The 57,671-nt window shown below is 39.7% G+C and carries 48 protein-coding genes and 1 riboswitch (2 of these 49 cut by a window edge); of the genes, 27 read left to right on the forward strand and 21 right to left on the reverse strand.

The genetic code is table 11. The features are described from left to right. Positions 1-367: the 5' portion of a 4,5-DOPA dioxygenase extradiol gene (gene ygiD / locus QZL88_RS05300; protein WP_296938989.1), read on the reverse strand. 464 nt of this gene lie to the left of the window's left edge; only the first 367 of its 831 coding nucleotides appear in the window; the start codon lies at positions 365-367; its stop codon lies off the left edge, out of view. A gap of 680 nt (positions 368-1,047) precedes the next feature. Next, entirely contained in the window at positions 1,048-1,704 is a 657-nt protein-coding gene (locus QZL88_RS05305) for a YceI family protein (RefSeq protein ID WP_296938990.1), read from the reverse strand. A gap of 221 nt (positions 1,705-1,925) precedes the next feature. Here QZL88_RS05305 and QZL88_RS05310 point away from each other — a divergent pair, with 221 nt between their 5' ends. From QZL88_RS05310 to QZL88_RS05320, 3 genes are all read left to right on the forward strand, one after another. Further along, complete coding sequence (locus QZL88_RS05310; protein WP_296938991.1) at positions 1,926-2,837, forward strand: LysR family transcriptional regulator; 912 nt, start codon at positions 1,926-1,928, stop codon at positions 2,835-2,837. A 14-nt stretch (positions 2,838-2,851) separates the two neighbouring features. After that, positions 2,852-3,643, forward strand: a complete 792-nt coding sequence (locus QZL88_RS05315) for a tetratricopeptide repeat protein (protein WP_296938992.1) — start codon at positions 2,852-2,854, stop codon at positions 3,641-3,643. 145 nt (positions 3,644-3,788) lie between these two features. Continuing rightward, a complete protein-coding gene (locus QZL88_RS05320) occupies positions 3,789-5,063 on the forward strand; it encodes a peptidase U32 family protein (protein ID WP_296938993.1) in 1,275 nt (424 codons plus the stop codon). 42 nt (positions 5,064-5,105) lie between these two features. Here QZL88_RS05320 and QZL88_RS05325 read toward each other — a convergent pair whose 3' ends face one another. From QZL88_RS05325 to QZL88_RS05335, 3 genes are all read right to left on the reverse strand, one after another. Beyond that, positions 5,106-6,944, reverse strand: coding sequence for a M56 family metallopeptidase (locus QZL88_RS05325; protein ID WP_296938994.1), 1,839 nt, complete (start codon positions 6,942-6,944; stop codon positions 5,106-5,108). A gap of 32 nt (positions 6,945-6,976) precedes the next feature. Continuing rightward, complete coding sequence (locus tag QZL88_RS05330; RefSeq protein WP_296938995.1) at positions 6,977-7,333, reverse strand: BlaI/MecI/CopY family transcriptional regulator; 357 nt, start codon at positions 7,331-7,333, stop codon at positions 6,977-6,979. A gap of 230 nt (positions 7,334-7,563) precedes the next feature. Next, positions 7,564-8,232, reverse strand: a complete 669-nt coding sequence (locus QZL88_RS05335) for an OmpA family protein (protein WP_296938996.1) — start codon at positions 8,230-8,232, stop codon at positions 7,564-7,566. A gap of 287 nt (positions 8,233-8,519) precedes the next feature. Here QZL88_RS05335 and QZL88_RS05340 point away from each other — a divergent pair, with 287 nt between their 5' ends. Continuing rightward, a complete protein-coding gene (locus tag QZL88_RS05340) occupies positions 8,520-9,977 on the forward strand; it encodes an ATP-binding cassette domain-containing protein (RefSeq protein WP_296938997.1) in 1,458 nt (485 codons plus the stop codon). Positions 9,978-10,055: 78 nt separating this feature from the next. Next, the gene (locus QZL88_RS05345; RefSeq protein WP_296938998.1) at positions 10,056-10,574 is read left to right on the forward strand and encodes a hypothetical protein; all 519 of its coding nucleotides are present in this window, start codon (positions 10,056-10,058) and stop codon (positions 10,572-10,574) included. Positions 10,575-10,638: 64 nt separating this feature from the next. Here QZL88_RS05345 and QZL88_RS05350 read toward each other — a convergent pair whose 3' ends face one another. Then, positions 10,639-11,109, reverse strand: a complete 471-nt coding sequence (locus QZL88_RS05350) for an outer membrane beta-barrel protein (RefSeq protein WP_296938999.1) — start codon at positions 11,107-11,109, stop codon at positions 10,639-10,641. A 202-nt stretch (positions 11,110-11,311) separates the two neighbouring features. On the opposite strand from QZL88_RS05350, the gene QZL88_RS05355 reads away from it, so the two are divergent. From QZL88_RS05355 to QZL88_RS05410, 12 genes are all read left to right on the forward strand, one after another. Further along, positions 11,312-11,863, forward strand: coding sequence for a hypothetical protein (locus QZL88_RS05355; protein ID WP_296939000.1), 552 nt, complete (start codon positions 11,312-11,314; stop codon positions 11,861-11,863). After that, positions 11,863-12,777, forward strand: a complete 915-nt coding sequence (gene miaA, locus QZL88_RS05360) for a tRNA (adenosine(37)-N6)-dimethylallyltransferase MiaA (RefSeq protein WP_296939001.1) — start codon at positions 11,863-11,865, stop codon at positions 12,775-12,777. Before QZL88_RS05355 ends, miaA begins: the two co-directional genes overlap by 1 nt. Before the next feature lie 20 nt (positions 12,778-12,797). Further along, a complete protein-coding gene (locus tag QZL88_RS05365; RefSeq protein ID WP_296939002.1) occupies positions 12,798-14,003 on the forward strand; it encodes a DUF763 domain-containing protein in 1,206 nt (401 codons plus the stop codon). A gap of 101 nt (positions 14,004-14,104) precedes the next feature. Further along, complete coding sequence (locus QZL88_RS05370; RefSeq protein ID WP_296939003.1) at positions 14,105-15,796, forward strand: hypothetical protein; 1,692 nt, start codon at positions 14,105-14,107, stop codon at positions 15,794-15,796. Between the two features lie 191 nt (positions 15,797-15,987). Beyond that, positions 15,988-16,941, forward strand: a complete 954-nt coding sequence (locus QZL88_RS05375) for a type IX secretion system membrane protein PorP/SprF (RefSeq protein ID WP_296939005.1) — start codon at positions 15,988-15,990, stop codon at positions 16,939-16,941. 151 nt (positions 16,942-17,092) lie between these two features. Continuing rightward, positions 17,093-18,517 carry an SUMF1/EgtB/PvdO family nonheme iron enzyme gene (locus QZL88_RS05380; RefSeq protein WP_296939006.1) on the forward strand — a complete coding sequence of 475 codons (1,425 nt, stop codon included), beginning with the start codon at positions 17,093-17,095 and terminating at the stop codon, positions 18,515-18,517. 64 nt (positions 18,518-18,581) lie between these two features. Then, entirely contained in the window at positions 18,582-19,628 is a 1,047-nt protein-coding gene (gene gldN, locus QZL88_RS05385; protein WP_296939007.1) for a gliding motility protein GldN, read from the forward strand. A gap of 1,069 nt (positions 19,629-20,697) precedes the next feature. Beyond that, positions 20,698-21,399, forward strand: a complete 702-nt coding sequence (locus QZL88_RS05390) for a succinate dehydrogenase cytochrome b subunit (protein ID WP_006798463.1) — start codon at positions 20,698-20,700, stop codon at positions 21,397-21,399. Positions 21,400-21,443: 44 nt separating this feature from the next. Beyond that, positions 21,444-23,417 carry a fumarate reductase/succinate dehydrogenase flavoprotein subunit gene (locus QZL88_RS05395; protein ID WP_296939009.1) on the forward strand — a complete coding sequence of 658 codons (1,974 nt, stop codon included), beginning with the start codon at positions 21,444-21,446 and terminating at the stop codon, positions 23,415-23,417. Between the two features lie 46 nt (positions 23,418-23,463). Beyond that, complete coding sequence (locus QZL88_RS05400) at positions 23,464-23,817, forward strand: four helix bundle protein (RefSeq protein WP_291108331.1); 354 nt, start codon at positions 23,464-23,466, stop codon at positions 23,815-23,817. 52 nt (positions 23,818-23,869) lie between these two features. After that, positions 23,870-24,625, forward strand: a complete 756-nt coding sequence (locus tag QZL88_RS05405) for a succinate dehydrogenase/fumarate reductase iron-sulfur subunit (protein ID WP_006798461.1) — start codon at positions 23,870-23,872, stop codon at positions 24,623-24,625. 173 nt (positions 24,626-24,798) lie between these two features. Next, on the forward strand, positions 24,799-25,734 hold the full coding sequence (locus tag QZL88_RS05410; RefSeq protein ID WP_296939010.1) for a putative 2-dehydropantoate 2-reductase: 936 nt from the start codon (positions 24,799-24,801) through the stop codon (positions 25,732-25,734). A gap of 47 nt (positions 25,735-25,781) precedes the next feature. Here the strand turns inward: QZL88_RS05410 and QZL88_RS05415 are convergent, their stop codons facing one another. Continuing rightward, entirely contained in the window at positions 25,782-26,432 is a 651-nt protein-coding gene (locus QZL88_RS05415; protein WP_296939012.1) for a LexA family transcriptional regulator, read from the reverse strand. Between the two features lie 251 nt (positions 26,433-26,683). Here QZL88_RS05415 and QZL88_RS05420 point away from each other — a divergent pair, with 251 nt between their 5' ends. Both QZL88_RS05420 and QZL88_RS05425 read left to right on the forward strand, forming a co-directional pair. After that, positions 26,684-28,462, forward strand: a complete 1,779-nt coding sequence (locus QZL88_RS05420) for a hypothetical protein (RefSeq protein WP_296939013.1) — start codon at positions 26,684-26,686, stop codon at positions 28,460-28,462. A gap of 84 nt (positions 28,463-28,546) precedes the next feature. Beyond that, positions 28,547-29,281 carry a BT1926 family outer membrane beta-barrel protein gene (locus QZL88_RS05425; RefSeq protein WP_296939014.1) on the forward strand — a complete coding sequence of 245 codons (735 nt, stop codon included), beginning with the start codon at positions 28,547-28,549 and terminating at the stop codon, positions 29,279-29,281. Between the two features lie 645 nt (positions 29,282-29,926). Here the strand turns inward: QZL88_RS05425 and QZL88_RS05430 are convergent. The 12 genes from QZL88_RS05430 to QZL88_RS05485 all read right to left on the reverse strand — a co-directional run bounded on the left by QZL88_RS05430 (position 29,927) and on the right by QZL88_RS05485 (position 43,290). Further along, entirely contained in the window at positions 29,927-30,988 is a 1,062-nt protein-coding gene (locus tag QZL88_RS05430; protein ID WP_296939015.1) for a glycosyltransferase family 1 protein, read from the reverse strand. A 94-nt stretch (positions 30,989-31,082) separates the two neighbouring features. Further along, complete coding sequence (locus QZL88_RS05435) at positions 31,083-32,177, reverse strand: hypothetical protein (RefSeq protein WP_296939016.1); 1,095 nt, start codon at positions 32,175-32,177, stop codon at positions 31,083-31,085. Between the two features lie 6 nt (positions 32,178-32,183). Next, a complete protein-coding gene (locus QZL88_RS05440; RefSeq protein WP_296939017.1) occupies positions 32,184-33,617 on the reverse strand; it encodes an MBOAT family O-acyltransferase in 1,434 nt (477 codons plus the stop codon). Positions 33,618-33,633: 16 nt separating this feature from the next. After that, complete coding sequence (locus QZL88_RS05445; RefSeq protein ID WP_296939018.1) at positions 33,634-34,467, reverse strand: hypothetical protein; 834 nt, start codon at positions 34,465-34,467, stop codon at positions 33,634-33,636. Between the two features lie 5 nt (positions 34,468-34,472). Beyond that, on the reverse strand, positions 34,473-35,501 hold the full coding sequence (locus QZL88_RS05450; protein ID WP_296939019.1) for a dehydrogenase: 1,029 nt from the start codon (positions 35,499-35,501) through the stop codon (positions 34,473-34,475). Positions 35,502-35,515: 14 nt separating this feature from the next. Then, positions 35,516-36,061 carry an HAD-IIIA family hydrolase gene (locus QZL88_RS05455; RefSeq protein WP_296939020.1) on the reverse strand — a complete coding sequence of 182 codons (546 nt, stop codon included), beginning with the start codon at positions 36,059-36,061 and terminating at the stop codon, positions 35,516-35,518. 18 nt (positions 36,062-36,079) lie between these two features. Next, entirely contained in the window at positions 36,080-36,775 is a 696-nt protein-coding gene (locus tag QZL88_RS05460; protein WP_296939021.1) for a nucleotidyltransferase family protein, read from the reverse strand. Positions 36,776-36,866: 91 nt separating this feature from the next. Beyond that, complete coding sequence (locus QZL88_RS05465; RefSeq protein WP_296939022.1) at positions 36,867-38,156, reverse strand: hypothetical protein; 1,290 nt, start codon at positions 38,154-38,156, stop codon at positions 36,867-36,869. A 3-nt stretch (positions 38,157-38,159) separates the two neighbouring features. Continuing rightward, complete coding sequence (locus QZL88_RS05470) at positions 38,160-39,224, reverse strand: glycosyltransferase family 2 protein (protein ID WP_296939024.1); 1,065 nt, start codon at positions 39,222-39,224, stop codon at positions 38,160-38,162. Then, positions 39,221-40,285 carry a glycosyltransferase gene (locus tag QZL88_RS05475; RefSeq protein ID WP_296939026.1) on the reverse strand — a complete coding sequence of 355 codons (1,065 nt, stop codon included), beginning with the start codon at positions 40,283-40,285 and terminating at the stop codon, positions 39,221-39,223. Before QZL88_RS05475 ends, QZL88_RS05470 begins: the two co-directional genes overlap by 4 nt. A 110-nt stretch (positions 40,286-40,395) precedes the next feature. Beyond that, positions 40,396-40,989 carry a nicotinamide riboside transporter PnuC gene (gene pnuC / locus QZL88_RS05480; protein ID WP_296939027.1) on the reverse strand — a complete coding sequence of 198 codons (594 nt, stop codon included), beginning with the start codon at positions 40,987-40,989 and terminating at the stop codon, positions 40,396-40,398. A gap of 72 nt (positions 40,990-41,061) precedes the next feature. Continuing rightward, positions 41,062-43,290, reverse strand: a complete 2,229-nt coding sequence (locus QZL88_RS05485) for a TonB-dependent receptor (protein WP_296939028.1) — start codon at positions 43,288-43,290, stop codon at positions 41,062-41,064. Positions 43,291-43,404: 114 nt separating this feature from the next. Beyond that, positions 43,405-43,501: riboswitch (TPP riboswitch) on the reverse strand. Between the two features lie 154 nt (positions 43,502-43,655). Between QZL88_RS05485 and QZL88_RS05490 the strand changes: the two genes are divergently transcribed. The 3 genes from QZL88_RS05490 to QZL88_RS05500 are packed head-to-tail and all read left to right on the forward strand — an operon-like array spanning position 43,656 to position 48,201. After that, complete coding sequence (locus QZL88_RS05490; protein ID WP_296939029.1) at positions 43,656-44,201, forward strand: hypothetical protein; 546 nt, start codon at positions 43,656-43,658, stop codon at positions 44,199-44,201. Positions 44,202-44,207: 6 nt separating this feature from the next. Beyond that, a complete protein-coding gene (locus QZL88_RS05495; protein WP_296939030.1) occupies positions 44,208-47,567 on the forward strand; it encodes an AAA domain-containing protein in 3,360 nt (1,119 codons plus the stop codon). Between the two features lie 31 nt (positions 47,568-47,598). Continuing rightward, on the forward strand, positions 47,599-48,201 hold the full coding sequence (locus QZL88_RS05500) for a hypothetical protein (RefSeq protein WP_296939031.1): 603 nt from the start codon (positions 47,599-47,601) through the stop codon (positions 48,199-48,201). 74 nt (positions 48,202-48,275) lie between these two features. On the opposite strand, the gene QZL88_RS05505 is transcribed toward QZL88_RS05500, so the two are convergent. Further along, a complete protein-coding gene (locus tag QZL88_RS05505) occupies positions 48,276-50,804 on the reverse strand; it encodes an ATP-dependent Clp protease ATP-binding subunit (RefSeq protein WP_296939032.1) in 2,529 nt (842 codons plus the stop codon). 776 nt (positions 50,805-51,580) lie between these two features. On the opposite strand from QZL88_RS05505, the gene QZL88_RS05510 reads away from it, so the two are divergent. After that, positions 51,581-52,183, forward strand: coding sequence for a YigZ family protein (locus QZL88_RS05510; RefSeq protein ID WP_296945016.1), 603 nt, complete (start codon positions 51,581-51,583; stop codon positions 52,181-52,183). A 146-nt stretch (positions 52,184-52,329) separates the two neighbouring features. On the opposite strand, the gene QZL88_RS05515 is transcribed toward QZL88_RS05510, so the two are convergent. Beyond that, positions 52,330-53,664, reverse strand: a complete 1,335-nt coding sequence (locus QZL88_RS05515) for an NADP-specific glutamate dehydrogenase (protein ID WP_296939033.1) — start codon at positions 53,662-53,664, stop codon at positions 52,330-52,332. A gap of 198 nt (positions 53,665-53,862) precedes the next feature. Between QZL88_RS05515 and rfbB the strand changes: the two genes are divergently transcribed. The 4 genes from rfbB to murA all read left to right on the forward strand — a co-directional run. Then, on the forward strand, positions 53,863-54,999 hold the full coding sequence (gene rfbB, locus QZL88_RS05520; protein WP_296939034.1) for a dTDP-glucose 4,6-dehydratase: 1,137 nt from the start codon (positions 53,863-53,865) through the stop codon (positions 54,997-54,999). A 19-nt stretch (positions 55,000-55,018) separates the two neighbouring features. Next, positions 55,019-55,912 carry a phage holin family protein gene (locus QZL88_RS05525; protein WP_296939035.1) on the forward strand — a complete coding sequence of 298 codons (894 nt, stop codon included), beginning with the start codon at positions 55,019-55,021 and terminating at the stop codon, positions 55,910-55,912. A gap of 30 nt (positions 55,913-55,942) precedes the next feature. Continuing rightward, entirely contained in the window at positions 55,943-56,950 is a 1,008-nt protein-coding gene (gene murB / locus QZL88_RS05530) for a UDP-N-acetylmuramate dehydrogenase (protein ID WP_296939036.1), read from the forward strand. An 87-nt stretch (positions 56,951-57,037) separates the two neighbouring features. After that, positions 57,038-57,671: the 5' portion of a UDP-N-acetylglucosamine 1-carboxyvinyltransferase gene (gene murA / locus QZL88_RS05535; RefSeq protein WP_296939037.1), read on the forward strand. It continues 671 nt past the right edge of the window; only the first 634 of its 1,305 coding nucleotides appear in the window; its start codon is at positions 57,038-57,040; the stop codon falls past the right edge of the window.

Here is a 57,671-nt window from a genome sequence, read left to right on the forward strand (position 1 = left end):
CGAGTCCCCATTCGTAATCTTCTCCGATGGCAACATCGTTTATACGTTCTCTTACTAACTCCGCCAGCTCTTTCGATCCCCGGGCAGGGTACTGTTGGGCAAACAATTCACGGGGAAAGCCATAGAAATCGTGTATAGTCTTAGGTTCACTCATGGCAGTAACGAAAGTTCCACGTGTTTCCCAATGAGCTGAAATACAAAGGATAGCCTGCGGTTGCGGAAGGTCTTGCCCCAAGCTCGTCCATGCCTGTACAAACTCATTATCCTCAACGGCATTCATGGGTGTGCCATGCCCTACAAATACAACCGGCATAAGCGGTGTATCGTGAAACTGCATGGCTTGTTTATGTAAGTCTTTTAGTGTCATAAATCTATGTTATTTAAGCTAATCAGTGGATGAATTTTAACGCTCTATTTTTTCTAACGCGCCTGCTGTCTTGTTTTTCATTTTGCCTTGATGCAAAACGAAACAAAAAATCAAGGCTGCATCCCCCGGCGACCCAAAGCCGCAGCTTCGGTGGGGCAAAATAATACGGAATCATCTTTAGCCAGATTATCAACAGGGTATAGCAGCTACCGTATTTTGCCCTACACCTCCGCTTTACGGATTGGGTGCCCCGCCTGCGGGACGAGGCCGGAATCGCGATGCGACGACAGGACAAAGGCTCTCCGGGCTTTAGCCGCACGTGCGTCAGCAGCGCCGTTAGCTTTAAGTACGGGGCACCCATAGGACGAAAAAGGCGTTAAAAACAAAAACGTGTTTGAACTTATCCGCTGATGCGTATTATATACATCCCGGAGCGAGTTTTTTTGTTTAGCCTTTGAGTCCGTTATGGGTCGGACATTGAAGCGGGGCGCTAAAGCATTTTTGGTTCCTTTTGGGGCTTAGGCCAAAAGGAATGCAAGCAATTTTAATTGCGCGCAGTAGAAAAATAGAACATTTTTATACGACAATAATCTCTTCAACTACTTACTGGCAGAATTTATAAAATAACGGCCTTGACACTATAGTCAAAGCCGTATATAATAAAAATACCGTTTAATGTATTATTGAGCCGCTTTTGCTACAACTGTTATCTGCAATTCGATATTATCGTTTACAATATTTTCTTTCAGATTGGCAAACAAAGTTTTTGAACCATATTTTACATTCCATTGAGTACGGTCGATAGTAAACGGAACGGTAACGGCCTTATACAATTCACCTTCTTTTGTAACTTTTGCACCGAAAGAGATATTCTTTTCCACATCTTTCAGCTTCAGATTTCCGCTAACCGTATAGTTTACACTGTCGTTTGGCGTTGCCAGAGCCTCTACTTTAGTAATAGTGAAAGTACTTTCAGGATATTTTGCAACATCGAAGAAATCTTCACTCTTCAGGTGATTTACCAACATTTCGTTCATCTTAGCTTCAGTAAGATCTTCATCTACAATTGCATTCATATCTATTACGAACGAACCCGAAGCCACTGCCTCTCCATTAACAGCAAGGCTACCACTCTTTATACCGATTGTTCCGTGATGAGAACCTCCTACTTTAGATCCTACCCAATGAATAGATGAAGCTGAAGGGTCTACCGTTAGTTCAACTCCGGTTCCCGATGCTGCTGCCTGAGCGTCTGTACCTTCCACTTTATTTTTAGCAGCGTTGTTGCACGATGCTACGAATATCAATGATGCGATTGCCAATAAATATGTTTTCATTTTTAATTTCCTTTTTTAATATTAATATAATTTTTGATTTAAATATGTCGCAAAGTTAAAATACTTTATTCTATTATCAAAATAGTTATATTGATATATAATTATAAAAAAATTAATAGATTTGCAGAATAAATCAATTAAATAAATATCTATAACTAAAGAGTAAACAGATTTGATATACGACATGTTCACTCTATAAAACTATAAATCAGAATTATTTTATGGTCAATCTGGAATGGTACAGAACATTCAAAGCAATCTATCAGTACGGAACACTAACACGGGCCGCGCAAGAGTTGATGATATCCCAACCTAATATGAGCATCCAACTGGCGTCGTTGGAAAGCTATATCGGACAACAGTTATTTGTAAGGCTGCCCCGGAAAATGATGCCCACCGAATATGGCAAACAGCTCTATACACAAATAGTGGAATCGATAGACAATCTGGAGCGGGTAGAAACCGAATTTAAGCGTACCGTTCTGAATAAGGCCCCTAGCATTCGTTTAGGTACACCTGCCGAAATCTTTAATGATTATCTGGCCGAACATGTAGGTAATCAGAAAGACCTCCATCTTACAGTAGAATATGGTCTTGCCGATACTCTGACCGAAAAAGTTATCAGCCATGATCTCGATATAGCCATAATCACACGACAGAATAAATCGGCGGATAATCTTACCTATGAAGCCTTATTCACCGAATCGTTTATGATTGTATGCAATCCGGCTATGGATACGACTGATTTTGATGCCTGTGCAGAAAAGAATAATGTAGAAGATATAGAGAAATGGCTTAAGACTCAGAAATGGATTGCGTACAGTACTGATCTGGCATTAGTCAGAAGATTCTGGCGGGAGAATTTCAAGAAACGTCCTATACTCAAACTACATGCCACTATACCCGACAATGACGCCATACTACGGGCCGTAGGAAATAGTGATGTACTGGCTGCATCGTCCGACTTAATTGCCGGCAAAGCCCTGGAGAAAGGATTAGTAAAAATACTCTGGAAAGGAAATATACCTGCAACAAATACTCTTTATCTGGCATACAATAAGGATAAAATACAACCCCAATATGTAGAAAAAGTAAGAACCTTTATAAAAACATATATCAACACTACTGATTAAATGCTACCTGCCATATGAAATATATATCAATATCCATACCATTCTTGTTCACATCCTGTAATGTAAGTTCTATCGCCGGATTCGGTATAGCAGGTATTATTGCCATGTTTGTACTGATGTTTATACTCTTTGCCGTCATGTTTTTCCTGATTGCAAAAAGGCGTAAACAAGGGGAAAAAAGTCTGGTAAAATTTAACAATGACGTCTATATTGCACTCAATAAGCTATCCGCTCCTCAGCAGAAAATAAATATGCTGACCAATCTTATAGAACGCATCAATAACGATCAGAAATATAAGAAAGATACTGAATGGCGGGACAAAGTACTGGTAAAAACATATATGCACCTTGCTACTATTTATTACCAGACCGGCAACGAAATGGAGACACTTAATACCTGTACTAAAATTATAGAACTCGATCCTAAAGACGGAATGGCGTATTACAACAGAGGTTCTATTTACAGTAATATCGGATTATATGAAAAAGCTCTGAATGACTTTAACCGGACTATAGAATTGCTACCCGACTACGCCAGCGCCTACAATAACAGGGGGCTTACCCATGAAAAAATGGAGCATTACGAAGAGGCTATAGCCGATTTTAATGAAGCTATAAAGTTAGAAGGTTCACCTGTAGCCTTGTACAACAGAGGAAACACACATTACGAACTGGACAATTACCAAGAGGCCTTGAAAGATTACCAGTCGGCACTGAAAAATCTCGATACAGACGGCGATAGCGATATGAAGAATGATATAGAAATCAGCATACGCGCAACAAAAGAAAAGATAGCTGATATATAAAATTAATGAAAGCATAGGTGCTATCTATACTCCAAAGTTGTCTGTTCGGTTTAAAAAGTATAATTTTGCACATCTTTTTCAGATCAGACCTCTTATTATCTGGAAACATCCTGTATCTTACATTGAAAATATTTAATCATCCATAATGAAAAATAATATATCCGATTTTGAAATAATGGCACCTGTAGGGTCATACGACTCTCTTTCTGCAGCCATACAAGGAGGAGCTGATTCTATATACTTCGGCATCGAAGGACTGAATATGCGTGCCAGGTCATCCAATAATTTCACTATCGACGATCTGAAACAAATAGCATCTATATGTAAGGAGAAGGGGCTCAAAAGTTATCTTACAGTCAATACCATTATCTATGATAATGATATTTCATTGATGCATCAGATAGTAAACGCCGCCAAAGAAGCCGGATTATCAGCTATCATCGCGTCCGATGTATCGGTAATGATGTACGCCCGTAGTATAGGTGTGGAAGTACACCTTTCCACCCAATTGAATATTACCAATACAGAAGCATTGAAGTTCTACGGACAGTTTGCCGATGTGGTGGTATTAGCCCGCGAACTGAATCTCGATCAGGTAGCAGCTATCTATAGAGACATTGTAGAACAGAATATAAAAGGTCCTAACGGGGATCTTATCCGCATTGAGATGTTCTCACACGGCGCGCTCTGTATGGCCGTATCGGGCAAATGCTACCTCAGCCTGCACGAACGTGACCTGTCGGCAAACCGTGGTGCATGCAACCAGATATGCCGCCGCAGCTATATTGTAAAAGATAAAGAAACGGATATAGAGCTTGAGATAGATAACGAATATATCATGTCGCCCAAAGACCTCAAAACAATCCACTTCATGAATAAGATGATGGATGCAGGTGTACGTGTATTCAAAATAGAAGGACGAGCCCGCGGTCCGGAATATGTGCGTACCGTAGTAGAATGTTACAAGGAGGCCATAAAAGCCTATTGTGAAGGTACATTCACTGAAGAAAAAGTTGAGAACTGGGATGAACGGCTGGCTACTGTTTTCAACCGTGGATTCTGGGATGGTTACTACCTGGGGCAAAGACTCGGCGAATGGTCCAGTAATTACGGCTCGGGGGCGACCAAACGGAAAGTGTATATTGCTAAAGGAATCAAATACTTCTCCAATCTGGGCGTAGCAGAATTTCTGATGGAAACCCAGTCGCTGAAAGTCGGAGACGAAATATTGATTACAGGGCCCACTACCGGAGCCGTCTTTCAAACAATAGAAGAGATTCGTGTTGACCTCAAATCTGTTGAAGAAACAGTTAAAGGCGAGAAATTTTCTATAAAAGTGAATGATAAAATCCGCCCGTCGGATAAGCTTTTCAAGCTCGTAAAAGTGGAACGGAAAAAGAAATTTGTAGAGAAAGTATAATAAAAAGGCTGCCCCATTAGCAATTGAGGCAGCCTTTTACTTTTATTCTTTACATCCTACCATGTAGAAACCCGGAGTCTTAGCCCCATCTGTAGTAATTCCATATAGCTCTGTTATCTTGCCATCTTGCGGTTTTATCTTACTCCTGTCAAAAAAGACTTTCCCATAACGGCATTTATCCATAAATTTATTCCATGAATATTTCTTACCGTCTATTACATACCAATAAATACGAAGATAACCCGACTTATTCCCGTCTGCTTTCTTATTGAATGACCTTGGGAAAACTGTAGTTTTGTTTTCCAAATCTCGTGCGTCACTCATCATCACTACTTCAAACTTACCTGTCGGAGGATTACCGATTCTTGCTTCTGATTTATAGCCGGTGTCATCTATATATTGGCTGAGAACCTTACTTACACTGTCTCTTTGTTGCTTCGTATTCACAACGCCTTTATGATAGTATCGAGAAGGCGGCGAAGGCGGAGCAAAACGGACAACATCAAATACAGGAGACGATTTAGTACCATCCTTGCTAACTATCTGACACTTAAAAGGCTTCTTTGGATCCATAGGTTTTGTAACCACCAGTTTTTCCCGGCCTTCTTCATATTCATATTTTGTACCATTCACCACTAGATACACATGCGACCTATCAGGAGATTTTCCATCTATAAACATTTCCCTGAGATATTCGGGAGACTTCATGCCGGTATTGAAGACGCCTTGCATCTTTATTACTTTACCTTTGGCAAAAGGCACATATTCCGGTTCCATTATCTCCACACTATTAGCCTTCAATTCTTTATATTCGGCATCGGAGACTTTCACTCCGTCTACTGTATAGTAAGCCGGATTGTAATTGTCAGGCTTCCCCTTCTTCTGATAATCTTCACCTGTATCTTCCGCAATTTTTGTTTTCTGCAAAATATTTGTACTTTCGTAATTGATGAGTGTATTTAATGGCTCATTTACTGAAGGCCGGGCAAAAGCGTATACAGTAAGTATAGCTAACGGGAGCAATAATAAGAGCTTCAACCGTGCCCATTTGTTTGATTTTTCTTTTAACATCATAGTAATTCGTTTTTTAATTTTACTGTGGTTAAAGCTGTTGGCTAGAGTGTAGGAGCTTGCGCCAACGGCTTTTTTCACTAATAGGAGTTGATATTTTGTTGCATCGATACCGGATTCTAAAACACTTATATCGGCCTGATATTCGTGTATATCTTTCAATTCCCTTTTCAACAGCCATACAGCCGGATTGAACCATTGTACAAGGACAACCAGTTCCATATAAATCAGGTCAATAGAATGCCGATGCCTGATATGAGCCATCTCATGCGTTATAATTTCAGAAGAATTACCGGCATAATCCGCTTCTGACAAAACAATGTATTTACCCCAGCTAAAGGGATTTATATCGGAAGAAACGACAACAAATATATACCGGTCCTGTACAATCTTACGTCCCCCCCGGATAAGGCGATACATCGAATAAATAGACCTGATCAGTATTATCAGATTAACTCCGCCACCTATCAGGTATATAAGCAGCAATACCATACCAATTGACACTGCCGGATTCTCAGGTTCAGACAAGGGAGGTAATACACTCACTTCATATTGATATAATTCCGGATGAGAAGATTCTTCAACAGGAACAAGGGCCTCTTCTATGAGGACAAAGGGTTTCTGAATAGTACTGTATTCTTGAATATCCATCTCTGCCAGAGGCAAAGTAAAGCATGCCAGCGTACCAATAAGGATAACCGCGCGATTGAAACGATGAAAAGTTTCATTCGTAAGAATAGCTCTCACCCAAATGTAAAATAGAGTAAGACACACAGTGACTTTGAATATATAGAGAAGAAATGCTTCCATTGTTTCCGGGATATTAAGGTATTGATACTGCCCTATTTATTTTTAATCTGGCGGATTAATTCCTGCAGTTCATCTATCGATAACTTTTCTTCTTCGATCAACGATGAAACAACACGTGTATACGAATTGTCGAAATACTTATCTACTACATTGCTGAGCGAACTTTTACGGTAATCGTCTTCTGAGACCAGAGCATAGTACTGATATGTATTCCCATAAGCCTTATAGCCTATATATCCCTTTTCTTCCAGTGTACGCACAATCGTGGAAAGGGTATTATAATGGGGTTTAGGTTCTTTTTGCAAATCAAGTAATTCACGTACAAACATCGGGCCGTTACTCCAGAAACAAGCTAGAATTTCTTCTTCTTTTTGCGTCAGTTTTTTCATGGAAATATTCTTTTATAATAACTATACCACAAACGTAACTATATTTTCCAGTAAAACAACTATAAAAAACAGTTAAACTACTATAGTTAACAATAATTAACCTTACTGTAAAGATAGAGATATTTGGCCACATACAAGAAACCAATCTATAAATCAATCAATTACAATATATCAAAACAAAAAAGACCGCTAAATCAGCGGTCTTCTCATTCTATATATAAGTATCTCTTTTATGGATTTATCAGGAATAGTACCGCCCTGTTTTTGTCATTGTCAAGTTCGAACGGTTGTAACCCGTCACCTTTCCAGTTAACGGAAATCCTATTCTTATTGATACCATACTTTTCTTCCAACGCCTTTGCCACTGCATTTGACCTCTCTTTAGAGAGACGCAGGTTAATTGCCGCATTACCGGTTTTCTTATCTGCGTAACCTGTAACCACTACAGTAGATCCCGCATTTGCGTTCAGATAATTAACAGCAAGCTCAATTTTAGCCCACTCTGCCTGATCTATCACCCATTTATTGATTCGGAAAAATACCGGATCAGGCAAAAAGAATGGCTTACCTTTTACAGGAGGTTCAGGAGCCGGGGTCTGAGGTAATGTCGGTTGAGTAACTTCTATTTTAGGGTCTTCGGGTTGTGGAGCCGGAGGAGCAAAAATATCGGGACAATCGAAATATTTTCTGCGCTTAGCCATATTCGACTGGCTCACACTTAATTGTTGTGCACTTCTTTTTACCACTATCACTTCCTCTCCGCTATTCAGTTGGAGAAGTATAGAATCTCTGGAAGTTTCACAATTGCAAGGGTCCGGATTAGCCTTATTGTCTTGCGCACTTAAAGAAAAAGTCAGTACCCAAAACAGGATTGGCAGTAATAAAAATCTCATTTTCATAATTTCATATGGTGTTAAGGTAATACCTATTTACAGTTTTAGTGAGTTCAAAAGTTTTTTCTAGAATACAAATTTATACATTATTCTCAAATTATTTTTTATTTTTTATGAAAAGATTCATTTTTAACGATAAATATGAGTAATTCAGCTATTTAATCGGAGGTAGAATCGTTTTCATCCAACTTTAAGGACAGATAATAATCTATATTGATAAAAAGCAACAAACAGTGAAATATAAATAAAACACTACTTTTGTTACTCTTTTATACATTTCACAAAAAAAAATAATGGAGCAAGAAACAATCATAGAAATATCGGCGGCCATACCCCGCTTGGAGCATCTACAATTTGAAGAAGCCATCAACTGGCAGATAAAAAGCAGGGAGCACTGGGCAGTCATAGGTCCTAATGGAAGCGGAAAAACGATATTAATAGACATTCTACTGGGAAAATACGCCCTTAAATCCGGTGAAATAATCTGCAAGAACAGCAAAGGGGAAAACCTGTCGATATCATCTGTAGCCAAAAGCGTCGCCTTCCGCGACATATACAGCATCATTGATTCCCAAAACAGTTATTACCAGCAACGATGGAACAAGGGCGACGAACAGGAAATACCACAGGTCAAAGAGCTTGTATCCAAAGCCGACCCTATATGGCTGAACACCTTACTGGAGTGGTTTGGCATATCTGAATTGATGGATAAGGAAGTGAATATGTTATCGAGCGGAGAGCTTCGCAAGTTCCTTATCGTGCGCTCATTACTATCGAGACCGCGCATTCTTATACTCGACAATCCGTTTATAGGCCTGGATGCGGCTTCACGAAATGTATTGAACGACTTGCTGGCACGTCTGGCTGAATTGGAAAATCTGCAAATCGTACTAATTCTCTCCAATCCGCACGATATACCCGAAGCTATCACGCACGTACTACCCGTATACAATAAAAAAGTGCTGCCAGCCATATCCTGTAAAAGTTTTCTTAGCGATACAGATTTGAGCGACTTACTATTTACTAAAACAGAAAAACCGGCCATCGCTTCCCTGAAGAATGATTTCGACAACCAATCATATTCCTTCGAATACGCTGCGGATATGAAAAATATACACATCCGTTATGGAGACCGCACAATACTAAAAGATCTGAATTGGCAGGTAAAGCGTGGCGAAAAATGGGCATTACTAGGTGTCAACGGTTCAGGAAAATCGACCCTGCTTAGCCTTATCTGCGGAGATAATCCGCAAGCCTACGCAAACGACATCACTCTCTTCGACCGGAAGAGAGGAACAGGAGAAAGCATCTGGGATATAAAGAAAAGGATCGGTTATGTTTCGCCTGAGATGCATTTATATTATCAGAAAAATGTAAGATGCCTCGATGTGGTAGGTTCAGGATTCTTCGACACCATCGGTCTTTACCGCAAATGCAATCCGGAACAGGAAAGCCTTGCGCTGAAATGGATGGAAGCCTTCAATATCGGCCACCTCAAAGATATCTCGTTCCTCAATGTATCTTCAGGAGAGCAACGCTTAGTCCTATTGGTACGGGTATTTATAAAAAATCCCGATTTACTGATTCTGGATGAACCGCTTCACGGACTTGATATAGCGAATAAAAAACGTGTAAAAAAACTGATAGAAGATTTCTGTGATAAGGACAAATCCTTGATATATGTTACACATTACGAAGACGAAATACCTGATGTTGTAAATAAACGGCTGGTACTGACCAAAAATGTATAAACGCCAGACTGACCCGCATAATCTAAACATTGCAAGCTATAAATTGTTAATATAAATAAATATAAACAATATAATTTTATGAAGACAATACTATACTTTGCTGCTATGACCTTATTGATTTCTGCATGCGGACAAAACAAAAGTAATGACATCCCGAAATCCGCCCCGGTTGTAAATGCATCTCAATCGGAGAGTAATCTCCAAAATCTGAAAAACGTGGAACTAACAGATGTAGATGGTTATTTTTCAACAAAGAGAGTCACATCTCCCGAAGTTATGCTGCTGAACGAAATGGATTTCGACAAGCACTTTCACCCGGCCAAAACATTAGATAATGTATTGACTTTGATCGATTTTGACACGCAAAGGGCAGGTGCTATTATCTTACCAGAGACAAAGAATGATGTCACTATCTCGCTTGACAGTTCGTACCTGAAAGGGAGAACACTCAATATAGTATACTCCATCATGCAGGAATCTGCCGAACGCTCGTTTACAATAACTCCAGCGAAAATTTTCACCTTCGATGCAAGCCTAAGCATAGATTCAGTTGCTTTCTATAATGGCAATTCAATTGTAAAGTTCGCTGTTAAATAATACAGAACATAAAGAAGGGGATAAACAACAGTTGCTTATCCCCTTCTTTTATTTTATCCGGCAATCAGAATCTCACACCATATCCCAACATGATATTGGCATTATCTACATCCTGGAACGAATATTTAAATTCTACGTTCAAATAACCATTATTACCTATATCGAAACTACCTCCGGCTCCTATATTCACACCGAAATCAGTACTGCTATCGGAATATCCGCCAATAGATAAGCGATTATTTACCATGGCAACACCAGCCAATGGATATAATGAAAAACCGCTCTGTATAGGAAATACATAATGTATATTTGCATTAAAATCCAATCCGGTCAAATGATTATTTGGAAAATAAAAAGTAAAATCAGGAGCCAGACGGAGATTGTTGGTAATAGAATAGCGTCCTTCAACACCTAAACCAAATCTTTCATAATCCGTTTGATATCCGGCTTTAACTAATACTGACTTGGAACCGCTTTGAGAAAAAGCCCCAATAGAGAGCCCTGCCAGGACTAATACTAAGAGTAATTTTTTCATTTTGTGATAAAATTAGTTTATAAATAAGTGAATCTTTATCGATTTTCTTTAATCTATAACAACAGAATTATTAATTAGGTTCATTCACTGGTATTACTTATCAAGAAAAGAATCCCTTTGGTGAACTCATTTTTTATGCGTTTTTATGCTCTTTGTAAAAAAATTATTACTTTTGAATTAGGATTAAAAAAGTCTATTAAAAATGGTATTCAGATTTTTACTTTTATCGGATGAAGTAGAAGACTTCAAACGTGAAATTCAGATAGATGCAGATGCTACATTCTTTGATCTGCACAAAGCTATAGTCAAATCGGTCGACTACAAAGAAGGCGAAATGACTTCATTTTTCATTTGCAGCGACGATTGGGAAAAAGAGCAGGAAATTACCCTGGTGGAAATGGATACAAGCCCCGAAGAAGATTCCTATACGATGGAGGCATCTATATTAAACGACTTTCTGGAAGATGAACGCCAAAAACTGATGTATGTTTTCGATTATCTGACCGAACGCGCATTCTTCATGGAATTACGCGAAATTATCACAGGAAAGAATCTCGATGAAGCCATCTGTACTAAATCTATTGGTAATCCGCCTGCACAGGTCGTTGATTTCGACACTGTAGCGGCCACATCTACCACCCTCGATATAGGTGAGAATTTCTATGGTGACGAAGGCTATGACATGGACGAACTCGACGCTGAAGGTTTCGATGGTCTGGATAATGCCCCGCTACCGAGCGACGAGGAGTATTGATGAAACAGCTTATAGTCCTGCTTGGCCCTACAGGCGTAGGGAAAACGGCGCTTAGTCTCAACCTTGCAGAGTACTATCATTCACCTATCATTTCAGCGGATTCGCGGCAATTCTTCAAAGGATTGGAAATAGGTACTGCTGCACCAACGACAGAACAATTGTCGCAAGTGCGGCATTTTCTTGTTGGCATGCTCGGTATCACAGACTATTACAGTGCCAGCGAATTTGAACGGGATGCATTGGATATAATAGCTGAGCAGCATAAGACACATGACGTCCTGGTTGCCACAGGTGGCTCCATGATGTATATAGATGCATTGTGTAACGGCATAGACGATGTGCCCACAATAGACGAGGAACTAAGGAAAGAGTTATATGACCTTTACGAAAAAGACGGATTAGAACCTATCCGTGCACAATTAAAAGCCCTCGATCCTGATTTTTACAACATAGTAGACCTCAAAAATCACAAACGGGTGATCCATGCACTGGAAGTATGCCTGATGACAGGCAAACCATATTCCTCTTTCCGTACCAATACAAAGAAGCCACGACCATTCAATATCGTAAAGATAGGATTGATGCGTGAACGTGAACAGCTTTACGAACGTATCAACCGACGGGTGGATGAGATGATGGAACAAGGCCTGCTCGAAGAAGCGAAACAATACTACCCGCAACGCCAGCTCAACTCCCTGAATACAGTAGGATATAAAGAACTGTTTAAACACTTCGACGGTGAATGGACCCTTGATTTCGCTATTAACAAAATTAAACAAAACAGCCGCATCTATTCCCGTAAACAAATGACATGGTTTAAGCGGGATAAAGATATACACTGGATAAACCTGTCGGAAACAACTGAAGAAGAAGCTTTACTGCAAATAATTTCTATAGCTGGTAATCATCTGTAATTTTTTCCTACCTTAGACGTATGAAACGAGGACACGCCGACTTACCCCTCCACTATGGAACTGTGCCCCCTTGGCTGGCTCAGCGAATGAGCCTTCTGGGCGGAGCCATTGCCGAAGCCATCGTTATCGAATATGGGCGCCCGGCATTGTTGCAGCGTCTTAGCGACCCGTTCTGGTTTCAGTCATTAGGCTGTGTATTGGGTATGGACTGGCACTCGTCGGGAATAACCACCTCTGTGATGAATGCTTTGAAAAAGGCAATAAACAAACGTTCTGCCGAGTTGGGCATCTACGTTTGTGGCGGACGTGGAAAATCGTCACGGCAAACACCTGCCGAACTTATCGAGATAGCTAATAAAACCGGTTTAGACGGAGATGAGCTGGTTAGAAACAGTAAATTATCGGCTAAGGTGGATAACACAGCCGTTCAGGATGGCTACCAACTATATCTGCATTCTTTTGTTGTAACCATCGATGGAGAATGGACTGTTATCCAGCAGGGCATGAATGGGAACAACCGTATGGCACGGCGTTATCACTGGCTTTCGTCGTCACTTGAATCCTTTATGGAAGAGCCTCATACTTCTGTCTGCGGAAAGAATCAGGGTTTAATACTAAACCTGACAGATAAGCTCGCTGTACCAACAAAAGAGGGGATAATGGAACTGACAAAAGAAACTCCGGATAAACTGATAAATGAGGTTTCCATCATTTTGCCGAACCATCATGACGTACGATCCGAAGATGTAAATCTGAAACGTCTGGGAGCCGCGCTCATTCTTGCCCACGAAACCAATGTTTCTGATATAGAATCACTCTTGCTGCTCGAAGGTGTGGGACCACGCACATTACAATCGCTTACTCTGGTCAGCGAAGTGATACATGGCACACCTTCACGGTTTTCCGACCCGGCACGCTTCTCTTTCGCACACGGAGGGAAAGACGGGCATCCGTTCCCGGTTCCGACCCAGGTATATGATGAGACGATCGAAATATTCGACAAAGCTATCCATCAGGCAAAACTGGGAGATAAAGACAAATCGGAGGCGCTCAAAAACCTTTCCAAAATATCGCAGGATATGGAGAAAGGATATACCCCGAGCAATTACTTTGACGACTTGGTACAACACGAGCGGAATACTTCATACAAATATGGAGGTAAAACCGTATTCGGTGATGCAAGAAAACCGAAGGACGAAGGGACGCAGTTGAAACTGTGGGACTGACTACAAGATTAGATTCTGCTTAATACAGAGCGAAGTATGCTTGTTTCACGGAATAAATTCGTAATTTTGCAGTCTCTTTATAAAACTTTAAAATAAGCCGAATGATTGCCGCCATAGTATGCTGGGTCTTAACAACACTTGTTTTCTTCTCATTTGGAGATATTTTCATCAGCCTTTATTCGAAAGTCCTGAAAAGGAAAGAAAGCTATTCTTTCTTTGAGACATTTCTCATCGGCTTGTGTGTTACCGGGACAATAATCTGTATATCATCCATCTGGTTGCCTTCCGATATAAAGATCGCCCTTGCTCTGGGTGTAATCTCAGTCTTCTATCTGATTGCTGTCAGAAGAAAAGATATCGTAAGCAAAGGACGTGCAACAATCAAAAGCCTGTCGCCATTACAGATTATCTTAATCGGCTCTGCCGGATTACTATTTATGCTATTCTTCCTGGTTCCGCCTCAATTCCCTGATATATACTATTATCACATGCAAAATATATTGTGGAATGAGCAATACCATGTTGTGCCCGGACTGGCAAATCTGGAAGAACGTTTCGGTTTCAACAGCAACCTGTTCCTCTTATGCTCTGTATTTGGCCTGCGCCCGCTATTCAGTGAATTTGTATTTGGGATAAATGCACTATGCATGGCATTTATGATGATATATATTGTAAGGCAGGCAAGCCACCGTCAGTTATTCCTTACAGCGCTATTCATCGCAGTATTCATACCGTTCTTTATGGAATATAAAACACATATAGGTTGTTCTTCTGCCGATTTGCTTCCCAATTTACTTATTATATACCTGTTGTTTATGCTTTTGACAGACCAGCAAAACCTCAGGAAGAAAAGTATCCTGTTCTGGCTGATACCGATATTCTGCATTACGCTGAAAGTATCCACTGTATTTATATGCCTCGTATCACTGTATCTTCTTATTCTGCTTATCAAAGAGAAAGATTATAAAGCCACTACATTTATCTGCATTATTGCCCTGATAGTCGTTGCCCCATGGCTGGTACGCAATGTTATCATATCGGGCTACCTGATACACCCCTACCCTGCTGTCGACTTATTCACGTTCGATTGGAAACTACCTGTTGAATACTCCATAGAATCGAAACGGTATATCGAATCTTTCGCCATCAGTTACGATGCCATGTATAATTCCAGTGATTATATTCTGGATATGCCCTTGGCGGTAAAAGTCCAGAAATGGCTGGGTGAAAGGCATCCTCTGGATATTTGCATTGCAGGTGCAGGACTGGCATCTCCACTGCTGATGCTAGGTGCATTATTTAGAAAGAAAGGAATTATAAAAAATTATTCTACGCTACTGCTTGTCTGGATTATAGGGCTGATGGCCTTTATATTCTGGTTGGTAATGGCTCCGGCTGTAAGGTTCGGATATGGATTTATAGCTATTATATTTTCCATCCCTGTATATCTGCTATTCAAAGATTTGAAAAATCCGGCCAGGTTTCTATCAACCAATGTATTGCTGATAGCTACAATAGCCTATTTCGGCGTATTATCTGTTCGTTACTTCCTTGTTGTAAAAGAACCTTACGTTTCTTATACAGAAATACTCCGTAAGCCGCAAAGTATACAAACGCGTCTCGACAAATATCCCGTAACAATGGAAGTATTCAATTTGAACAATATAGACTTCTATAAACCCCTTGATGGTGGTTGCTACGATCATGCTTTACCATGCAGCAATAATTATATAAAGAATCTGGAGATGAGAGGTAAAACTTTGCAGGAAGGTTTCAGGGAAAAGAAGAATTAAAAGTATCGAAGACTGAACTATACAATTTATCAGGTGTTTAACCGTTGATAAGTAACAGTATAAAGTTTAAAGGTACGCTATCAAATCAGTAGTAGCTATTGCAGTTGTAAATACAAAAATAATAAATGAGTCTGAGACCTTTACAAATAAATTATCGTTACTTTGCATACCATAATCCACTAAGTTTGTGAATGAGGTTTAAATATATCATATTATCCGTTTTGTTTCTTGTCTTTGGTTTCAGTACTGTTTACGGACAGTGGGATGCCCAGATAAGCCAGTACTGGCGGATGAAAAACTTCTACAATCCTGCCTTTATCGGCGAAACGGGCAATATAGAAAGCTCAATGCTACACCGCCGCCAGTGGGTAGGTATGACCAATGCCCCCGTCACCTCTGTTGTTTCACTGAATATGCCCGTTAATTTCTTAGGGAAAGAGCATGGTATTGGAGCTATAGTTACAAACGAAAAAGCGGGACTGTTTTCTAACACATATTTTCTCGGACAATATGCTTATAAGTTTAAGTTTAAGAACAATAAGGTATTGCATATAGGATTACAAGGCGGTTTGCTCAATGTGAATTTTGATGCTGCCGGTATACGCATCCCTAACAGCGACTACCATACCCCGGGAGATCAGGATCCTGCATTCCCCTCGGCTGCGGGGAGTAAAATCATTGATGCGGGGCTGGGAATAGCATGGATTGCTCCCAACTATTATATAGGATTATCGGCTACCCACCTTTGGGAACCGAAGTTTGACCTGAACGACAACAGTTCGGCTTTCGTAGGCCGTGCTTATTATTTGATGGGGGGATACAATATAAAGCTGAATAATCCGTTGATAGAATTGCAGCCTTCTGCCTTCTTTAAATCTGATGCTGTGACCTATCAGTTTGATATTACGGCAAAAATTGAATATAATAAGCTGTTCAATGGAGGAATATCTTGGAGAAAAGACGAAGGTTTTGTATTTTTGTTGGGCGTAAAAATAAGGAACATAGACGCAGGCTATTCATACGACTTATTGACATCGGATGTGTCGACAGTCAGTCATGGAAGCCATGAGCTGTTTATACGCTACAGCATTCCGTTACAAAAGAAACGGGAAGTAAAAGCAAGCAAGAGTATAAGGATATTATAAAAGTTATAAATTATAAGTTATGAATTGCTATCATTACAATACAACTTGTTTATTTGTATCTTGCAGATTAAAAAATATATTTTACAAAATTACGACAAACAATTAACATCAAGCCTAAAAAATAAGTAGCCGAAGGCTAACAGACATATATATGAAACAACTGTTTTTTGTAACTATAGCTTCACTTGTATTACTGGCTTCCTGCGGAAGGTCGACAGGTGGTTCAGGCATTGGCGGTGAAGTAACGGGCGAAAAAGGCTCATCATGGGCCGAACCGTCACCTTACGGTATGGTACTGGTATCGAGAGGTTCGATAGAAATGGGCCCTGCCGAAAACGATTCCCTGTGGGATATAAAAGCCAATCCGAAAGGTGTATCCGTCGATAACTTCTGGATGGACGAAACCGAGGTGACTAACTCTAAGTATCGCCAGTTTGTATATTGGGTACGGGATTCTATTATTCGAGAACGTTTGGCAGACCCGGCTTTCGGAGGTGATGAAACCTTCAAAATAACTGAAGACCGTTACGGTGAACCTGTAAAACCTTATTTGGACTGGAAAAAGCCAATCCCCAAAAGACCTTTGGAAGAGGAAGAGCGTGCCATCAACAGTGTAACTACCATTCATCCGATCACAGGAAAGAGAGGCTTGGATCCTACCCAAATGAATTTCAAATACGAATGGTTCGACTATACGGAAGCGGCCAAACGCAGAAACAGGCTGAATCCACAAGACCGGATTTTAAATACGGACATAACTGTAGATCCCACCCAAGTGGTAATGATTTCGAAAGATACAGCATATATAAATGAAGAAGGACTTCCGGTGAACGAAACAATCGTCCGCCCTTTGAGTTCGCTCTTCGACTTTGTCCACACCAAGATTGTAAATATATATCCTGATACGACAGTTTGGGTAAATGACTTCAATAATGCGTACAACGAGCCTTATATGAGGATGTACTTCTCTCATCCGGGTTACAACGACTATCCTGTAGTCGGCGTTTCGTGGGAACAGGCTACAGCTTTTGCCGAATGGCGTACAATGTTTTACCGTATGGGACAACAGAAGAATGCCCGGCCGATAGAGAATTTCCGCTTACCTACCGAAGGTGAATGGGAATTTGCCGCACGAAACGGGCGTAGCGAGAATAAATATCCATGGGACAGAGAAGGCACAATGGACGAAAAAGCCTGCTTCATGGCTAACTTCAAACCGGGAGAAGGAAACTATACCAAAGACGGAAACCTGATACCTTCGCGTGTAGCATCTTATATTCCAAACCGCTTTGGGATATACGACATGGCAGGAAACGTATCGGAATGGACATCGACATCTTATACAGAATCAGGCACAGAACTGATGAATGATATGAATCCGCAATACAAATACGATGCAGCAAAGGAAGACCCTTATGCTATAAAGAAAAAAGTTGTAAAAGGCGGTTCGTGGAAAGACATAGGACGCAATATCAGAGGAGATATGAGAGAAGGTGAATTCCAGAACCAACCACGCTCTTACATCGGATTCAGATGTGTAAGAACACAAATAGGCTTTGCAAAATCAAAGAAATGAAGATATTAATTAAAAATGAATAATTAATAATTAATAATGGCGTAAGCGACTTGTAACTAAAATAATGAAAAGAATATTCCATATAACAACAATATTGCTCTGCTTCTTCGGCCTGACCAATATGATACAGGCGCAGAACCAGCAGGAATCGCTTCGCGACAGACTGGCTCGAAAACAGCAGCAAGAACAAGGAGCGCAAGGTCAGAACAATGGCCCTAAGGTTCCTCAATTATCCGTTCGTGCCGAAATGATGAACGAAAATCAGACACAGGATCTGGCAAATGCCACATGGATACGCGAAGTATACCGGTTTCTGGACCTGACTAAAGGCAAAAATGCAGCATTACTATATCCGGTACAGCCCGTAGGGCAGAAAATGAACCTGTACACAATGATTTTTAAACTGATGGCTAACGGAAGCCTTATCGGATACGATTGGAATCAGGGACAGGATTTATTTACGGATAACTTGATTATAGATTTCGGCGATGTGCTCAACCGGCTTGAAATACCATATCAGAAAAACGGAAGTATCTATACATTCGACGAGTTTAGTATTCCCAGCAATGAAGCGTTAGGTTATTACATAAAAGAAGCATGGTATTTCGACCAGTCGAATTCAGTACTAGGAGTGAAAACAGTGGCCATATGCCCGGTCTTGTTCCGCCAACGTTATTTTGGTGATGACGACCTCGACGCATCTGTTTCGGCTACAGGTTCCCGCGAACCGCAATTCTGGATACCATACGAATATGTAAGGCCATATGCAGCGCGTATGCCGATTATGACTTCCGACCTGAATAATGTAATGAATAAAACCATCGACGATTATTTCAGGCTCAGACTATACGAAGGAGAGATATATAAGACGACCAATATGGAGAATAAGTTCCTGCAAGAGAAATTTACTACTCCGGAGGCATTGAAACATGCGCAGGACAGTATCGAAACCCAACTGAAAGATTTCGACAAAGGCCTATGGGTTATCAATGACTCTATAAAAGCGGCAGGGGATATGAATCCGAAGAAAGCAAAGACCTCAAAAGCCAGCAAACCAAAATCATCATCTTCTTCATCTAATGCGACTTATTCAGCTCGCGACAGAAGATAAAAAGTTCTGGTTAAATAACAAATATAAGGAAGCAGCGGTCATTAGATTGCTGCTTTTTGTTATTCTTTCACTGAAACTTTATCTATAGAATATCGCTGATGTATTTTTTCATCAGAAAATAGTTCTTTGAAGTATTGATTAGCCCCTCCATTGGCTCCGCTTCGCTCTGCCGATTTTGACTCCTTCGATTTGCAATTCAATTCTCCCCTCGGGGCAGCTCTGTTAAGTTCTCTGCTTTATCCTGTTACTTTCTGCTGTCATCCTGAGTGAAACGAAGGATCTCTTATCTTACAAGAGATGTTTCACTCCGTTCAACATGACAAAGAGGGTATAAATTTTAGAGCTTAACAGACCTGCCCCGAGGGCTGGCTACAGAGAGAGTAAAAGTAATAGATAGAAAAAGTGTAACCTTTGTTACCTTTTAACAAGCTATGAGTTGAAAGTAATAAGTTGAAAGTTATATGAGATACGAGTAGATAAGATACGAGATACAAGTTGTTAACCGACGGCTGTTAACCAATGACTGAAAATAGTGTAACCTTTACATACGCTACGCTCCTGTGACCGTTGGTTGTTACCTTTTTAACAAGTAATGAGTTTTAAGCAATAAGTAATAAGTTGAGAACTGTATTTCTGTTGACTGCTAACTGTTTACTGTTAACTGTAAATAGTGTTACCTTTGTTACCTTTTAACTAAATATAGTTGAGAATATAAAATTAGAATAAAGCGTCATTAATGAGATGAAAAGCAAATCTGGATTTACAGGGATTATTAATTTTTCATTCTTCGTTATTAATTACTTTCTGTTGCTTTTTCCACTCAAAATTTACATTATGATTATTAGTGTAATCCCTAGCTGTGAACAAAATAGAATATAGTAAAAAATATGTTCACGGATTAACAAATCATTTTACTTTTTAATCAAAAACGCATTCCATTTCTTTTGAAAATCCCTTTATTTAATCTATTTTTGCATGACAATAGAAAAAAGCAATTGCATATGGTTATTTTCTATCACTATCAGCTAAAAATTTAACTATTCTAAATAACTAAAAACAATTTTAATTTATGAGTTGGTTACTTAAATCTTCTATTGGTAAGAAGTTGATAATGAGTATCACTGGTATCGCTCTTATCTTGTTTTTGCTGTTTCACGCTTCGATGAACGTGACGGCTGTATTTTCGGAGGATGCCTACAATACCATCTGTGCTTTGTTAGGAGCTAATTGGTATGCTGTAGCGGGAACTGCTGCTTTGGGTGCGCTTGTTGCCATCCACTTCATCTACGCTCTTATTCTGACTTTACAAAACCGTAAGGCCCGCGGAGGTGATGCTTATGCAGTAAACGTACGTCCTAAACATGTGGAGTGGGCATCACAAAACATGTTTGTCCTGGGTGTAATTGTCATTGGTTTCATGGTGCTTCACTTTAGCCAGTTCTGGTATAAGATGATGTTTACCGAACTGATGGGACATCACGAAGTGGCACTTGGTGGCGAAATGGTTTCTCCTCAGGATGGAGCCGCTTTTATCAAGTATTATTTCAGCCAGACTTGGGTTGTGGTCGCATATCTTGTTTGGTATGTTGCATTGTGGTTCCACTTATCTCACGGATTTTGGAGTGCAGTTCAAACTATCGGTTGGAACAATCTGGTTTGGATGAATCGCTGGAAAGTGATCAGTCAGGTACTTGCCACTATTATTTGTCTGGCATTTGCTTTTGTAACCATCTACTTTTATGCAAGACATTTACTTTGTCCGTTTTGTTAAGTAGGCACTGATTATTTTTGTTAAAGATTAAAAGAAAAACAGATATGAGTAATATACTAGATCCAAAAAAAGATTCAAAAATACCTGAAGGACCATTGGCAGAAAAATGGACCAACTATAAGGCGCACCAGAAATTGGTGAATCCTGCTAACAAACGTCGCCTCGACATTATTGTAGTAGGTACAGGTCTTGCAGGAGCATCGGCAGCCGCTTCTCTTGGAGAAATGGGCTTCAATGTTCTTAACTTCTGTATTCAGGATTCTCCTCGCCGTGCACACTCGATTGCAGCACAGGGAGGTATCAATGCTGCAAAGAATTACCAAAATGATGGTGACTCGGTTTACCGTCTTTTCTACGATACTATCAAAGGAGGTGACTACCGTGCCCGCGAAGCAAACGTTTACCGTCTTGCCGAGGTTGCAAACAGTATCATCGACCAGTGTGTGGCTCAGGGAGTTCCTTTTGCCCGCGAATACGGAGGCTTGCTTGACAACCGTTCGTTCGGTGGTGCACAGGTGTCGCGTACATTTTACGCTAAAGGACAGACAGGCCAACAATTGTTACTGGGTGCATATTCTGCATTGAGCCGTCAGGTACACAAAGGTAGCGTGAAACTATATACCCGCTATGAGATGCTCGATGTTGTTCTTGTCAAAGACAAAGACGGAGAAGAGCGTGCACGTGGTATTATTGCCCGTAACCTTGTTACAGGTAAACTTGAGCGTTTCGCAGCACATGCGGTCGTTATTGCTACCGGTGGATATGGTAATACATTCTTCCTTTCTACCAATGCAATGGGCTCGAACGGTTCGGCAGCAATACAGGCTTATAAAAAAGGTGCTTATTTCGCAAACCCTTGTTTCGCTCAGATTCACCCGACATGTATTCCTGTTCACGGTGAATTCCAATCTAAGCTGACTCTGATGTCAGAATCGCTTCGTAACGATGGACGTATCTGGGTTCCTAAAAAGAAAGAAGATGCTGAAGCTATCCGTGCAGGCAAACTGAAACCGACTCAGTTGAAAGAAGAAGACAGGGATTACTATCTGGAAAGACGCTATCCGGCCTTCGGTAATCTTGTACCTCGTGACGTTGCGTCACGTGCAGCTAAAGAGAGATGTGATGCCGGCTTTGGTGTAGGTTCTACAGGCTTGGCTGTTTATCTTGATTTCTCTGATGCTATCAACCGTCTTGGAAGAGACGTGGTTGAAGCCAAATATGGTAACCTGTTCCAGATGTATGACAAAATTGTAGACGAAAATCCATACGAAACACCGATGATGATTTATCCGGCTATCCACTATACAATGGGTGGTATCTGGGTAGACTATGAGTTGATGACTTCTATCAAAGGCTTGTTTGCTCTTGGTGAAGCTAACTTCTCTGATCATGGAGCTAACCGCTTGGGAGCATCTGCTCTGATGCAGGGATTGGCTGACGGATATTTCGTATTACCATATACAATCCAGAATTATCTGGCCGACCAGATTTCTGTTCCTCGCTTCAGCACCGATCTGCCTGAATTTGCTCAGACAGAAAATGATATTAAGGAGAAAGTTGCCAAATTAATGAATATTAAGGGGAAACGTTCTGTTGACTCTATCCATAAGGAATTGGGGCTTATCATGTGGGATTTTGTAGGTATGGGCCGTACAAAGGAATCTTTGGAAGCAGCAATCGAGAAATTGAAAGCTGTGAAAAAGGAATTCTGGTCAAATGTCCGCATCCCAGGTGAAGCTACCAGCCTGAATACTGAGCTTGAAAAAGCATTGCGTTTAGCAGACTTTATCGAGATAGGCTTATTGATGGCATATGATGGATTGAATCGTAATGAGTCTTGTGGAGGCCACTTCCGTGAAGAATATCAGACACCGGAAGGTGAGGCTATGCGTGATGATGAACATTATTCTTATGTTGCCTGCTGGAAATATGAAGGTGAAGAGCAAGCTCCTGAGCTTGTGAAGGAACCTCTCGACTATGAATTTGTAGTTAGACAACAAAGAAATTACAAGGCTTAAATCAGTTGACGAGTTAACAAGTAAACGAGTAGACAAGTTTTTGAAAATGGGAACTCATAAGGATTTGATTGTTTGGCAGAAGAGTATCAGTTTGGTGAAACAGATATATGTTGAAACTAAATCCTTTCCAAATGAAGAGTTATTTGGCTTAGTTTCTCAAATGAGGCGTTCATCTGTTTCTGTACCTTCCAATATAGCAGAAGGATTTGGTAGAGGTTCAAAAAAAGAATGTACACATTTTGTATACATTGCTTTAGGTTCTGCCTCGGAATTGGAAACACAAATGATAATTTCCAGAGAATTAGAATATTTATCAGAAATTGTGTACCAAACGCTGAATGCTTTACTTAACGAAATAATTAAAATGTTGTCAGCTTTAATAAATTCTTTAAAACAATAAACTTGTATCTCGTATCTCGTATCTCGTATCTCGTATCTAAAAACTCAAAAAAATGGAAAAATTAATCAATATAACATTAAAAGTTTGGCGTCAGAGAGGTCCTCAGGAAAAAGGAGCTTTTGAGACATATCCATTAAAAGGCATTTCTACAGAAAGTTCTTTTCTTGAGATGTTGGATATTTTGAATGAAAACTTAATCAACGAAGGCAAAGAGCCTGTCGTGTTCGATCACGACTGCCGCGAAGGTATCTGTGGTATGTGTAGCCTTTATATAAACGGACATCCTCACGGACCGGACGAAGATATTACAACATGCCAGCTGCATATGCGTAAATTTAAGGATGGTGAAACCATTACAGTTGAGCCTTGGCGTTCGGCAGGTTTCCCTGTTATCCGCGACTTGATGGTAGACCGTACTGCTTTCGATAAAATCATGCAGGCAGGAGGTTATGTTAGTGTAAACACGGGAGGTATACCGGATGCTAATGCAATACCTATTCCTAAGACAGATGCTGACGAAGCTATGGATGCAGCATCATGTATCGGTTGTGGAGCATGTGTTGCTGCATGTAAGAACGGATCGGCTATGTTGTTTGTATCCGCTAAAGTAAGCCAGTTGGCGCTTCTTCCACAGGGACGTGTAGAAGCAGCACGCCGTGCAAAAGCAATGGTTAGCAAAATGGACGAACTTGGCTTCGGTAACTGTACAAATACACAGGCTTGTGAAGTACAATGTCCGAAGAACGTATCTATTGCAAATATTGCCCGCATGAACCGCGAGTTCCTAAAAGCAAAATTCAAAGACTAGTAAGTTTTGATTATAGAATTGAAAGCGGCTATCTGTAGATAGTCGCTTTTTGTTTTGTATATTTGAAAGGAAAATTTATCTATAGGTAAAGAGATGACGAAGGTTGACCTTAGAGTAAGGTTTTCGTACATTTTATATTTATTAATTAAATTATTTTTTAAGAAAATCATTTTATGTCACTTAAATACGCAGTAGTAGGCACAGGAGCCACAGGAGGTTATTACGGAGGTAGATTAGCTAATTCGGGACAGGAAGTTCACTTCTTGCTTCATTCCGACTATGAGTATGTGAAAAAAAATGGCTTAAAAGTAGATTCTGTTCATGGGGATTTTTATTTGAAGTCGGTACACGCATATAATTCAACATCGGATATGCCGAAATGCGATGTCGTACTTGTTGCCTTAAAAACAACAAATAATAAGTTACTAAAAGAACTTTTGCCACCTCTGCTACATAAAGATACGGTAGTTATACTTATTCAGAATGGCCTGGGACTGGAAGCCGATTTACAAAAGGATTTTCCGGGACTGAATATTGCCGGAGGTCTTGCTTTTATTTGTTCCAGCAAAATAGGTGAGGGACATATCGGGCACTTCGATGAGGGACACCTCAATATCGGTTCTTATTCGTGTGCTAATCCTGATATTTTAGAGCAGGTATGCAATGATCTCATACAATCCGGAGTAAAGACACAGGTGCTCGAACTGGAGAAAGCCCGCTGGATGAAGTTGATCTGGAATATCCCTTATAATGGAATGACAGTTGTGATGAATAGTACCACCGCTAATTTAATGAGTGATCCGGTTATGACAGAGTTACTTTACAGCATTATGCTCGAAGTTGTACATGGAGCTAATTCTGTTGGCCGGGGCAGGTTTTCTATACCCGAAAGTTATGCAAGGGACATATTGGAGATGACGAGACATATGACACCATACTCTCCCAGTATGAAACTGGATTTTGATTATCGGAGACCTCTGGAGATTGAGTATATATATTCACGTCCTATCTCTGACGCAGAAAGTGTAGGGTATGAAATGTCTCGCGTGGCTATGCTAAAGAGTCAATTGCAGTTTATTGAAGCACAGTATTTATCTAGTAGCAGGTAGTGTGCAGAATGGCTGACGGTTGGGAATCAGCCTTTCTTTTTCATAATTTATAGTACTTTCGTAGAAATTACACCTTTAACTAAAAATAAGCGGCGGATAAAAGATTTATCCAGAAGCATCTCATCATAATGTTCGGTATTACGAGGAATGAGCCGCAATAAAGAATTGTTCTCATTTACAATTCTTATATATTTGATTGTTGTATATTTGTCAGTTACGATCAGATACATTTCTCCCGGGAGAATCAGATGTAGATTTATTTCTTTTAATGCAACTATTGACCCCGATGGTATCTCCGGTTTCATCGATTCTCCTACAAAGAGTGCCGCCAGGTCGCAGTTAGCTAATGATGGTACCTCAATATAGTATAGAGGCTCAGGAAGAGTAATTTCGGTTTGCTCATCCGAGTCCATTATTATAGAATCATAGAAAGGTATCTTCTTTTTGGATGAAGATCCTTTTTTATCTCCCGATTCATTGATATACATTGTACCTTCTCCTGTAAGTAGCCAAGCTTTACTTATACTACAATATTTAGTTGTAATCTGCTCTGCCAAATCTTTACTTATTGAATTCTTGCCTTTTTTTATCCGATACAAGTTTTCAGACCTTTTTAGCCCTATTGATGTTGCAAATTTATTGATAGAGAGATTCGTTGATTCTATAACTTTTACAAGTCTATCCCAGTTGTCGTTCATTTTCCTTTTACAAATTTTAAAATAATATCAAAAAAACTTTGTTATACAATATAAAATTGTATATTTGCAATCAAATATTGTATTGGTAGATATTGTTTATTTATCTACAGAATATATAAACAAGTAAAGTTAGATAATTATCGTAGAAACATGTCTTTTTGATATATTTTAATATTTAAAAACAACATATACAATCACATAAATAACTGAATTGATAAACAACTAATTTATTAACAACTAGCTTTTTTATTATGAAAAAACTTAAGCTTTATATTCCTGTATTGGCTATAGCGTGCGCAGGAATTGTATTTTCTACAACATCGTGCGTTGATGATTCCGAATCTCAAAGTGTAACTAATCTGCGGGGAGCCCGTGCCGAGCAGATGAAAGCTGAAGCCGCACTGGCTACAGCACAGGCTGAAGCTGCAAAAATAGCTGCAACAGCTGAAGCTGCATTGAAAAATGCGCAGGCTGAAGCTGCAAAAGCACAAGCTAAATTAACAGAAGCTGAAGCAGCTTATCAGACTGCAAAAACAGAAGCCGACAAAGAAAAATGGGCTGCCGAAATTGAAGCTGCAAAAGAAGCTGCCAGACAAGCTAAAGCTGATGCTGATATAGCTGTAAAGGCTGCAGAATACAAGCTGGATCAGATGAAAATCCAGGCAGAAATGGATCTCTTAAATTTACAAAATGAATTGGAGAAACTTAAGAATGATGATCCTGTATTGACCGATGCAATCAATAAATACAGTACTTTCATTGGAGAAGTAAATACGAAAAAAACTCTAATAGCTAAGAAGAATCTTGATTTAACTAAGATGAATGCCTTATTAGCAGATAAGACAGCTTCGAAAGAAGAACTTGCTGCAACTCAGATTAAATACAAGAACGAACAAATTGCCAATATTACAGAGGCTATTGAAGCTAATAAGATCGAAATCGCAAACTGGAATGTGTTATTGGCTAAAGGTGGTACCGATATTGAAAGTGAGATAGCTGAATTGAAGAAACAAAAAGATGACCTTATCTATAACAAGTCTGTAGATGTTCGCAAAGCTCTGGATGTTGCTATCGATGCGTCGGATGCAGCTAAAGGGAAAGTTGAGGACTTCAGAGAGCTTGGTACAGTAAAAAGATATTTGAGCTATGATTATGACAAGCAGATATCTATCGTAGAGTACTATACTGTAGGCGAATTGAAAAATAATCTGACAGATAGAAAGACTAGCCTTACCAGTATGGAGAAATCTCTGAAAGAATGGGAAACTAAGTATAATAAAGCAGAGCAGGAGATAGAAAGTCTTTATAATGCTTATCTGGCTGCACAGAAGGCTGCAGATGACGCGTATGTAGCATATAATAAGGCTGTAGATCAGAGAAATGCAGTTTATGATAATCCGGCTTCAACTCAAGCTCAGAAGGATGCAGCAGATGCTGCTGTCACAACAGCTTTGACTGCATGGAATACAGCTATTACAGCACAGAATGATGCTAATACTAAATATACAAATGCACAGAACGATCTGGATAATTATCAAGCTCAAATCCTGTATTATAAAGGATACGTTGCAGATTACAAATCTGATATTGCAGACCTGGAAAAAGCCATAGCAGCTTACAATAATGATTCGAATGCTCCACGCACTTTGGAAACAGCTTTTGATACAGCATTCGCCGCAATGGAAACAGCTCAGGATACCTATAGTGACCTGCGCGCCGAGATTGATGCCTTACAAAGCGAAATGGATAAGCTGAGCAACATATATTACAGCGAAGGTTCAGTTAGCCTTGACTACATAAAAGATCAGATTAAGATACTTGAAGATGTCAACATTGATAACACCAACTCTATAGCACAATTGAACAGGGATGTCAATGAAATCAAAGAAACTAAAACTGTTGATATTGCTCTCCTGAAACTTGATATCACAGAACTGGAAGCTGAAATCGCTAAACTTACAGTCGAACTGGGTGTAGCTCAGAAACAAGCCGATGCAGCAAAAGCTATAGTTGACGCAAGAACTAAGTAACTACGAAAAGTAAACCCATTCGGTAATGAGTTGAGGAAACAATATTCCTTCCTCAGCTCATTCTGATAAAAAACAGAAGCTAAAATGAAAAAAATATTATATTTAACAATGCTCCTGTCCTTTGCTTTTTCGGCTTTTGCTCAAAACTCAAGTGACGTGGCTCCGAAAAAAGGCGACTGGATGGTTTCGGTCAACTTTGGGGTCGGGTCATATATCGGGACAGACTCTCCGGCTCCCAACAATCCGGCCTATTCATTATCGGCATCTACATCGGCTTGGTTCGATAAGAATCCGATATTGGATATAGAAGGCAGATGGTTTGTGTCGGATAAGTGGGCGCTAAAATTGACAGGAGGATTTAATTTCAGCCACAATCCGGCTTATAATGAGGTTACCGGCACTGGCTCAGAATCGGGCGATATTCCTACCTATAATGCTGTACCTAGCAGAGACAATATTCAATTCTCGGTAACAGTAGGTGCGGATCATTATTTCAAAACGAAATGGGATCAATTGCACCTGCGGGTAGGAGGTGAATTCGGTTACGCTTATGGCCGTGTTTCTGCAAATGCCGAAGATAGTGAAGACTATCTGGGTGCAAGTGTAGGTGAAGCTTATGCCTTGAAGGTGGCTCCGGTTGTAGGGGCGGACTATTTTATGAATTCTGCTTTATTCTTAGGATTCGATATTCGTCCGGTGGCTTATCAGTATTCGACTTACAGCATCCGTCCTCAAGCGGGATTGGGTTTGCTATCATCAGATAGTCACTCTTTTTCAATCTTATCACAACCAATGATAAAATTAGGAATCAGATTTTAAACAATCTGTTACTAATTAGTTAAGATAATTAATGTGAGAGAGGAGGTTTTCCGTGAGGAAAGCCTCCCTTATTTTTGTATGGTAGTAGGGAAAAAGTAACAAAAGTAACAGAAATTGACCCACTAATCCCCAGAGGGGGAATGCTCACGCGTCATCCAAACCTCCAAGGGCAGGGCTGTTAGGTTGTCTGCTTTGTTCTGTTATTTTCTACTGTCATCCTGAGTGAAACGAAGGATCTCTTATCTTACAAGAGATGTTTCACTCCGTTCAACATGACAAAGAGGGCATAAATTTTAAAACTTAACAGCTCTGCCCCTAAGGGAGGTTGGAGGAGCTAGAAGGTAACAAAGGTAACACATGTATCAGTTAACAGTCAACAGTTAGCAGTCAACTGTATTTTATGCAGAGACGCTAAAACACAAAAGGTAACAACCAACGGTCACAAGAGCGTAGCGTATGTAAAGGTAACACTTCTTACAAATTTTTCTTTTGCTACTTTTTTACTGTATCCCTATTTTCTGATTCAAAAAAAATGTCAAAGAACGGCAAGCCATTAAACTCACTATATAGATAAACCAGAAATGTAAACATAACAAAGCCGGGAGTATATTATACCCCCGGCCTTATCTTTTCTATCGAAGCTTTTTATATATATTTCTGCACAAGTTGATAAACTTGCCCGGCAGACTTATCCCATGAATATTTCGTAATCTGTTCCAGTCCCTTAAGACGAAGTTGATCCCTTAAATACTGATCTCTCAGCAATCGGTTTATTTTTGATGTCATATCTTTCACATCATAAGGGTCTACATACAAAGCGGCATCCTCACTCACCTCACGCAAAGCGGGAATATCGGAGCAGATTGTAGGGCAGCCGTAGGTCATAGATTCCAAGGGAGGTAACCCAAAGCCTTCGTACAGAGAAGGATAAACCGACAATTGTGCGTTCTGATACATCTTCTGTAACTCATCGTCAGGAATATAACCCGGAAGATGCACATTCTCTCCTATCAGCTTTTTCAGGTCAGGAGTATTGAACGCCTTAAATGACATACCGATAATATATAGCTTTATAGATTTATCGTCTATCTTATCGAATGCCTCTACCAAACGGCTGAAATTTTTACGGGGATCCATAGATGACACTGCAATTATATATTTTTCGCTGTCCGGATCGGGCTTATAATTCAAGATTTCTTCCCGTGCAGGTTTATTATGAAACGGTACATTGCTATGTATCACATGTATTTTACCGGCCTCTATACCTAATGTATCTACAATCTCATTTTTCGAAAATTCGCTCACTGTAAGTACCGCGTGCGCTTTTTTGCCTATGCGGGGCATCATAAAATGATAAAATCGGTAATAATTCTTCGAAAACCACTCAGGGTAACGCTCATGTGATACATCATGAATAGTCATTATCTGATTATCATAGGACAAAGGGCCACACCCTGTAAAACTGACAAGTAACGGATTGCCTATACTTTTCAGATAACGGGGCAACGAGATCTGTTCCCACAAATGAGTCTTCAGCGAACCGTACTTTACCGTTTTGAAGCTGAATTTATAATCGGGATGTATTTCCTGAGGGGTAGCTACATGAAAATCCACACCCATTTCATGCAACTTATTGCATATCTCAAATGCGTAACGATGAACGCCTGTTGCCTTTTGCGTAAGGTATCTCCCGTTGACTACAAACATATAAACTTTAAGTAAGAGAAATTATTATTAAACATTTTGATTGTAACTACCTCTTGCTATTATGCATACCAAAGAGATAAATAGATCTGCAACCTTATTTTGGCAACCAGTCTTTATTTTTTTTAATAAATGCATCCACAAGGCTATCTACCCGCTGTGCCATTACATCTACATTCGAAGAATTTATTTCATACTTAGGATTAAACATATTCACCATTATAGTATCGGCCAGAACAGGGCTAAAATGGGTAACATCTCCATAATAATTCAGGTCTGTGATTTCATCCCTGTCGAGAAAAGATACGACCCTTACATTATCGTACTTCTCTACCATATGGGTAAACTTAGCTGCAAAACCGAGAAACTGCTTATAATAATTATGCTTGCGCGTATGATACCAATACAAGGCCGAATAGGACGGGAACATAAATGTGTAATTCACATCCTTGTGTTTATCTATTCCCAGATTGGCAATAAAGGAAGCCAGGCTCCTATCCATCCGCCCCTCCATATCTTCCACATGCTGGTATAACACACTATTACCTGCCAGATAATAATTTTTGACAAATTCGGCACTATAAGTTTTTGCATAACTTTCCGTACCGATCTGATCAATATCTGTTTTCATTTTATATACATCAGGCAAGTTACCATCCTTTACCTTAAAATACAACTCGATCCCCAGATCGGCAGGAATATATTGTATCAAAGCCTCATAGCTATACAAGTATTGTAACTTGTTCATAAATCCGTCTGCATAAAGATAATTTGGATAACGGGATACAACCCCGGCCTGATTGAAAAAAGGCATATCGACATTCATTATGATGGTCTTCACATCCCGTCCCTGTACTATTGAGTACAACAGTTCCATTTCAGCCAGATTCATCCCTCCGGAAGACAGCTTTACTGGTTTCATCCCTTCATTTGCATTACGCAAAGTAGATATATCGAAACTCTGTACCATCGACGAACCGATAAGTGCTGTATTATATTCATAATTCTTCGCTAACCCTCCATTTACAAAACGGGGATTCAATATATAACGAGATTTAGCGTCTACCCTGAATTGCAGAAATGGGTCTACAATATAGCAAGTCAGCCCGATTATCAACAGCACCAAGGCTGCTGATATCGCAAATGCTGTCAGAAAGCCCTTAGATGTATATTTCTTACCTGATGTATCCATAATCTGCTAAAAATTGAAATAGATAAAAGCTCCCACCTTCGAAAAATGAATCACAGCTATTGAAAACAGAACAGCTGACAATATAGCGATTTTCGGTTTCGGTTTGAACTCATTATACAAATCGATACTATTTTTCGGAAACAGGAATACAAAATAAGACACTATCAGAAGAATGCCAATTACAAATATCGATTGCATAATATCCGGATAAGCCAAGGTAGTATTGAATGCCAGATGTGAAATTCCGTCAAATGAAATTACATCGGGGATGTACATCGTTTTCAGCATTATCAGAGCATCACTCACTGTCCACGAACGGAAAAGTACCAATGCAGAACTTACAAACAGGAAAGTAAAGAAAATCCTTATCAAGTCAGGTATCTTATCCAGTTGCTTGCCAAATATCTTCTCAAATACACGGACAAGCCCGTGTAACGAGCCCCATAGTACAAACGTCCATGCAGCCCCGTGCCAGAGCCCGCTGACGAAAAACACCGCAAAAAGGTTGAAACAGGTACGGGCATACCCTTTCCTGTTACCTCCCAGTGGAATATAAATAAGAACAAACAAGGATCGCCCAAGTGTTATATGCCATCGTTTCCAAAATTCGGTAATACTTTTCGACTTATATGGTGAATAAAAGTTCACCGGCAGGTTTATATTGAACATTTTGCCCAAACCTATTGCCATATCGGAATAGCCGCTAAAGTCAAAGAACAACTGGAATGTATAGGCCAAAGAACCGAGCCATGCACTGGCAAAAGTCAGGTGATTGGGATCAAAAAAAGCATTCCCCGAAAAAATACTCAACGTATCGGCTACAACAGCCTTTTTGAAAAGACCTATGATAAATATAAATAAGCCCTGAGTAAAATTATCTATATTGAAGAAACGATTTTTATCATCCTGATATTGAGTCATCACATCTTGAGAAAAGACGATAGGCCCCGCTACCAACTGAGGAAAAAAGGTTATAAAAAGAACATAGTCCAATACTCCCGGTACTTTTTCCTGTCTCTTATTCACGCTTATAAGGTATGCTATCTGCTGGAAGGTAAAGAAGCTGATCCCTAGTGGCAATATGATCTGTTTGAGGACAAAACCAGTATCAAACAAGGTATTGATATTATCCAGAAAGAAATTATAGTATTTGTAATATCCCAGTAAACAAACATTAAACAGAACTCCGGTAACAAAACAGGCTTTTCTAAAAAGAGGTTTTACGGAATTCTGTACCCCTGTTGCCATTATGTAGTTGACAGATATGGAAATAAGAATCAGCCATACATAAGAAATATGGTTATACCCATAAAATACTAATGATGCGAATATAAGAAGTAAATGCTGTATCTTCCGGGATACATATCGCGACATGCCGAAATAAAGAATCAATACTACCGGCAAAAAGACAAGAGTGAATATATATGTGGAAAATATCATAAATAAGAAAAATCGCTTACTCTATAATTTTGTATGTTTTTTTACTGTACCAGCTACGTTTTACAAAACACTTGCTCAGTCCTATCCAGAAGTTCATCTTAAAGCGGTTCCAGGCCTTATTTCCGGATTTTACCTGCGAAAAGTAATCTACATCGGCCAGAATATTAAAATAACGTTTCTTCTGCTCCATTCCACCTTTAAGAAACTCGATATGATGAGTCACTGTCCTTGATTTTGGGAATACATAAAAACGTCCTTCTTTTATATTGGGTACATATGGATAGCTATATCGAATATAGCTGGGTACATGTACCGGCATATTCTCTCTTATCCATATAAATCCAGCATTCGTATCTCGTAAAAAGTTTGTGATATGACATTCCGGAAAAAGTTCAAAGTCAAATATTCCGGGGTTATCTTTTATATATTTCGTTTTTATAATTGCAAAGTCTGTAGCCAAAGCATAGTACTTATCATACCAGTCGGCACTGGCCCATACTGCATCGTTCTTCCCAGACAACAATTCCGTATATTTAGACTGGATGCTATCCCCATACACCCATGTATCGGCCTCCAGTATCAGTGTATATTTACATTCCTCAGGGATATGCTTCGCCCCTTCCATCAGCAGTTGGGAATTGCCTTTCCTATGCCCTGCATTTTCTTCAAGAATTACCAGCTTATCTATATGAGGAATAGATTGGGGTAAAATATCGTACCCGTTTTTCTTCCCGTTACTTACAACTATAATATAATAATCATTCTCTTTCCATGTATCGGAAATAATCTGAAGATTATATTTCAAATCCTCGATTCTATCGTAAACACGTATAAGAACAGCTATCTTCATTCTGTTTATTTTGTGTGCCAGGTTTCCAATCCTTTTTTAGTAAAGGAATACTGCTGTACTCTCCCCCCAAGGCTTTCCAAAGCTTTGGAGACTGCAAACCGGGTATTGCCAGGACAATAAAAAAAGACATAACCACCTCCGCCCGCACCGGATATCTTTCCACCCGATGAGCCTGCTTTTATAGCCGTGTTATATATCTCTTCAAACAATGGGGTCGATATACCGTCTGCCATTTCCTTCTTATATGTCCATCCACGATGCAGGATATGTCCTATTTCGTCAAGGTTATTTTTAAGAACGGCCTCTTTTATCTCATATGCCTGATTCTTTATCTGATGCATCGCCTCTATCGACTTTGCCTTTTGTTCTTTTACATTCTTTTGCTGTTTCTCTATTATATCGCCCGAATTACGGCCTGTGTTGGTATAATAAAGCAACATATTATTTGACAATTCATTTATTGTCTCGTTACGTATCCGCAACGGATTTACAATAACTTTATCATCAGAGTAAAACTCCATAAAGTTGAATCCTCCGAATGCGGCCGCATACTGGTCCTGCTTTCCTCCGGCTTGTTTCAGGTCGGCACGTTCGATAAGATAAGCCAGATACGCCAGATCGTATTCACCCAAAGGCAATGTAAGCCATTCTGCATATGCCCCTAATATGGCAACGGCTAATGTTGAAGATGTTCCCAACCCCGATCCAAAAGGAACCTCCAAAGCACAAGTAAGAGTAAAAGATAATGGTTTGTGTATAAAATCTTTCACTACCCTGTTGTAAATACCTTTCATGAGATCCGCTTTGTCATTCAATATGGGAAGTTCCAAAGATGCATCAAACACATATTCCTCATTATTCTGAGGTATACGAAATACAATCTTATTATCGGTACGAGGCTCTATATTAGCGTATGCATAGAGACTAATAGTAGCATTGAGTATGCAGCCCCCATACAGATCCGAATATGGAGAAACATCCGTTCCCCCGCCTGCTAATCCTAATCTGAAAGGCGCCTTACTTCTTACAATCATGGCCGGATTTTTTATTATTTTGTAAAATCAACTGCAAACTTATACAGATTTTCGTAATAAGCATTTACAGTCTCATATATTTTATGTTCTTTTTTATATTTATCACCTACCAATACAGTTAACATCCCCAGCTTATTACCAAACTCAATATCAGATTTGCTGTTACCCACCATTATCGATTGGGCAAAGTCAACTACAGGATAATCCCGCTGAATCTGGAAAGCCATACCTACATTCGGTTTTCGGTTTATAGCCGCAGAATCCAAATCGGTACAAAAGTATATACGGGTAATACTGCCTCCGCATTTTTCTATCTCATGTAACATATCACTGTGTACATGTTCCAGATCGGACAGGGACATTACATTTCGCCCTACTCCTCTTTGGTTTGTTACAACAAATATATAATCAAAAGCCTGAGATAACAGTGCTATTGCCTTTAATGAATCTTTTTCGAAGACAAACTCAGATGTATTTTTTACATAATCACCGGGACGTTCCACATTGATTACACCATCTCTGTCTAAGAAAAGGTATTTATATTCCTTCAAATTATCCATTTTTCTTTTTCACCTCTCCTATTTCTTCGAAAAATCCACATTCGCCTTTTCGAAATCGGAAGGTATTCCTATATCTATAAAGTAGTTATCTTGAGGACAACCATATATATTTAAATCGCCGAGGTGTGACTCCATTATATCTTTTTCAAAAGAAAATTTTTCAGGCAAAGATAATCTGGTAAACAGGTTCTTTGCTACTATATATACACCTCCGTTAATCAGTCCCTGTTTCTTATACTGCTTTTCACTAAAACAGATAATACGCTCACTATCATCCAGCTCTACCGAACCGTATCTATCAAAGTCCGCCATTGGCTTAAGAGCCACCGACAGATCGGCCCCATGGCTCTTATGAAAATCCAAAAACAGCCCGGAGTCGATATCAAAAAATGTATCACCGTTTATAACGAAGGCTTCTTCTCCTTTTACTTTTCCGAATGCCAACTTTATAGCCCCGCCTGTACCTAAAGGATATTCCTCTACTACATATGAAATTTCGAAAGGCCTGTTTTGTGTTTCAAGCCAATTGATAACAATATCAGATTTATAACCTAATGACAATATCAGATGATCGAATTTCTCATTAGCTGCATAATCAAATAAGTATTGTAAAAATGGTTTTCCGGCAACTTCGGCCATGCATTTAGGTACATCGCTCACAACGGACTGCAAACGTGTACCAAAGCCTCCTGCCAAAATAATACACTCTTTCATTATTTTTTATTTAAAGTCTCCGACTTATTTATTATTTTTTCATGTATGGCGGCCACTGTAAGATGTGACCAATACTTTAATTACAAACTACTCATAGCATATCCGTTCCCCTGCCTCTTCGTTTCTTTTCATTTCTGAAACTAGCCAGGGTCCTCGTTCCTATATTACGGCTTGGTATATAGATATAATATTTATAGAACATAAAATAGAAGAAGAACAGATATATAATAAGATTCAGATCGACCCATCCTTTCACATTTAAACCTAAGGAATAGACAATTATCGCCGCCGACATCAGGTTTACCGCCCAGTCTTTAGTCATATAAATCCTGGCCACCAACATAGCAAAACAATAGAAATAGATAGTACCGGGAACCCCTACCCAAAAAAGCATTCGCGAGTATCCGACATCTGTGCCAAAGAAAGACATCCTTCCCGAACCAAAAATAAGAGTATCCAAATCTTTGGGAATCTGAAACATTTCCTCCAAGCCGTTAGATGAGCGTGTTTCCAGTTTACCAGTTCTTATAAAGTTGGTAAACAATTCAAATGCCCAATCGGAAAAATGGGGGAAATAAAACATCGCGAAAATATATCCTCCGGCCATCATAAAAATGGAAGAAATCAGAAATATCTTCGCCTGCTTTCTCTCCGATTTATTATCCCACAGGTATAAAATTCCGATAACAGCCAAGCCGACAGCAGCCCCGATAACTGTTGTTCGAGCCATAAACAGACCTATATAGAAGGTAAAAACATATAGCAGGGCTAATGCAATAAATCCTTTATTGTTTAATTTCAGTCTCATTAGCAAATAGGAAATTACAATAAGTCCTATACCGCTTATGACCCCTGCTCCAAAGAAGGCGATACCATACCCCATAAGTCGCTGACTTCCTCCTTCTTCCATAACATCTTCTGTATATTCGGCCTGCATCTGTATAGAAAAGAAAAAATCATGTATAGCATCACTCTGATTCATACCGAATGTGATCAGTGCCTGCAATCCTATAGCTGCGGCAATATACAGTAGAACTGTATTGAACGAGGGTTTCTTATGTATCTTATATATAGAAAAAATAACCAGATATGCCGAAAAGAACCATGCTATCTGACTTCTGATATAGCCAAATGTATAAGGGTCACTCATATTATTCAGCCAGCCCGAAGTGTAAAATATAAAAAGCATGACAAGCAGGCCGGCTATAACATACACCACCTCCCTGAATGGGAAATTATGATAAGCATATAGCCCCAGCCCCAATACTCCTGATAAGAGAATAAAGGAAGAACCCCGTACGTCAAGTGCCTGCGGATATATGAAGTAAAACGTCAATATCAACGGCAAAAACATCGGAATAATCTGCTTTAGCTTGGACATATATTACCTGAATACAAATTTGTAAATAAGCGACTTTCTATATTTGAGTTTAAAAGTACACTTTGTGTAAAGAATAGCAAAATCTCTTGAGGTATAATTCTCTTCCTTATACAAAGGAGACTCTTTCAACCTGCGAAGCACCTTCAATCCCAGGCGCGAGTTTGCACATAACCGGAGCCAGTGAACTGATAGCATGCGCTCAAGATATGCCGCATCGCAAAATGGCTTCTCCCTGTTTATCCGAATCAAAGAAAGCATAAACTCTTCACATTGATCTAAATACCTGAAAGATGAATGCAGAGGTACACATTCGGCTACGGATGAATATATTTCCAGAAAATCACCGTCTGTAGGTAAGCCTAAACGGAAACAATGAATTTTAAAAACTTTTTTCTTGTTATCAGTCTGTAATTCTTCATTTAATGACGACACCTGATGTTGGTGAACACGATACAAAAGAAGAGGTTCACCGATATTAGCGAGTTTCGTTTTATACATAGCCTTAGACCATAGAGCATAATCTTCGACATGAAGATACTCAGTCTCGAAACTCAGGCCTAATTCTGTAAACAGACGTTTGCGGATCATTACTGCCGGATGGCAAATGCCGGATTTAAACAGCAAATATGCCCTTAATTCTTCATCCTTCAGAGGGCTGTGGTGCAAATCCCGTTTACCGGGATTTTCTGTTCTGAAAGCATAAAAAAGTGTACTTACAATATCATGTTCTTTGTTATTCTCCAAAAATGCGACTTCCTTCTCTATACGGGTAGGCAAAGCTATATCATCTGCATCCATACGCGCGATGTATTCACCTTTGCAGAGACTGACTCCTTTATTCAGGGTTTTTATAAGCTTCAGATTTTCTTCATTTTCTACAACCGTTATCCGGGAATCCTTTTCGGCTAAGCCATGTAATATCCGGCCGGTATTGTCTGTAGAACAATCATTAATTGCTACAATCTGCAAATCGGCATATGTCTGATTCAGAATCGAATTCATCGATTCTTCCACATACTTTTCCACATTGTAACAAGGCATCAATACCGAGACCAGAGGCTTGTTCATTTTTTATTTGCAACGATTGCGTTAAAGACGGATTTATATCCATCTACCATTTTTTCGATTGTAAAGTTAGCAAGATATGATTCTCTTGCATGTATTGACATGCTTTTTTTTATATTTTCGTCCGAAAAGATATATTCTATCTTCTCAGTAAAGAGGTTTACATCATTATCTACAGCGAATCCGTTTTTACCGTCAAGAACTTCGGTTATACCTCCCACAGCCGACGCGACCACCGGGACTCCGAAAGCCAATGCTTCTAACAGGGACATAGGTAACCCTTCGTAGTTGGACGGTAGTATAAACAAATCTGCATATTTCAGGTAGGAGCATGCCAGATGCGTCTCTCCTAAACAGAAAACATTGGAAGGTACGCCATGCATCTCTGTTTTATTTCCAATCCATACAAACGCGTATTGCGGCATCTGTTTTGCTATATCCAGAAAGAGTTCGAACTTTTTCTGTTTCGAAATACGGGATATACACATTACTATTTTGGAATAGGATGATTTCAATCTGTCCAGTTCAGTTGTAATCCGGTCCTTTATTTCAATTTGCTCCAGATACTGATCCGTAACGCCATTGTATATACATTCTACATTCTTATAAATACCTTCCTCACGCATGCTATCTACGTCGTATTGGCTGACTCCTATTATTCGATATACACTGTTTCTGAGAAAACGTTCGACAACCAGAAACCGATTAAATGCTTTCCGTATCGAGTCAAATCCATGAACCGTATATACTGTCTTTTTACGACTGAAGACAATACGTCCCAATACACCCATCTTCGAGGAATGAAGATGTATTACATCGGGATTATATTTGAATCTATAATAATAAAGTTTGAAGAGCAGACTTATATCTCTTATCGATACCTCCTTGCGATGATTATTTAATTTTATTTTTGTAAAATTATTTCCTAAAGCGTTCCACGCTTCACCACCACCTCCATATAAAACAAATAGTTCGTGTTCTGAACTCAAGGTTTTAACCAGATTTGCCACAATCGTCTGCGCTCCCCCATATTCTGAAACTGTTATGATCTGGAAAATCTTCATTTAATGCTTTGCCTACAATTTTGAATTGTAAAGATAATAGGAATAATCTATTATTGAGAAAAATATCACTTTTATATATTTTCTTTAATTTATTTTCAAATCCTTAATTATCAGAGAATCATCTTGCGCCAATTTATATATCCAAAAATAGAAACAATGAAGAAGATGAAAAACAATATACCTGACATAACATCTTGTTGAATGAACAACAATATACTTGATACTGCGTTAGCCGGTATTACGAGCAACCACTGCTCGGCCCACTTACGGGAGATCATCCACAATGCAACAATATTAAGCGATGTGGTAATGGCGTCACCGATAGTAATAAAAGACGGATTGTGACTAAATTGTATGAGAATAAAATAAATCAACAGCGAGATAATAACGACACCTAAAATAATAGGAACAATAAATCGTCTCCCTACATGGGTAATAATCTCCGCTCCCGAATCTTTATCCCTGTTATGCATAATCCATACTATCCAGCCGTAGACAGAAGCCAAAAAGAAATAGATATAAATCCCCATACTGGCATACAAGCCCGTCTTATAGAATATATAGATATAGAATGCCGCCATAACGATACTTGCAGCCCACATCCATACATTTGCCTTGTATTCCAAATACAGGAAAACCAGCCCTATAATTGCGCCGGTTATGCTTACCCAGTTATTTTCTATAAAAGAAAGAATTATATCCATCGTTATTTTCTAAAATTAGCGGAGCATCTCGGTATGGCTATGAGATACTCCGCCGTTATTATTACATTTCTATCAGAAACGATATCTTATTTTCCCCAGCAGGTTCGCTCCTGCCTGAGGATATAATCCACGGTCAACCGATTCGCTTCCATCTTTGAAACGGGCAGTATATACCCATGCATTCGCACTATATTTGATACTTGCCAGATTATTGATGAAAAACTGAAAGTCAAATTTACCAATTTTAGGGGCATCCAGTGTATATGAAGCCACCATATCGGTTACAAAATAATCTGACAAACGATTATCGACATTCGAAGTGTTATCATAATACATACGACCAACATACTTATTGATAAAAGACAGCGTAAAATCTTCTTTCTCGAATGGTTTGAATGTAACGCCGAGGCTACCTACCGTATTCGGAGAGAATGAAATATCGGTTGATTTATGGAATTCCGAAACTTGTCCTACCTGATTCCAGTCATTCTGATTATCATACAGATCGTAATAAACCGTATAGTTCTTTATCTTATTACGACTCAATGTCAGGTTCCCATCCAGACGCAACCATTCGGTAGGGGTATAAGCCAATGACAGTTCTATTCCTGTACGGTAGCTGTCAGGTACATTTTCCTGCAACTTATAACCGATATCATTCAATTTTCCGGTTTGTACCAACTGGTCTTTATAGTCCATGTAATAGAAATTGGCACTGAACGAAACTATTGAATTAGCATACTTATAACCTAACTCATAATCATATAACCTTTCGGGAGCAATACTTCGCGAACCTCCGCCTTTCAGTGATTCTTTCAGGTCAGCCCGTAATGGTTCCCTATTCGAAATGCCGAATGATCCGTAAACCTCATTATAGTTACTGAACCGGAATGAAAGACCTCCTTTCGGATTTATAAAGTTATAATAATTCTTATTGGTCAAATCCATCAGATCATCATCCAGCCCATTCATGCGGTAATCAATATATCTTTCCTGCACCTCAGCAAATAGCGACAGGTTATCTACCGGGCGATATTCCATTTTAAGAAAGGCGTTCATATCCTGTTTTACGGCTGTATTGCGATTCCATTTATATCCTTCAGGGATATTCTCATTATGCTTCACCCACAGAAGTTTACCGTAATGTGATCCATCATAATAGCTGTACATGGCTCCGGCTGTAATGCCGAACTTCCCCGTTTTATAGTCCAGATTGAAACCACCTACATAGAAATCGTTTTGCATCAGCTTACGTAATATAAGATCCGAACTCTCATATGTTGTCCCGCCTACAATTTGTTTTCCTAGCCCGTAATCTGCAAAAGCCTCATCCACTTTATAATTTTCGTAATAGCCGTAACCATTATTATAACTCAGGTTTACATTCAGAGTCAGCCTGTTTGTCAGATAACGGGTATAAATCAACTGCCCTATATTAGAGTAATAATTATCCGTTTCGTTATCATAATATTGGGTTCTTCCATTATCATCTTTATATTTTCCCGCAGGATTGTAGCGCCTGTTAACTTTTAGTGTATCAGGGCTTATACCTTCCCATGTAATACCCGTATGCTGAATACCATTCATGTAAATAAGACGAATCAGTTGTTTATCGGAATAGTGTGACAATGCCGCATATATATTCTTATGGTCTACCTTTCCGTTGCGGATATATCCGTCACTCTTGATATACGAATAGCGGGCATCGAGCGACAGTCCGCTTTTCATGATACCTGTTCCCGCTGCGCCTGTCAGCAATAAAGTATTGTATTGCCCATAGGCAGATGACAGGTCGGCATAGGCTTTATTGCCCTTTCCTCCGGCTGTCTGCATAGAGATACTGGCTCCAAAAGAGGCCGTACCGTTTGTCGATGTGCCCACTCCCCGCTGCACCTGCATGCTTTGCAATGAGTTAGACAAGTCCGGTAGATTAACCCAATACACCTCCTGACTTTCCGGATTATTTAGCGGCATACCGTTCAATGTCACATTTATACGGCTTGCATCCGTACCTCTGATACGAAGCGCCGTATTTCCTACGGCCGTTCCGCCTTCGGTATATGAAATTACCGATGGAAGGGATTGCAATATAAAAGGAATATTCTTTGCGGCATTGTCCTTTTTAATTTCCACTTCTCCCAAATCAGAATACGAGATAGGTGCTCCCCAGCTTACCCGGGTGGCAGATACGACAACCTCCTCCAGTTTTATGAGTTTAAGGCTATCCGCCTGTTGTTGTGAATAAACAGCTCCTGCTCCAGTTGTTATAAAAGCAGCAAAAGCTAAAAATACCTTTTTCATTTACATACAAAATTTCTATAAGCATAAGACAAATGATTATTGTTTTATACTTTGACGTTAAACAAAAAAGGGGTTTGATAAGATGATTTCCCGGAATTTAAGAATATGCACGTGCGCAATAGCATCTTCTTTCCCTACGCCGGCATTACCCGGATCAGGTTTAATGGGTGTGATCTCAGCCTGTAATTTTAAGGCACCCCTAAGATTTCGAAGCAAAGATAATTAAACCATTTTAATAAATAAGTGTTTACCTATTATAAAATTTTTCTATAACTAGGATTTCCAATGTTACAAAAGGGGATTTTCCTAGTCATATATAATATTAATAAATTTAATTTACCTTTGTAACATAAAACTTAAAAAACATGAAGAAGAATATTTTTATTGCGATTCTATTTTCTATTGTAACGTTAGTTTCTTTCTCGTCATGTGAAAGCGACGATGACTATATAGTTAGAAGCGGATTGTACTGCGATTTTTTAGCAACCTCAAATAATAAAGGTTTTTTTAGCAGTAATGGTGGAGGAAGTTATTCTTTCCGTGATCTACCTGATTTAGGCTATGGCGATATTATAGGTATGGAATACAGAGGTACCTCCCTTACAATTACAGGAGATATACGAGAAGGAGATGTTATCCGGGATTTATATATTAGTGTTCAGGGTGTTGGAGAATTTCTTTACGCCTCTGATATAAAAGTATATGAAGACTTCGAAAAGATTATATTCAATACTTCTAACGATCCCGAATTCTATAATTTCATGAATGACGCCATGTACAAGTTTTACAGAGACGGACGGATTAATATTGTTGTAGACGGATATGTCACAAACCGTCAGGGAACAAGTATCTCGAATGTAGAGATGGAAATATATCTGGATAGCTCACTTGATGTTACTATTCGAAGATAATCTAACATGTCCGGTTTCATTCAATCTGACTATCTCTCCGAAATACAACAAATAGATAGCTCCGACCTATCATTAAGAAATAAATATATCCGTCTGAAACGGATACTTGAGAGAGGCTGCAAAGATATCACCGCCGGTGAATCTTTGCAGTTTCCCTCTTTATTTTCACGCCTTGTCTTTATCGGGCAAAAATATGAACTGCCAAAATCATTGGAATGGCAGTTGCAGAATATACGCATAAAAGCATCCTACCTACTGCGAAACGATAAGAATCTGGTATCTCCCGACCAGTATCAGCAAGCAAAGGAAGGTCTGGAAAATTTCCTTTTATATATAGAAGGCGAAAAACAGGATTTCAACTATGTAGAAGATACTGTGTTCGATTATGAGCCTGTGTCTCACGATTTATCGAATAGAATACGTGTACAGGTATTGGAAATAGATGCCGAAAACGAACTTCTTATCTGTCAGTCCGAAAGCCTTATCGGAGAAAGCTTAAAAGTGAGATACAATGTCTCTCCCATCAATAATATATTCAATGAAACCATTGAACGCCTTTGGATTGGGGCACAACTCAACCTCATTGACGTAAAAGCAGACGATGCGGGAGTCTACATTCCTAAAATGTTTGTACTCGAACCCGATTACCTGATAGATGCTTCGGCAATGGCTGAGTGTTTTCAATCATACGGTAGCTCGTACCTTCATTACTTTCGCCGTAAGTTCGAGCCCAATGCAAACACACATTACATACTATTGGGTAATCTTGCCAACTTCTTTCTCGATGAACTCATTTATGCCGAAGATGCCGATAATCTAGCATTCGAAGAAGTATTTATGAAATCATTCCGTTCCATGCCTTTCGAATACGCAGCGTGTAAAGAAATAAGTGATAACGGTGCTTTCAAAGAATTTATGGCGAAAGCCCGAAGCCAGTTCGAAAACATAAAGCGTGTAGTGTTGAATGATATGCCTGCAAACGGATTCGATGCGTCATCCTGTACGCTTGAGCCATCTTTCTTTTGTGAAAAATACGGTTTTCAGGGTCGGCTCGATTTACTCCAGCTATCAAATGACGAAACGGGTATAGATCGTATAATTGAACTGAAATCGGGTAAACCACCCTATCCTCGTGAAGATGTGACCAAGATAGCACCTAATCATGAGACACAGACCGCTATCTATCGCCTGATGATACAAAGTGTATTCGGCAAGGATGCACGACATATATATCCGACCATCCTTTATTCCTCGGCCGAGAATTCAGGAGAAAATATACGCTTTTCCGCAATTTACCAACAACTGGAAAAAGATATTATAAACGTACGGAATCTCATTGTAGCTACCGAGCATGATTTATATATCGGCGGTGCAGAATATGTAGAGAAAATGTTCCGAAATCTCTTTAATCTGGATAATTACGGTCGCGTACCCCAGTTCTTTATAGACAAGTTGGCAGAGTTAGAAAAGGTAATAGATAAGGCAACTCCACTAGAGAGGGCATATTTTTATCGTTACATCAACTTTATTACCAGAGAGCTATATCTTCAAAAGACTGGAGACGAAGGTTATAATACATCCATGAGTGTATCCGCCTTATGGAATACTTCTTTTGAAGAACGGCAAGACTCTTTAGAGCTCATTGCCAATCTTGAAATAGAAGATATTGACGACTCGGGCCGGGATATGATTATCCGCTTCAGGAGAGATAAAGATGATTGTGTCAATTTCCGTGAAGGAGAAATATGTATTCTTTACCCCCGCCAAAAAAGTGGGGAGTCGGTATTGACAAACCAGATATTAAAAGGTACTGTAGTCGAGATTTCTTCATATCATGTAGTCTTGAGATTCAGATATAAACAACGAAACCGCAACTTCTTCTCCCGATACAGATACTGGGCTGTGGAACATGACAAGCTAGACCATAGTTATAATGCCATGTACAAGAGCCTGTATGCCTTTCTGTCCGCTCCTAATGACAAAAAAGAGTTATTACTTGGCTTACGGGAACCGCTCTCATCCACCCTGTATAAATTAACGACGGATGCCACAAAAGAGGCAAAACAGAAGAACATCATAGATAAAGCCTTAGCAGCCGAAGATTACTTCCTTATTGTAGGGCCTCCGGGAACAGGTAAAACATCCATCTTTGCCCGGCAACTTATAGAGCGTTTCTCTGCCGGAAAGGATACGAATATCCTCGTAATGGCATATACCAACCGTGCCGTGGATGAATTATGCGCCTCCATCTGTCAGGCATTCGGCAAAAGTGAAGACGAGTGTGACAGATATATCCGTATAGGTGCGGAACTCTCGTGCGGTGAAGGTTATCGTCATCGCCTGCTGCAAAATATCTCCCATCAGGCAGACAGTAGAAAAGAGCTGATCCAAACCATAGACCGTACCCGTATTTTTGTCGGCACTCTGGCTTCCATAACCGGAAAGCCCGAATTGTTCGACTTGAAGAAGTTTAATGTTGCTATCATAGATGAGGCATCTCAAATACTGGAGTCGCAGATTATAGGGCTTCTACCTCTGTTCGACAAGTTCATTATGATAGGAGATCATAAACAATTGTCTACAATCACTTTGCAGGATGAAAACAAGTCGAAAGTAGAAGAGTCCGTATTAAATGACATTGAATTATCCGATTGCCGCGAATCCTTATTCGAGCGGCTGTTTCATGTCTGTCAAAAACAAGGCTGGACACATGCATATGATACCTTGACCTATCACGGACGGATGCATGAAGATATTGCGTCCCTTGTCAACACCAGCTTTTATGACAATATGCTACATGTAGCTACTGACAGGCAATACCAGCCTTTAATATATCAAACATACGACAGATCGGATAAATTGCAATCATTAATTGCGACAAAACGGACTGCATTTATCCCTGTCAGGCAAACAGACAATACAAACAATTCGGATAAGCTGAACAAACAGGAAGCAGATGTTGTTATCTCTTTAATAAAAGCAATACTTGAGATTTACAGACTTAACAACATGGCTTTTGACACCCGGAAGACCATAGGCATAATAACTCCCTACCGTAATCAAATCGCGCTGATAAAGCAGAAACTGGAAGAAACTGAAATTCCTGAGTTGAATGATATTATGGTAGATACCGTAGAGCGTTATCAGGGTAGTCAGCGGGATATCATCATTCTTTCGTTTTGTTTCAACAAGCCATACCAACTGAGATTCTTTAGTAATCTGAACCGCGAGCGTACTGTAGACCGCAAACTGAATGTAGCTCTTACCCGGGCTCGCGAGCAACTATTTATGATTGGGAATGATTATATCCTGAATCAGAACCCAATCTACAGGGAGATAGTAAATAAGTCGGTTATCAATCCATGATAACTACATTTTGTCTAAAAAAGAATAAGCAATGACCAATAAAATAAAAGAATTACGGAGAATAGTCCCGGTACCGATGCATGAAGCCTTGCAGCTATTGAAAGCAAATGACGGGGATGTCGAAAAATGCGTCTATCTGTTCAAAGCCAAATCCATCAAAGAGATATGCGAACAAACAGGCTGTGACGAACAAACTGCAGCTGAATACTACGAAGCTGAAAGATTCGATATCAACAGGGCTATATCTAATATTAAAGAAGCCATCTATGATAAAAACTATCAGCCAATCGATGGAGTCACTAAAGAGAGTATCGGCAATATCTTGCAATGGCTACGGGTAGTCGAAGCCGAAGATTTCGGTATATCCCTCGATTATCAACTGCTGGATAAGGCATTGCTGACACTGAGTCTTATTCCCTCATTAAATGATATTGCAGCCAAAGTAAAAGCAGCTAAAGCAGCCAAGGATTTGATATTTGAAGGCTATACGGATGCTGACAGCCTCGAAGACTTTGTCCGTCGTCACAAAAAGTTGGATGATGATCAGGATTTTATAGAAGCGAACCGGATTATCGGCCTTGGGATTATTGTAATCAAAGAGGAACTATTAAGGCATGTACGAAACCTCAACTAAAAGTCCTTAAGTTAAAATACAAAGAGGTGCTGACTTTTACAATCAGCACCTCTTTTATTATAATAATCTTACTATTAAGCTTGCGCAAGTTCATGAGCCACAGCTTTCAACTTATCCTTCTCTTTATCCACTTCGAAGGATATAGTACTGCCTTCCTTGGCTGCACCCGAGAGTATCAGTTCGGCGATTTCGTCCTCCACATAGTTTTGGATAGCACGTTTCAACGGACGGGCACCGAATTGAACATCATAACCCTTATCGGCTAGGAAGTCTTTGGCCTCCTGAGTCAGCTCGATCGTGTAACCTAGTTCAGCCATACGTTTATAGAATCCTTTCAGTTCTATATCGATGATCTTTTCTATCGAAGACTTATCCAGCTGGTCGAATGTGATGATATCATCCACACGGTTCAGGAACTCAGGCGAGAATGTCTTGTTCAATGCTTTCTGAAGTACACTTCTCGAATACTCGCGGTTAGCGGCCGATTGCTTATTAAATCCAATACCTCCACCAAAGTCTTTCAACTGGCGTGTACCAACGTTGGAAGTCATTATCAATATCGTATTCTTAAAGTCTATCTTACGTCCCATACTATCGGTCAAATGACCTTCGTCCATCACTTGCAGCAATATGTTATATACATCCGGGTGAGCTTTCTCTATTTCGTCCAGTAACACCACAGAGTATGGTTTGCGGCGTACTTTTTCACTCAACAAACCACCTTCTTCGTATCCTACATATCCCGGAGGTGCTCCGACCAAGCGTGATACATTAAATTTTTCCATATATTCGCTCATGTCAATACGGATAAGGGCATCGGCCGAGTCGAAGAGTTGTTCGGCAATCTTCTTTGCCAGATGAGTTTTCCCTACCCCTGTAGGCCCAAGGAACATAAACGAACCTATCGGACGATTAGGATCTTTCAGTCCTATGCGGTTACGCTGTATTGCTTTCACAATCTTGTTTACAGCTTCATCCTGTCCTACTACTGCAGTTTTCAGACTGTCTTGCATTCCTACAAGTTTAACTCCTTCCGACTCCCCAATACGTTGCACAGGTACTCCCGACATCATGGAAACCACTTCAGAGACCATCTCTGCATCTACAGTTTCCGGTTTTTCTTTCAATGAAGCTTTCCATTCAGCTTCTGCCGCATCCAGCTTAGCCATCAGCTGACGTTGTGTATCGCGAAAGCTGGCTGCCAGCTCATATTTCTGAGCCTTCACTGCTTCACCTTTTTGTTCCACAACATCTTTCAGTTCCTTTTCAATATTTTCTATCTCCTTAGGAACATGTATGTTTGCGATATGCATACGTGAACCAGCTTCGTCCAGGGCATCAATAGCCTTATCCGGGAAGTTACGGTCTGTAATATATCTGTCAGTCAATTTCACACAAGCTGCGAGCGCATCTTCCGTATATTTCACATTGTGATGCTCTTCGTACCGCTCTTTGATATTATGCAGTATCTGCAATGTTTCTTCAGCAGTAGTAGGATCTACCATTACTTTCTGGAAACGGCGCTCGAGCGCTCCGTCTTTCTCTATATTCTTGCGATACTCGTCAAGCGTAGTTGCACCGATACATTGTATCTCGCCACGGGCCAAAGCCGGTTTCAGCATATTGGCAGCATCCAGTGATCCGGTTGCCCCTCCTGCTCCAACGATAGTGTGTATCTCATCGATAAATAATATAATGTTCGGATTCTTCGACAATTCGTTAAGTATTGCTTTGATACGTTCTTCGAACTGTCCACGGTATTTAGTACCGGCAACCACCGAAGCCATATCAAGAGCAATTACCCGTTTGTCGAACAATACACGAGACACTTTCTTCTGAGTAATACGCAAAGCCAACCCTTCCACAATCGCAGATTTACCCACTCCGGGCTCACCTATCAGTATGGGATTGTTCTTCTTACGACGGCTCAGAATTTGCGCCAGACGTTCTATTTCTTTCTCACGGCCTACTATCGGATCCAGTCTGTTTTCCAATGCAGCCTTTGTCATGTCCATACCAAAATTATCCAGTACGGGCGTATCTGTTGCCTGACGAGGCTGTTGGGTGTTCACATTTGAGCTACCACCTACAGCTTCATCCTCATCGTCATCGTCATCTGTAAAATCGGCTCCCATACGGGGCGATTCCTTGCTGTTTTTATGTAATATATCACCCATGCTTTTGATATAGGTGAAAGCTCCGTTGTAATCCATATGATTTTCTTCCAGTAACATCGCCGTAACATTGTCGTGATCTTTCAGAATAGCAAGAAGTAAGTGTTCGGAGTCAGTTTCCTGACTTTTAGTCAAACGCGCTTCCAGTATGCTCATCTTCAAAATCTTTTCAGTGCTTTTACTTAATACGATCTCACTGTTTGGGTATGCATCCTCCTGTTGCTTTAATATGTTATTATCAATACTGTCTTTTAACTCAATTAGATCTATTCCGAAATCCTTCAATGCCTGTATGGCTAATCCTTCTCCGTTGCGGAGTATTCCAAGCATCAAATGTTCGGGCGCTAGATAATTCGTTTGCAGACGTCCGGCCTCCTCACGACTATAAGCCATGATTTTGCGAACTCTTGGTGAAAAATTATTTTCCATAACCGTCTTATTTGATGTTTTATGCAATTATGCGTATGTTACAAATATAAGATTTATTTCTAAAATGTATTTCAGATAAAATCTTAATAATCTAATTTATTATATTCAAACAAAAATGATGCCATAATGTTTACACCTGTTATACAAATCTAAACACAATATTTCAAATTGTAAAATGTTACAGTAAATATTTGACAATATGAACATTTAACTATTACAAAAATATTACAATAATGTTAAATAAATATTTTTAATTACTTTTTGTTTGATAATGTAAAAATAGTTCTATACTTTTGTAAAGTATTTTTCATGGTATTAGATTTATGGTTAGGAGTGAAGATTGGTTGTCGTGAGACAACCATTCCTATTTTATAGGGGTTTATACAGCCTGTACATCCATTTCTTTTTAGAAAAACTTTACAAAGTTGACACCTTTTACACCATTTTCCATCTTGTCATTTTTATTCTTCTTATAGAACAGGCCTCATTTCGGTCAGACCATTAAAGCTCATTCAATATCAACAAATTACCCCTGCAACAATATCCAAAAGGTAACAAAAGTTACAACTTTTATATACTTTTTCACTTGTTACCTTTTCCAAAAACTTGACAAACTTTACACTTTTCATAATATTCCTTTATCTGTCAATTTTTAAATATTGAATCTTTAAATCAAAAGCTTTCAAAGAGCTAAAAGCTATCAGCTGATAACCAATAGCCCAATATTATAGATAAAGTTTTCCATAAAAGATTCTGACATAAAAAGATTATCTTTGCTGACTATGGAAGATACTTTCAGAACAATCGTCAAAACATCCAAAGCAATATATACAGAGAAGCGAAGCAAGTTTATAGCCTACGCTATCCCTGTATTATCAGTCGATGATGCTAAAGCTGAAATAGAAAAACTACGAAAAGAATACTATGACGCGCGCCATGTATGCTGGGCATATATGTTGGGTGCCGACAGAAAAGACTTCCGGGCAAATGACGATGGAGAACCCTCAGGCACAGCAGGAAAGCCGATCCTCGGGCAAATAAACTCTAATGAGCTGACAAATATCCTTATTGCCGTAGTGCGCTATTTTGGTGGGATAAAACTAGGCACAAGCGGACTGATTGTAGCATACAGAGAAGCGGCAGCCGAAGCAATCATGGAAGCTGATATAATAGAAAAAACTGTAGATTGCCAAATCTCGTTCAGTTTTGAATACCCTTTTATGAACGATGTAATGAAAATAGTGAAAGATCTGGAACCAACCATTTTAAATCAGAGTTACGAAATGAATTGCCTGATGACCCTCGAAATACGTAAAGCTAAATTCGAAGAACTAAAAAACAGGCTTGAAAAAGTAGAGAGCCTGAAAATTACCGAATAAAATAACGGCCATCTCCTAAAAGACAGCCGCCAAACTTAAATATTTATTTAAAAATTCAAACAACTGAAAGGATTTTAAGATATATTTCAATCATACAGCTTTCAATCGTTATTATACTTACCTAGTTAATAAAAAGATCTGAGACCTTAGATTATTCCCTGAGCCATTACAGCTTTAGCAACTTTCATAAATCCGGCTACATTAGCACCTTTCACGTAGTTTACATAACCATCAGGCTCTGTACCGTATTTCACACAGTTCTCGTGAATATTAGCCATGATCCATTTCAGTTTGCTATCCACTTCTTCTTCCGACCAGCTAAGACGCTCAGAATTCTGAGTCATTTCCAGACCTGACACAGATACACCTCCGGCATTAGCAGCCTTACCCGGTGCATAAAGAATTTTCGCCTTTTGGAATACAGCAATAGCTTCCGGCGTCGATGGCATATTTGCACCCTCAGAAACAGCAACAATACCATTTGCTACAAGTTTTTGTGCATCTTCGCCACTAATCTCGTTCTGCGTTGCCGAAGGCAGTGCGATATCGCCTTCTTCGCCCCAAGGACGGGCACCTGCTACATATTTACACCCGTAAGTCTCGGCATATTCGCTGATACGTCCCCTGTAAAGCTCTTTCAACTCCTTCACATATTCCAGTTTCTCTGCCGTAATGCCATCCGGATCGTAAATATAACCACTCGAATCTGACAATGTTACAGGTATTGCACCCAGTTCTATCAGTTTTTCACAGGTATACTGCGCCACATTACCCGAACCGGACACAAGGCATCTCTTCCCACTTATATTTATATTTTTGGTTTTCAGCATTTCCAGAAGGAAATACACATTTCCATATCCTGTAGCTTCCGGACGAATCAAAGAACCTCCGAATGTAAGCCCTTTCCCCGTGAAAGTTCCTGTAAACTCACGAGCCAGCTTCTTATACATCCCGAACATATAACCTACTTCGCGACCGCCCACACCTATATCTCCGGCAGGAACATCCGTATCAGGACCTATATGACGCCACAATTCAGTCACAAAAGCCTGACAAAAGCGCATAACTTCGGCGCTCGACTTGCCTTTAGGGTTAAAATCGGAACCTCCTTTACCTCCACCCATAGGCAGTGTGGTAAGAGAATTTTTAAATGTTTGCTCAAATGCAAGGAATTTAAGTATCGAAGGATTCACTGATGCATGCAAACGGATACCACCCTTATACGGGCCAATAGCATTACTATGCTGCACGCGGTATCCCATGTTGGTATGCGTATTTCCTTTATCATCGACCCATGTTACACGAAACGAAAAAATACGGTCCGGAATACAGAGCCTCTCTATCAGGTTAGCTTTTTCAAATTCAGGATGCTTGTTGTACTCTTCTTCAATGGATTCTAATACCTCATGCACTGCCTGATGGTACTCAGGCTCGTTTGGGAATCGACGTTTTAAGTCCTCTAGTACTTGTTCTACTTTCATTTTAATTTACGGATTTTGATTTATGGATGCTACAAATATAGCAAAAAAATATCCATTTGTTAACTTTTGTTTCAAAAAAGCGATAATTTATTCATTCCAAATTAAGAATAAGTATATATTAACCATATATATTGTGACACAGATGCTTTTTAATATCGTTTTTTTCTTATTTTTGCGAATAATATAATTTAAAAAGAAATGACATATTTAATCACAGGCGGGGCCGGTTTTATCGGCTCAAATTTTGTGAAACACATGCTGGCCGTACATCCGGATGCAAAACTTATCATATTTGACGCCCTCACATACGCAGGCAACCTCGGAACATTATCAGAAGAACTGAAAGATCCCAGAGTTACTTTTGTAAAAGGGGACATTTGTGACAGAAATGCAACTGAGAAAGTTTTCTCGGAACACACTATCGACTATGTCATCAATTTTGCTGCCGAAAGTCATGTTGACAGAAGCATCGAAAATCCCCAACTATTTTTACAGGTAAATATTCTGGGTACCCAGAATTTGCTGGATACAGCTAAGAAATACTGGACTACAGGCAAGGATGAAAATAATTACCCTATTTGGCGCGAAGGCGTAAAGTACTTGCAGGTATCTACCGACGAAGTATATGGATCGTTGGGCGACGAAGGCTATTTTACTGAAACCACTCCCCTAGACCCGCGTTCACCCTACAGTGCAGGCAAAGCCGGAGGTGACCTCATTGTTCGTGCCTACGGTGAAACTTACAAAATGCCCGTGAATATAACCCGTTGTTCGAACAATTACGGACCATATCATTTCCCCGAAAAGTTGATTCCGCTTATTATACGCAATATCCTATCCGGCAAGCAACTGCCTGTCTATGGCGACGGCAGCAATGTGCGCGACTGGCTATACGTTGAAGACCATTGTAAGGCTATAGACGCAGTTCTTCACAAAGGGCGCATCGACGAAGTTTACAATGTAGGCGGACACAATGAGAAAAAGAATCTCGATATAGTAAAACTAGTAATCAAGACCATACACGACATCTTGGAAAAAGAACCCCGGTATCGTGAAGTCTTGAAGAAAAAGGATATAATTGCTGACGGAAGTATAGATATAAGCTGGATAAATGACAGCTTGATTTCATTCGTTAAAGACCGTCAGGGACATGACCACCGTTATGCGATAGACCCTACAAAAATATCGACAGAACTGGATTGGTTACCCGAAACAAACTTCGATACAGGCATTGTAAAAACAATCTACTGGTACCTAGACAACCAGACATGGGTAGAAGAGGTTACCTCAGGTGACTATATGAAGTATTACGAGCAAATGTATGGAAACCGATAATATGTAATCGTAATAAAAGATGGAACGCTTAAAAGCAATTCTGGCCGATAAAATACTGGATATATCATCCGCAAGTGGTGATGAAGTGAAGGCAAAAATAGACAAAATGCAACGTTTCCGTGACTTTGCTAATGCTTGCCAGACTCTTATGAAGAGATATCCTGCTATTGAGGACGAACTGATAAAAATGGTTGAAAACGGCGATTTTGATACCAAAGTTGCCTCATCACGTGTAGATACAATCATTCGTCTGACAGACACCGAAGCAGCACAGGCCGGCAGGATTATCATACCTCAAATACCAGAGCCTGAAAATACGGAAAACAATCCCGGTGAAATTCTGATTACAGAAGAAGATAAAACCGCAGATATACCGGAAGGAAATAAAACAGAATCTCAATATACTTCTGTAGATGACATACCTATGGAGATTGTACTGCCCGAAGAAGAACAAGTTCTTCCATCGGAAGGTATCGACGACGAAGAGTTACAATCATCTCCCGAAGAAGATACGGAAAATTATGTGCCTTTCGAGGATATAAACTCCGGAGAGGAATCTGGAGAAGCAGGCATATCATTAGAGTCCGAAGAAAATTATGTTTCGGAATTACACCCTGATTCCGAAACAGAACCGGATACCATTACCGAAGCTATCATAGAATCCGAACAGAAAGAAGTCAAAACTGAAACATATGAGGAGGAAATCGAAGACGGACTAAGTGAAGAAGAACTTGCAGCCAGACGTAAAATCATTATCAAAAGAGTTATTCAGGTGGCTGGGCTTGTTGCTATAGTGGTAGCTTTGATTTTTATTGTTAAATTTGTGATGCACCATTGGCAAACTATACTGATTATTATCGGTGTACTGGCTGTTTTAGCCATATTATTCTTCTGGTTTAAGCGAAAGCGGTAACCGGATTATGTCGAACCAATTATTCCCGAAATGGACTATTATAGGCAATTCTCGTTAAAAAATTACAACTCATTCAAGACAGAAGCATCGGCAAAGATATTTTGCCAGCCCAAAAGTGTAGAAGAACTCCGAAGATGCCTAACTGAGCATCCATACGAACAAAAACTGATTATAGGGGGCGGTTGCAACCTCTTTTTCACAAAAGACTTTGACGGGCTTGTCATCCATCCCGAGTTGAAAGGCCTTCGTGAAATATCGGACGAAGAGGAAGAAGACGAAGATATATTCATCGAAGTAAATGCCTCTGAAGACTGGGACGAATTCGTTGCCTATTGTGTAGAACGCGGTTTTGCCGGACTCGAAAACCTTTCACTGATCCCTGGTACTGTAGGTGCCGCGCCCATCCAGAATATCGGAGCATACGGAGCAGAGGTGAAGGACGTTATCCACGAAGTTGTAGCCATAAACATGGTCACAGGCGAGGCTGTATCATTCTCTAATACGGAATGCGAATTTGGATACAGAGACAGCATCTTTAAACGTACAAACAAATACCTTATTATTTCAGTTGTATTCCATCTGAAACGGACTTTTGTTTATACACCGAAATACTTTGACCTGAACAAAGAACTGGAAGATATAGAAGAACCAACTATACAAGATGTACGCAACGCTGTAATACGCGTCCGTCAACGGAAATTGCCGGACGAGAAAGTATTGCCTAATGCCGGCAGCTTTTTTAAGAATCCATATATAAGCCAGGAACAAGTAGAAAAGATAAAGACTGATTATCCCGAACTCCCGGCCTTTTTACAAAAAGATGGCTCGGTGAAGACATCTGCCGCTTTCCTTATCGATAAAGCCGGGTATAAAGGAATAAGAATCGGCAATATAGGAACTTATCCCAACCAGCCGCTTATTATCGTAAATTACGGTTCTTCGGACGGAAATGACATTTTACGTTTCATGCGTGAAATACAAAGTGCCGTAAAAGACACATTCAATATAGAACTGGAACCCGAAGTAAGAATATTTTGACGACTATCAGCTCATAGCCGTTAGCCTGTAGCCATTTGAGCAAAAGCTAATAACTGATAGCTAACAACTAAACATATAACTAATAACATGGCATCATTTATCATACAAGGCGGTTGTCGCCTCAGCGGTGAAATAACTCCACAGGGAGCAAAGAACGAAGCATTACAGGTAATCTGTGCAGTATTACTCACACCCGAAGAAGTAATAATAGAAAATATTCCGGATATACTGGATGTGAACAACCTTATTGCCCTGCTGGGAGAAATGGGTGTAGAAACAAAGCGATTGGGTGAAGACACATGGTCATTCAAAGCCGAAAATGTAAATATCGATTATTTACAAACACCTGAATTCTTAAAGAAAAGTGCTTCTCTCAGGGGGTCGGTCATGATTATCGGGCCACTCGTAGCCCGCTTCGGAAAGGCCATGCTGCCAAAACCGGGAGGAGATAAGATAGGACGCCGTCGTTTAGATACTCACTTTATAGGTATACAGAAGCTGGGCGCCGACTTCATATATGATGATGCTCAACAGATATATAACATCACTGCCGAGAAGCTGCATGGTACATACATGCTGCTTGATGAAGCATCGGTAACAGGTACAGCGAATATACTGATGGCTGCCGTATTGGCAGAAGGAGAAACAACTATCTACAATGCTGCCTGTGAACCATATCTGCAGCAGTTGAGCAAAATGCTGAATAAGATGGGAGCCAAAA

It is taken from the genome of uncultured Dysgonomonas sp., from assembly GCF_900079725.1.
Taxonomy (GTDB): Bacteria; Bacteroidota; Bacteroidia; order Bacteroidales; family Dysgonomonadaceae; genus Dysgonomonas.

What these genes read in the sequence shown, in the direction of transcription:
- QZL88_RS05440 (WP_296939017.1), bottom strand. Translation starts at nt 33,617, where the DNA reads ATGATATTTTCCACATATATATTCACTCTTGTCTTTTTGCCGGTAGTA.
- murB (WP_296939036.1), top strand. Translation starts at nt 55,943, where the DNA reads ATGGACTATTATAGGCAATTCTCGTTAAAAAATTACAACTCATTCAAG.
- QZL88_RS05375 (WP_296939005.1), top strand. Translation starts at nt 15,988, where the DNA reads ATGAGGTTTAAATATATCATATTATCCGTTTTGTTTCTTGTCTTTGGT.
- QZL88_RS05495 (WP_296939030.1), top strand. Translation starts at nt 44,208, where the DNA reads ATGTCCGGTTTCATTCAATCTGACTATCTCTCCGAAATACAACAAATA.
- QZL88_RS05310 (WP_296938991.1), top strand. Translation starts at nt 1,926, where the DNA reads ATGGTCAATCTGGAATGGTACAGAACATTCAAAGCAATCTATCAGTAC.
- pnuC (WP_296939027.1), bottom strand. Translation starts at nt 40,989, where the DNA reads ATGGATATAATTCTTTCTTTTATAGAAAATAACTGGGTAAGCATAACC.
- QZL88_RS05435 (WP_296939016.1), bottom strand. Translation starts at nt 32,177, where the DNA reads ATGGATACATCAGGTAAGAAATATACATCTAAGGGCTTTCTGACAGCA.
- QZL88_RS05340 (WP_296938997.1), top strand. Translation starts at nt 8,520, where the DNA reads ATGGAGCAAGAAACAATCATAGAAATATCGGCGGCCATACCCCGCTTG.
- QZL88_RS05355 (WP_296939000.1), top strand. Translation starts at nt 11,312, where the DNA reads ATGGTATTCAGATTTTTACTTTTATCGGATGAAGTAGAAGACTTCAAA.
- QZL88_RS05330 (WP_296938995.1), bottom strand. Translation starts at nt 7,333, where the DNA reads ATGAAAAAACTGACGCAAAAAGAAGAAGAAATTCTAGCTTGTTTCTGG.
- QZL88_RS05445 (WP_296939018.1), bottom strand. Translation starts at nt 34,467, where the DNA reads ATGAAGATAGCTGTTCTTATACGTGTTTACGATAGAATCGAGGATTTG.
- QZL88_RS05460 (WP_296939021.1), bottom strand. Translation starts at nt 36,775, where the DNA reads ATGAAAGAGTGTATTATTTTGGCAGGAGGCTTTGGTACACGTTTGCAG.
- QZL88_RS05350 (WP_296938999.1), bottom strand. Translation starts at nt 11,109, where the DNA reads ATGAAAAAATTACTCTTAGTATTAGTCCTGGCAGGGCTCTCTATTGGG.
- QZL88_RS05515 (WP_296939033.1), bottom strand. Translation starts at nt 53,664, where the DNA reads ATGAAAGTAGAACAAGTACTAGAGGACTTAAAACGTCGATTCCCAAAC.
- QZL88_RS05415 (WP_296939012.1), bottom strand. Translation starts at nt 26,432, where the DNA reads ATGAACGACAACTGGGATAGACTTGTAAAAGTTATAGAATCAACGAAT.
- QZL88_RS05390 (WP_006798463.1), top strand. Translation starts at nt 20,698, where the DNA reads ATGAGTTGGTTACTTAAATCTTCTATTGGTAAGAAGTTGATAATGAGT.
- QZL88_RS05315 (WP_296938992.1), top strand. Translation starts at nt 2,852, where the DNA reads ATGAAATATATATCAATATCCATACCATTCTTGTTCACATCCTGTAAT.
- QZL88_RS05370 (WP_296939003.1), top strand. Translation starts at nt 14,105, where the DNA reads ATGATTGCCGCCATAGTATGCTGGGTCTTAACAACACTTGTTTTCTTC.
- miaA (WP_296939001.1), top strand. Translation starts at nt 11,863, where the DNA reads ATGAAACAGCTTATAGTCCTGCTTGGCCCTACAGGCGTAGGGAAAACG.
- QZL88_RS05335 (WP_296938996.1), bottom strand. Translation starts at nt 8,232, where the DNA reads ATGAAAATGAGATTTTTATTACTGCCAATCCTGTTTTGGGTACTGACT.
- QZL88_RS05500 (WP_296939031.1), top strand. Translation starts at nt 47,599, where the DNA reads ATGACCAATAAAATAAAAGAATTACGGAGAATAGTCCCGGTACCGATG.
- QZL88_RS05380 (WP_296939006.1), top strand. Translation starts at nt 17,093, where the DNA reads ATGAAACAACTGTTTTTTGTAACTATAGCTTCACTTGTATTACTGGCT.
- gldN (WP_296939007.1), top strand. Translation starts at nt 18,582, where the DNA reads ATGAAAAGAATATTCCATATAACAACAATATTGCTCTGCTTCTTCGGC.
- QZL88_RS05365 (WP_296939002.1), top strand. Translation starts at nt 12,798, where the DNA reads ATGAAACGAGGACACGCCGACTTACCCCTCCACTATGGAACTGTGCCC.
- rfbB (WP_296939034.1), top strand. Translation starts at nt 53,863, where the DNA reads ATGACATATTTAATCACAGGCGGGGCCGGTTTTATCGGCTCAAATTTT.
- QZL88_RS05470 (WP_296939024.1), bottom strand. Translation starts at nt 39,224, where the DNA reads ATGAACAAGCCTCTGGTCTCGGTATTGATGCCTTGTTACAATGTGGAA.
- QZL88_RS05305 (WP_296938990.1), bottom strand. Translation starts at nt 1,704, where the DNA reads ATGAAAACATATTTATTGGCAATCGCATCATTGATATTCGTAGCATCG.
- QZL88_RS05430 (WP_296939015.1), bottom strand. Translation starts at nt 30,988, where the DNA reads ATGTTTGTAGTCAACGGGAGATACCTTACGCAAAAGGCAACAGGCGTT.
- QZL88_RS05405 (WP_006798461.1), top strand. Translation starts at nt 23,870, where the DNA reads ATGGAAAAATTAATCAATATAACATTAAAAGTTTGGCGTCAGAGAGGT.
- QZL88_RS05475 (WP_296939026.1), bottom strand. Translation starts at nt 40,285, where the DNA reads ATGAAGATTTTCCAGATCATAACAGTTTCAGAATATGGGGGAGCGCAG.
- QZL88_RS05455 (WP_296939020.1), bottom strand. Translation starts at nt 36,061, where the DNA reads ATGGATAATTTGAAGGAATATAAATACCTTTTCTTAGACAGAGATGGT.
- QZL88_RS05420 (WP_296939013.1), top strand. Translation starts at nt 26,684, where the DNA reads ATGAAAAAACTTAAGCTTTATATTCCTGTATTGGCTATAGCGTGCGCA.
- QZL88_RS05525 (WP_296939035.1), top strand. Translation starts at nt 55,019, where the DNA reads ATGGAACGCTTAAAAGCAATTCTGGCCGATAAAATACTGGATATATCA.
- QZL88_RS05395 (WP_296939009.1), top strand. Translation starts at nt 21,444, where the DNA reads ATGAGTAATATACTAGATCCAAAAAAAGATTCAAAAATACCTGAAGGA.
- QZL88_RS05465 (WP_296939022.1), bottom strand. Translation starts at nt 38,156, where the DNA reads ATGTCCAAGCTAAAGCAGATTATTCCGATGTTTTTGCCGTTGATATTG.
- QZL88_RS05410 (WP_296939010.1), top strand. Translation starts at nt 24,799, where the DNA reads ATGTCACTTAAATACGCAGTAGTAGGCACAGGAGCCACAGGAGGTTAT.
- QZL88_RS05345 (WP_296938998.1), top strand. Translation starts at nt 10,056, where the DNA reads ATGAAGACAATACTATACTTTGCTGCTATGACCTTATTGATTTCTGCA.
- QZL88_RS05320 (WP_296938993.1), top strand. Translation starts at nt 3,789, where the DNA reads ATGAAAAATAATATATCCGATTTTGAAATAATGGCACCTGTAGGGTCA.
- QZL88_RS05325 (WP_296938994.1), bottom strand. Translation starts at nt 6,944, where the DNA reads ATGGAAGCATTTCTTCTCTATATATTCAAAGTCACTGTGTGTCTTACT.
- QZL88_RS05450 (WP_296939019.1), bottom strand. Translation starts at nt 35,501, where the DNA reads ATGATTGTAAGAAGTAAGGCGCCTTTCAGATTAGGATTAGCAGGCGGG.
- QZL88_RS05490 (WP_296939029.1), top strand. Translation starts at nt 43,656, where the DNA reads ATGAAGAAGAATATTTTTATTGCGATTCTATTTTCTATTGTAACGTTA.
- QZL88_RS05400 (WP_291108331.1), top strand. Translation starts at nt 23,464, where the DNA reads ATGGGAACTCATAAGGATTTGATTGTTTGGCAGAAGAGTATCAGTTTG.
- QZL88_RS05485 (WP_296939028.1), bottom strand. Translation starts at nt 43,290, where the DNA reads ATGAAAAAGGTATTTTTAGCTTTTGCTGCTTTTATAACAACTGGAGCA.
- QZL88_RS05505 (WP_296939032.1), bottom strand. Translation starts at nt 50,804, where the DNA reads ATGGAAAATAATTTTTCACCAAGAGTTCGCAAAATCATGGCTTATAGT.
- QZL88_RS05425 (WP_296939014.1), top strand. Translation starts at nt 28,547, where the DNA reads ATGAAAAAAATATTATATTTAACAATGCTCCTGTCCTTTGCTTTTTCG.